At 59.2% G+C, this 57671-nt stretch carries 48 protein-coding genes and 2 pseudogenes (2 of these 50 cut by a window edge); 20 read left to right on the top strand and 30 right to left on the bottom strand.

The annotated features are described in order from the left end of the window. A protein-coding gene (locus J5289_RS23085) for an FAD-binding oxidoreductase (protein ID WP_143123358.1) crosses the window boundary here: on the top strand, positions 1-156 show its final stretch. Its footprint begins 1167 nt before the window's first position; only the last 156 of its 1323 coding nucleotides appear in the window; the start codon falls outside the window, past its left edge; its stop codon occupies positions 154-156. Between the two features lie 39 nt (positions 157-195). Here J5289_RS23085 and J5289_RS23080 read toward each other — a convergent pair whose 3' ends face one another. The 7 genes from J5289_RS23080 to J5289_RS23050 all read right to left on the bottom strand — a co-directional run bounded on the left by J5289_RS23080 (position 196) and on the right by J5289_RS23050 (position 8974). Continuing rightward, positions 196-1194 (bottom strand): ABC transporter permease, encoded by a 999-nt coding sequence (locus J5289_RS23080; protein WP_142832300.1) that lies wholly within the window; start codon positions 1192-1194, stop codon positions 196-198. A 3-nt stretch (positions 1195-1197) separates the two neighbouring features. Further along, positions 1198-2220 carry an ABC transporter permease gene (locus J5289_RS23075; protein WP_307877422.1) on the bottom strand — a complete coding sequence of 341 codons (1023 nt, stop codon included), beginning with the start codon at positions 2218-2220 and terminating at the stop codon, positions 1198-1200. Beyond that, entirely contained in the window at positions 2210-3754 is a 1545-nt protein-coding gene (locus J5289_RS23070) for a sugar ABC transporter ATP-binding protein (RefSeq protein ID WP_209188168.1), read from the bottom strand. Before J5289_RS23070 ends, J5289_RS23075 begins: the two co-directional genes overlap by 11 nt. Before the next feature lie 70 nt (positions 3755-3824). Next, positions 3825-4838 carry a sugar ABC transporter substrate-binding protein gene (locus J5289_RS23065; RefSeq protein WP_209186283.1) on the bottom strand — a complete coding sequence of 338 codons (1014 nt, stop codon included), beginning with the start codon at positions 4836-4838 and terminating at the stop codon, positions 3825-3827. A gap of 133 nt (positions 4839-4971) precedes the next feature. Then, positions 4972-6387 (bottom strand): LLM class flavin-dependent oxidoreductase, encoded by a 1416-nt coding sequence (locus J5289_RS23060; RefSeq protein WP_142832304.1) that lies wholly within the window; start codon positions 6385-6387, stop codon positions 4972-4974. A 50-nt stretch (positions 6388-6437) separates the two neighbouring features. Beyond that, complete coding sequence (locus tag J5289_RS23055) at positions 6438-7496, bottom strand: ABC transporter permease (RefSeq protein WP_209207177.1); 1059 nt, start codon at positions 7494-7496, stop codon at positions 6438-6440. After that, positions 7493-8974 carry a sugar ABC transporter ATP-binding protein gene (locus J5289_RS23050; RefSeq protein ID WP_209207178.1) on the bottom strand — a complete coding sequence of 494 codons (1482 nt, stop codon included), beginning with the start codon at positions 8972-8974 and terminating at the stop codon, positions 7493-7495. Before J5289_RS23050 ends, J5289_RS23055 begins: the two co-directional genes overlap by 4 nt. Positions 8975-9214: 240 nt before the next feature. Here J5289_RS23050 and J5289_RS23045 point away from each other — a divergent pair, with 240 nt between their 5' ends. Together J5289_RS23045 and J5289_RS23040 are read left to right on the top strand one after the other, a co-directional pair. Further along, entirely contained in the window at positions 9215-10261 is a 1047-nt protein-coding gene (locus tag J5289_RS23045; RefSeq protein WP_209207179.1) for a substrate-binding domain-containing protein, read from the top strand. Between the two features lie 68 nt (positions 10262-10329). Beyond that, entirely contained in the window at positions 10330-11541 is a 1212-nt protein-coding gene (locus tag J5289_RS23040) for an acyl-CoA dehydrogenase family protein (RefSeq protein WP_142832308.1), read from the top strand. Between the two features lie 126 nt (positions 11542-11667). Here J5289_RS23040 and J5289_RS23035 read toward each other — a convergent pair whose 3' ends face one another. Further along, positions 11668-12885, bottom strand: a complete 1218-nt coding sequence (locus J5289_RS23035) for an SfnB family sulfur acquisition oxidoreductase (protein WP_209186279.1) — start codon at positions 12883-12885, stop codon at positions 11668-11670. A 375-nt stretch (positions 12886-13260) separates the two neighbouring features. Between J5289_RS23035 and J5289_RS23030 the strand changes: the two genes are divergently transcribed. Next, positions 13261-14688, top strand: a complete 1428-nt coding sequence (locus J5289_RS23030; RefSeq protein WP_209207180.1) for a mannose-1-phosphate guanylyltransferase/mannose-6-phosphate isomerase — start codon at positions 13261-13263, stop codon at positions 14686-14688. Positions 14689-15261: 573 nt separating this feature from the next. After that, the gene (locus tag J5289_RS23025) at positions 15262-16176 is read left to right on the top strand and encodes a recombinase family protein (RefSeq protein WP_257625459.1); all 915 of its coding nucleotides are present in this window, start codon (positions 15262-15264) and stop codon (positions 16174-16176) included. 969 nt (positions 16177-17145) lie between these two features. Here the strand turns inward: J5289_RS23025 and J5289_RS23020 are convergent. From J5289_RS23020 to repA (J5289_RS23000), 5 genes are all read right to left on the bottom strand, one after another. Further along, positions 17146-18345: an IS256 family transposase gene (locus J5289_RS23020; RefSeq protein ID WP_209207809.1), complete on the bottom strand. Its 1200-nt coding sequence runs from the start codon at positions 18343-18345 to the stop codon at positions 17146-17148. Between the two features lie 228 nt (positions 18346-18573). After that, the gene (locus tag J5289_RS23015) at positions 18574-18885 is read right to left on the bottom strand and encodes a KTSC domain-containing protein (RefSeq protein ID WP_143123450.1); all 312 of its coding nucleotides are present in this window, start codon (positions 18883-18885) and stop codon (positions 18574-18576) included. A 1998-nt stretch (positions 18886-20883) separates the two neighbouring features. Then, positions 20884-22098 (bottom strand): plasmid replication protein RepC, encoded by a 1215-nt coding sequence (gene repC, locus J5289_RS23010; RefSeq protein WP_209188016.1) that lies wholly within the window; start codon positions 22096-22098, stop codon positions 20884-20886. 153 nt (positions 22099-22251) lie between these two features. Further along, positions 22252-23289, bottom strand: a complete 1038-nt coding sequence (gene repB / locus J5289_RS23005) for a plasmid partitioning protein RepB (RefSeq protein WP_209186274.1) — start codon at positions 23287-23289, stop codon at positions 22252-22254. Next, positions 23286-24500 (bottom strand): plasmid partitioning protein RepA, encoded by a 1215-nt coding sequence (repA, locus tag J5289_RS23000; RefSeq protein ID WP_224128755.1) that lies wholly within the window; start codon positions 24498-24500, stop codon positions 23286-23288. The genes repB (J5289_RS23005) and repA (J5289_RS23000) overlap by 4 nt, the downstream gene beginning before the upstream one ends. A 450-nt stretch (positions 24501-24950) precedes the next feature. Here repA (J5289_RS23000) and J5289_RS29760 point away from each other — a divergent pair. After that, a pseudogene (locus J5289_RS29760) lies at positions 24951-25759 on the top strand (type II toxin-antitoxin system HipA family toxin); the annotation flags it as partial. Between the two features lie 132 nt (positions 25760-25891). On the opposite strand, the gene J5289_RS22990 reads toward J5289_RS29760, so the two are convergent. From J5289_RS22990 to J5289_RS22955, 8 genes are all read right to left on the bottom strand, one after another. Further along, positions 25892-26353, bottom strand: coding sequence for an MEKHLA domain-containing protein (locus tag J5289_RS22990; RefSeq protein ID WP_209186273.1), 462 nt, complete (start codon positions 26351-26353; stop codon positions 25892-25894). Between the two features lie 322 nt (positions 26354-26675). Then, on the bottom strand, positions 26676-27089 hold the full coding sequence (locus tag J5289_RS22985; RefSeq protein ID WP_143123453.1) for a curlin: 414 nt from the start codon (positions 27087-27089) through the stop codon (positions 26676-26678). A 169-nt stretch (positions 27090-27258) separates the two neighbouring features. Continuing rightward, complete coding sequence (gene csgH / locus J5289_RS22980; protein ID WP_209186272.1) at positions 27259-27657, bottom strand: curli-like amyloid fiber formation chaperone CsgH; 399 nt, start codon at positions 27655-27657, stop codon at positions 27259-27261. A gap of 61 nt (positions 27658-27718) precedes the next feature. Beyond that, positions 27719-28156, bottom strand: coding sequence for a curlin (locus J5289_RS22975; protein WP_142832365.1), 438 nt, complete (start codon positions 28154-28156; stop codon positions 27719-27721). 252 nt (positions 28157-28408) lie between these two features. Then, positions 28409-28858, bottom strand: a complete 450-nt coding sequence (locus tag J5289_RS29955; protein ID WP_209186270.1) for a thioesterase family protein — start codon at positions 28856-28858, stop codon at positions 28409-28411. 87 nt (positions 28859-28945) lie between these two features. Beyond that, on the bottom strand, positions 28946-29803 hold the full coding sequence (locus tag J5289_RS22965) for a DUF3313 domain-containing protein (protein ID WP_247750714.1): 858 nt from the start codon (positions 29801-29803) through the stop codon (positions 28946-28948). A 72-nt stretch (positions 29804-29875) separates the two neighbouring features. After that, positions 29876-32980, bottom strand: coding sequence for an efflux RND transporter permease subunit (locus J5289_RS22960; RefSeq protein WP_209207185.1), 3105 nt, complete (start codon positions 32978-32980; stop codon positions 29876-29878). Beyond that, a complete protein-coding gene (locus tag J5289_RS22955) occupies positions 32977-34053 on the bottom strand; it encodes an efflux RND transporter periplasmic adaptor subunit (RefSeq protein ID WP_209207186.1) in 1077 nt (358 codons plus the stop codon). The genes J5289_RS22960 and J5289_RS22955 overlap by 4 nt, the downstream gene beginning before the upstream one ends. A gap of 216 nt (positions 34054-34269) precedes the next feature. On the opposite strand from J5289_RS22955, the gene J5289_RS22950 reads away from it, so the two are divergent. Next, positions 34270-35016, top strand: coding sequence for a response regulator (locus J5289_RS22950; protein WP_247750715.1), 747 nt, complete (start codon positions 34270-34272; stop codon positions 35014-35016). Continuing rightward, the gene (locus J5289_RS22945) at positions 35009-36334 is read left to right on the top strand and encodes an ATP-binding protein (RefSeq protein ID WP_209186265.1); all 1326 of its coding nucleotides are present in this window, start codon (positions 35009-35011) and stop codon (positions 36332-36334) included. Before J5289_RS22950 ends, J5289_RS22945 begins: the two co-directional genes overlap by 8 nt. A 448-nt stretch (positions 36335-36782) precedes the next feature. On the opposite strand, the gene J5289_RS22940 is transcribed toward J5289_RS22945, so the two are convergent. From J5289_RS22940 to J5289_RS22920, 5 genes and pseudogenes are all read right to left on the bottom strand, one after another. Further along, complete coding sequence (locus J5289_RS22940; RefSeq protein WP_209207187.1) at positions 36783-37121, bottom strand: hypothetical protein; 339 nt, start codon at positions 37119-37121, stop codon at positions 36783-36785. Positions 37122-37360: 239 nt separating this feature from the next. Then, positions 37361-38363: pseudogene (gene repC / locus J5289_RS22935) on the bottom strand (plasmid replication protein RepC); the annotation flags it as partial. A gap of 156 nt (positions 38364-38519) precedes the next feature. Further along, positions 38520-39497: a plasmid partitioning protein RepB gene (gene repB, locus J5289_RS22930; protein ID WP_142831346.1), complete on the bottom strand. Its 978-nt coding sequence runs from the start codon at positions 39495-39497 to the stop codon at positions 38520-38522. A gap of 75 nt (positions 39498-39572) precedes the next feature. Next, the gene (repA, locus tag J5289_RS22925; RefSeq protein ID WP_142831347.1) at positions 39573-40769 is read right to left on the bottom strand and encodes a plasmid partitioning protein RepA; all 1197 of its coding nucleotides are present in this window, start codon (positions 40767-40769) and stop codon (positions 39573-39575) included. Positions 40770-40996: 227 nt separating this feature from the next. Beyond that, a complete protein-coding gene (locus J5289_RS22920; RefSeq protein ID WP_111223089.1) occupies positions 40997-42076 on the bottom strand; it encodes an IS630 family transposase in 1080 nt (359 codons plus the stop codon). Between the two features lie 144 nt (positions 42077-42220). Between J5289_RS22920 and J5289_RS22915 the strand changes: the two genes are divergently transcribed. Continuing rightward, positions 42221-43006 carry an SDR family oxidoreductase gene (locus J5289_RS22915; RefSeq protein ID WP_143123302.1) on the top strand — a complete coding sequence of 262 codons (786 nt, stop codon included), beginning with the start codon at positions 42221-42223 and terminating at the stop codon, positions 43004-43006. Between the two features lie 5 nt (positions 43007-43011). On the opposite strand, the gene J5289_RS22910 is transcribed toward J5289_RS22915, so the two are convergent. Beyond that, positions 43012-43653 carry a GntR family transcriptional regulator gene (locus J5289_RS22910; RefSeq protein WP_142831444.1) on the bottom strand — a complete coding sequence of 214 codons (642 nt, stop codon included), beginning with the start codon at positions 43651-43653 and terminating at the stop codon, positions 43012-43014. A gap of 361 nt (positions 43654-44014) precedes the next feature. Here J5289_RS22910 and J5289_RS22905 point away from each other — a divergent pair, with 361 nt between their 5' ends. Genes J5289_RS22905 through atzF form a run of 10 tightly spaced genes read left to right on the top strand, consistent with a single transcriptional unit; the run spans position 44015 to position 54390 of the window. Continuing rightward, complete coding sequence (locus J5289_RS22905) at positions 44015-45145, top strand: BMP family ABC transporter substrate-binding protein (protein WP_143123301.1); 1131 nt, start codon at positions 44015-44017, stop codon at positions 45143-45145. A 23-nt stretch (positions 45146-45168) separates the two neighbouring features. Then, positions 45169-46299, top strand: coding sequence for an ABC transporter permease (locus tag J5289_RS22900; RefSeq protein WP_143123300.1), 1131 nt, complete (start codon positions 45169-45171; stop codon positions 46297-46299). Next, the gene (locus J5289_RS22895) at positions 46299-47225 is read left to right on the top strand and encodes an ABC transporter permease (RefSeq protein WP_142831351.1); all 927 of its coding nucleotides are present in this window, start codon (positions 46299-46301) and stop codon (positions 47223-47225) included. The genes J5289_RS22900 and J5289_RS22895 overlap by 1 nt, the downstream gene beginning before the upstream one ends. A gap of 10 nt (positions 47226-47235) precedes the next feature. Next, on the top strand, positions 47236-48252 hold the full coding sequence (locus J5289_RS22890) for a formamidase (protein WP_142831352.1): 1017 nt from the start codon (positions 47236-47238) through the stop codon (positions 48250-48252). A gap of 10 nt (positions 48253-48262) precedes the next feature. Then, on the top strand, positions 48263-48964 hold the full coding sequence (locus tag J5289_RS22885; protein WP_142831353.1) for a cysteine hydrolase family protein: 702 nt from the start codon (positions 48263-48265) through the stop codon (positions 48962-48964). Continuing rightward, on the top strand, positions 48964-50022 hold the full coding sequence (locus J5289_RS22880; RefSeq protein WP_142831354.1) for a ring-opening amidohydrolase: 1059 nt from the start codon (positions 48964-48966) through the stop codon (positions 50020-50022). Before J5289_RS22885 ends, J5289_RS22880 begins: the two co-directional genes overlap by 1 nt. Further along, on the top strand, positions 50019-51572 hold the full coding sequence (locus J5289_RS22875) for an ABC transporter ATP-binding protein (protein WP_143123298.1): 1554 nt from the start codon (positions 50019-50021) through the stop codon (positions 51570-51572). The genes J5289_RS22880 and J5289_RS22875 overlap by 4 nt, the downstream gene beginning before the upstream one ends. After that, positions 51572-52240, top strand: a complete 669-nt coding sequence (locus J5289_RS22870; RefSeq protein ID WP_142831356.1) for a cysteine hydrolase family protein — start codon at positions 51572-51574, stop codon at positions 52238-52240. Before J5289_RS22875 ends, J5289_RS22870 begins: the two co-directional genes overlap by 1 nt. Continuing rightward, positions 52233-52589, top strand: coding sequence for a cupin domain-containing protein (locus tag J5289_RS22865; RefSeq protein ID WP_143123297.1), 357 nt, complete (start codon positions 52233-52235; stop codon positions 52587-52589). Before J5289_RS22870 ends, J5289_RS22865 begins: the two co-directional genes overlap by 8 nt. After that, a complete protein-coding gene (atzF, locus tag J5289_RS22860; protein WP_209207189.1) occupies positions 52582-54390 on the top strand; it encodes an allophanate hydrolase in 1809 nt (602 codons plus the stop codon). Before J5289_RS22865 ends, atzF begins: the two co-directional genes overlap by 8 nt. Before the next feature lie 27 nt (positions 54391-54417). On the opposite strand, the gene J5289_RS22855 is transcribed toward atzF, so the two are convergent. Beyond that, complete coding sequence (locus J5289_RS22855; protein WP_247750716.1) at positions 54418-55197, bottom strand: TfuA-like protein; 780 nt, start codon at positions 55195-55197, stop codon at positions 54418-54420. A 54-nt stretch (positions 55198-55251) separates the two neighbouring features. On the opposite strand from J5289_RS22855, the gene J5289_RS22850 reads away from it, so the two are divergent. Further along, the gene (locus J5289_RS22850) at positions 55252-55530 is read left to right on the top strand and encodes a hypothetical protein (protein ID WP_209188012.1); all 279 of its coding nucleotides are present in this window, start codon (positions 55252-55254) and stop codon (positions 55528-55530) included. A gap of 34 nt (positions 55531-55564) precedes the next feature. Here the strand turns inward: J5289_RS22850 and J5289_RS22845 are convergent, their stop codons facing one another. Together J5289_RS22845 and J5289_RS22840 are read right to left on the bottom strand one after the other, a co-directional pair. Beyond that, positions 55565-55936 (bottom strand): hypothetical protein, encoded by a 372-nt coding sequence (locus tag J5289_RS22845; protein ID WP_209207190.1) that lies wholly within the window; start codon positions 55934-55936, stop codon positions 55565-55567. Positions 55937-56150: 214 nt separating this feature from the next. After that, positions 56151-57671 carry the end of an efflux RND transporter permease subunit gene (locus J5289_RS22840; RefSeq protein WP_209207191.1) on the bottom strand. 1557 nt of this gene lie beyond the right edge of the window, so the window shows 1521 of its 3078 coding nt (coding positions 1558-3078); its start codon lies beyond the right edge, outside the window — the gene reads right to left on this strand; it ends in the stop codon at positions 56151-56153.

Genomic DNA, 57671 nt, shown 5'->3' with positions numbered 1-57671 from the left:
GGCGTTCCGCAGTCAGATCTTTCGCTCAAGCTAGAACCTCTGACAGCGGCACCTCTTTACATGAAATACGGACCGCCGCTTACCCTGCGATATTACCGTGTTGCCGACTGGATCAAGACGAAACTCGCAGGCGCCGCCTTACCGCCGCATGCCTGATCTGGCTCAACATCGCGTGGTCAAACGCACGGCGTCACGTCAAGCGTGCGCTTTCCTGCTGGCGAAGCTTACGGCAAGAACGGCGAAGATGAGCGTTCCTGTTCCGACCTGCTGCCAGTAGAAATTCAAGTCGCTGAGCAGCAGGCCGTTGGCAACGATGGCGAGCAGGAGGACGCCGAGAACTGTGCCGGGGATGTTCGGGCGGCCGCGTGGACTGAAGGTAGTGCCGATGAAGGTTGCGCCGATGGCGTTGAGCAGGAACGCATTTCCGGACGAGGGGATGTAGACGCTGACGGTCGCGGTCAGGATCAGCCCGGCTGCAGCAGCAATTGTCCCGACCAGGATGAAGACGAGGGCGACATGGGCGCGGATCGACAGGCCGGAATAGCGCACTACGCTGGGCTGGATGCCGGATGCCAGCAGCACGCGTCCGAACCGGCTGCGGGAAAGTATAATAGCTGCAGCCACGATGATGAGGAATGCGACGAACAGCGGGGTCGGCACGCCGGCGATCGTGCCATGGCCGATAAAGCGGAAGGAAGCGGGCACGCCGTTCGGGGGAAGATAGACCGGGTTACCGCCATTCGTGAGCATCTGCTGGATGCTGCGGCCGATGAACAGCGTTCCCAGCGTCGCCAGAAACGGCGATATGCCGATGCCGGAAATGAGCAGCGCGTTGAATGCGCCGACCAGCCCGCCGGCGACAAGCCCAGCCAGTGCGGCAATCGCCACTGGCTGGCCCGCCAGCACCACCGAGACGAAGGCAAAACTTGCCATGTCGACCGCCGTGCCGACGGATAGATCGATGCCGCCTGAGGCGACTGCGAAGGTCATGGCCACGGAGACGATAGCGAGCAGCGTGAAATTGTTGACGAGTACGCTCTGCAGGTTGGCGAAGGTCAGAAAGGTCGACGTCGTTAGGCTGAAAATGGCAAAGACGACGATCAGAGCCAGCACCAGTCCGTAGCGACCAAGGTTATGCAGGGTGCGGTGGGCTGATGCAGCGTCTGTAACTGGCAAGGGTGCGGTTAGGGACATCGATCAATTCTCCTGTCGACGCAGCAATGTGGTCGCGGACACGACGATTAGGATCAGCGCACCCTGGACGCCGCTGACAAGCGTGCTCGATATATTGAGCAGTTGAAAGCCGTTGACCAGGAACCCGACCAGCAGCGCCGAGAGCAGCGTTCCCGGGATGGTCGGCACGAGGCGACGGGAAAAGACGGATCCGAGCAGCGCAGTCACTACGACCGGAAGCAGCATCTCGCCAGCGCCCGTCGTGCTCCCGCTCAGATAGGAGACTGAAAGAATTCCAGCCAGGCCGCCGCAGACGCCGCTGGCGACAAATGCTCCCGCCACCAGCCGCTTGAGGGGTAAGCCTGCAGCGCGCGCCGCCTCGGCAAATTCACCGACGGCGTAAAGGCGTAATCCGAGGGGTGTAAATTGCACGATGCCGGTCACCAACAGTGTGAAGCCGAGCAGGACATAGGCGAGAACAGGGATGCCGAACGGGTCGGTGGCGGAGAGGAGAGAAAGAAACGGCGTCGATGCCGGCAGCACGGTGTTCTGCGTCAGTACCAGTTCCAGGCCCCCGACAACATTCATCACCGCCAGCGTTGCCAAAAGCGGCACGATACCCGCAAGGACGACCGCCGCTGCATTGACAGCACCGATCAACGCCCCGGTCGCGATGGCGGCCGCGATGGCCGTTGCATCGCCGAAACCGAACTGGATCAGGCTGGCATAGACTGCGGCGCTGAGACCCATATTGGCTGCCAGCGACAGGTCGATGCCACCCGTCACCACATTCGATCCGCCGGCAATGAGAACGAGGGTAAGCCCGATCGCCAGAACGCCCGATATGGCCGATTGGCCAAGCACATTGCCGATATTGCCGACGCTCAGAAAATAGGGAGCGGTCAGCGAAAAGATCACTAGGATTGCGGCAAAGGCCAGGAGCGAGCCGCCACGAAGGGCCGCAGTCGTGAAATTGCGACCGAGCCTCGGGCGAATGTCTTGCGCCGGTTCGAAATCGATACCCGCGTAGTGAGCGTCAGCCGACATGGCGCAGTTCCTCCTTCGAGCCGGTCGATTGGGCAAGCACCGCATCGGGCGTGGTCTCGCGCGACGCGAATTCGCGCACGATGCGGCCTCGGAAGAAGACGAGGATGCGGTCGGTTATCCCGACCAGTTCGGGCAAGTCCGAGGACAGCACGATAATGCCGGCGCCCCTTTCGGCGAGGTCGCCGATCAGCGTGTAGATCTCGACCTTGGAGCCGATATCGACGCCGACGGTCGGCTCGTCTAGGAGGTAGATTTCGGAATGCCGGCTCAGCCATTTGGCGATGGCGACCTTCTGCTGATTGCCGCCGGAAAGCGTCCGAACCAGCGCCTCGCGTCCTGCGGTCTTGATCTCGAGCCGGTGGATCAGCCGCTCCGTTTCGGATGCCTCCCGGCTCCGGTCGATCAGTCCAAACTGGGTGAAACGCGGCAAGGAGGCCAGACTGATGTTCTCGCCGACATCCAGATCGAGCGCCACTCCATTGATGCGGCGGTCCTCTGGCACCAAGGCTATTGCGCGGTCGGTGGCCTCAGACGGATCGGCAGGCTGTATCGTCTTGCCGAGGACCGCGATGGTGCCGGCGGTGGCGGTCTCAAGGCCGAACAGTGTGCGGACCAGCTCCTTCGCGCCAGAACCGAGCAGCCCCGTCAACCCGAGAACTTCTCCACGCCGGAGTGTGAAAGACACATCGGCATATTTGCCGGGTGATGTCAGATTTTCCAGCTGCAGCAGGTCCTCTCCGACAGTCACCGCTCGCTTTGGAAACATGTCTTCGATGTCACGCTCGATCATCAGCCGCGCAATCGCGTTGGCGGAGGTGCTCGCCATCGGTAGCGCGGCAACGGTACGGCCATTGCGCAAGACAGTGACATCGTCGCAGATAGCCTCGATTTCGGTGAGGTAGTGCGAGATATAGATGATTGTCACGCCTTCATCGCGGAGGCGGCGGATCAGCTGGAAAAGGATTTCCGCTTCCCGGTGCACGAGCGCGGCAGTGGGTTCGTCGAAAACGAGGATCTTAGGCTGGTTGAGCAATGCCCGGGTGATCTGGACGATCTGCTTTTCCGCAGTCGACAGTTCGCTGACCAAGGCGCCGGTGGGCAAGTTGATGCCAAAATAATCCTCGAGTATTGCGGCCGCGCGACGCTGCATGGCACGGCGATCCAGAAACGGCGTTCCAGCAATACGCGGCTCCCGCCCGAGGAAAAGCGCCTCGCCGACGGTAAAGGTCGGAACCAACAGGCGGTCCTGGTGAATGAAGTGGATACCGAGCTCTTCCACCAGATGTGGCGTCAGCTTTTCGAATCTCTGGCCGTCGATGACGATGCTCCCGGCGTCCGGCTGGTGCAGTCCCGCCAGCAGCTTGATGAGCGTCGACTTGCCGGCCCCATTCTGGCCCACCAGGCCGTGAACGGTACCACGGCGAACCGCGAGCGACGCACCGGACAGCGCCTGTGCCCCACCGAAGTGCTTGTCGATACCTTCGAGGCGGATGATATCGCGATCCCCGGACGGAGGTGTGGATGTAATCGTCATGGAACCCTCGCGCGGCGCGCAGCATCGGGAGCGATCTGCGGCCGGGCCGCAGACATTGATGACCCCGAGATCAGCCGATGCCGAGCTTCTTGGTGACTTCGTTGACATTGGCCTTATTGGCGAGCAGAGCCGGGACGTAGGTTTCGCGCGGCAGGGTCTGGCCGGCGAGCAGCTTTGCAACATTGTGGATGGCTGTGCGTCCTATCTCCGCCGGTTGCTGCGCGACATCGGCGCCGGCCGGCGAGTTCGGATCTGCGACGAGCTGCAGCACTTCCGGGCTGCCATCGACCCCGTAGGTCCTGATTTCCGTGCGGCCTGCAGCCGCCAAAGCCTGGGTGGCACCGAGTTGCGGGATATCCCATGCCGACCAGATTGCCTTGATCGATCCCTTTTCCGGAAACTTGTTGAGCAGCGCGGTGATCTGGGTGAAAGCATCCTGCACGGTATTGGGGATGACGTCGCGCAGTTCCGGCTGGAGGATTTTCACCTTCGGGAAATATTTAACGACATTGACCAGCTGGTCGTAGCGGATGGCGCAGGGCGTGACACCGTAAAAGCCGTTAAAGGCGACGATGTTTCCTTCACCGCCAATATCGGAAATCAGCTGCAGTGCCAGATCCTTGCCGATCCCCCAGTTGTCCGACGTCGTGTTGTTGAGCGAGTTGGTGGAGCCCACATCGATCGTCAGCACCGGTATGCCGGCATCGCGAGCCTTCTTCAGCCATGGATCGATGACGCTGAGCGTGCCGAGAATCTGGACGATCGCATCCGGCTTCTGGGCAATCAGGGTTTGCAGCTGCGACACAAGCTTGCCGTCGTTGCGACCGGCATCGACGGCGATCGGCTCGCCGCCAAGGCGCTTCACTTCGGCAATCTGGGCGTTATAGGCCTGAAGGTCGAAGAAGTGATCCGTGCCCGTAGCACTGATCGCGATGCGTTTGCCCTTCAGAGACAGTTCGCCATCGGCGGCAGATGCGGGCGCCCGCCCGACCAATGTTGCTCCCGCCACCGCAGCGCCGGCTATCGCCGACAGCTTCAACAGATCACGCCGGCCAATTCCACCCTTAGAACGCTCGTATTCCATGTCCCTCTCCTTTAATAAATAACGTCTATAGAATAAGTATTCTAACGATATAGACGAGGAACAGCTTTTCAAATTTCTGCAGAACCGGGCAATGTCCGCATCAAATTTCGCCCCGGTTTCAGCGTATTACGCCTCATACCCGGACACGGTCCCAGCCGCTCGCCCGCAGTTGTTCGAAGTCGCGAACGAGATTGCGATATCCGGCCGCCGGATGGGGTGCTGTCAGTCGCGGTCCCCGGGCGCCGAGTTTCTCGCGCAACGTCCCGGCCTTGTATTCGGTTTTGTAGACCCCGCGCTTCTGTAACTCAGGCACCAGCAGGTCGACGGCATCCTCGAAGCTCTCCGGTGTGACGGCGTAGGCAAGGTTGAAGCCGTCGACATCGGTGTCCTCGACCCACTCCTGCAGGAGGTCGGCGACTGTCTGTGGCGAGCCGACAAACACCGGACCGAAGCCGCCGATGCCAACCCAATCGGCCATCTCGCGCACCGTCCAGACTTTGTCGGGATCGATGGTGGTAAAGGTTTCGACGGCCGATTGAACGGCATTGGTATAGCGATGCCGCAGCGGCTCGTCGGGGCCGAACTGGCTGAAGTCGATGCCGGTCCAGCCGGAGATCAGCGTTAGCGCACCCTCGTAGGAGACGTATTTGCGGTATTCGTCGAACTTCTTCTTCGCCTCGGCGTCGGTTTCGCCGAGGATGACAGTCTGCAGGTTGAAGGCGAGGATCTCGCGAGGATTGCGGCCGTTGCGCTCGGCCGCCTCCCGGACATTGGCGACGTAGCGCTTGAGCACCGGCTTCGATGGCGCAGCCACGAAGATGCATTCGGCGTGTGCCCCGGCAAAATCCTTGCCTCGGCTGGAGGCGCCTGCCTGGTAGAGTACTGGTGTGCGCTGTGGCGATGGCTCGCTGAGATGGATGCCGGGCACGGTGAAGTGCTTGCCGGCATGGCCGATCGGGTGGACCTTCTCGGGGTGGGTGAAAATCCCCGTCGTGCGGTCGCGGACGACGGCGTCGTCCTCCCAACTGCCCTCCCAGAGCTTGTAGCAGACTTCCAGATATTCCTCCGCCAGGTCGTATCGGTCGTCGTGCTTGGACTGGGCCTGCTGGCCGATGTTGAGTGCGCCGCTGTTCAGATAGGAGGTGACGATGTTCCAGCCGACGCGGCCCTTTGTCAGATGGTCGAGCGTCGAGATGCGGCGGGCGAAGGTGTACGGGTGCTCGAAGGACAGCGACGCGGTCAGGCCGAAGCCGAGATGCTCGGTGGCATGGGCCATGGTCGGAATCAGTTGCAGCGGATCGTTCACCGGCACCTGTGCGGAGTGGCGCAGCGCCGCATCGACATTGCCGTTCAGCACGTCGTAGACGCCGAGCACGTCGGCGATGAACAGTCCGTCGAACTTGCCGCGCTCCAGCGTCTTTGCCAGATGAACCCAGTAGTCGAGATCCTTGTATTTCCAAGACTGGTCGCGCGGATGGGTCCAAAGACCTGGCGACTGGTGGCCGACGCAGTTCATGTCGAAAGCATTCAGCCTGATTTCACGGCTCATGATATTGGTCCTTTCGCAGTAAAACGATGCTACCGCAGCATCTGATGGCCTCAGGCATTGCCGCGGTTGAGGCCGTAGGTAAGGGCGAGGGCACCGACCAGCACGGCGCCCTTGACGAAATCCTGCGTGTAATAGGGAGCATTCAGCATGGTCAGCCCATTGAGCAGCACACCGACGAAGACGGCACCGGCGATGGTGCCGAGCACGTTCGGGCGGCGCAGGCCCAGCACTGCATAGCCTATCAGCGAGGCCGCAACGGCGTCCATCAGCAACGATCCGCCCGAAGACACGTCACCGCGGCCAACCCGGGCCGCAATGATGATGCCACCGAGCGCGGCGAGTGTGCCGGAAATCACGTATGCCAGCGTTTTCAGCCTAAGCGTGGAGGCGCCGGCCAGCCGTGTCGCCACCTCGTTGCCACCGGTAGCAAACAACAGCCGTCCGATGCGGGTCCTCTCCGTCAACACGTAGAGAGCAAAGGCCACCAGCGCCATCAGGACGACGGAGACCGGTACGATGCCGAACAGGCTGTGGCGGCCGATCAGCAGGAAGGCGGGATCGTAGGCACCCGATGCCTTCGATCCATCCGGTAGGACCAGCCCCGCCGAGATCGATCGACCGGCCGTCGGAATAAGCTGCAGGCCGGACAACAGGAACATCATGGCCAGCGTCGCCAGCAGATCCGGCACCCTCAGCCTGACGATCAGCAGCGCGTTCAGCAGGCCGACAACAGCGCCGAGCGCCAGGACCAGAGGGACGGTCTCGTAGACGTTGAGCCCCCAGACGATCATCGCATAGCTGGCGGCCATGACGCTCGAGGCGGCAACGGCGCCGATCGAAAGGTCGAAGCCGCCGACCGCAAGTGTCACCGTGACGCCGGCGCCGAGGATGGCAACGACGGAAACGGCCTGCAGGATGCTCATCAGGTTGCCGAGGTTGATAAAGGCCGGCTGGGCACCGGTGAAGATGATGACAAGCGCCGCCAGAAGGATGAACACAGCGCTAGCGCGCACGAATGAATGGAGGCCGGCGATCCACCCACGACCGCCGATGCGAGATGGCGGGAGACCTTTTTCCGTTTCGAAAGATCTGCTGTCGGTGGCGCTCATGCCGGTATTCCTTCTCGGGTATCTTCGTGGCGGTCTGGCTTCAGCGACTGCAGCCCGTGGCGATCCATGACGAGGATGCGGTCGGCCATTTCAATCGCTTCTTCAGGATCGGAGGTGGCAATCAGCGTGGCGCGATCTTTGCGGCTGCGGATCGCCTGGATGATGTCCTGGCGTGCACCGACATCGACCCCCTGGAAGGGTTCGTCGAGAAGCAGCAGGCGGCTCGGTTCGGCCTCCCAGCGAGCCAGCACCACCTTCTGCTGGTTGCCGCCCGACAATGTCCATACGGATGATGAGGGTCCGGTCGCCTTGATCCGCAACCTGTCGATGGCCTTTTCACCCTCGCGACGCTCGCGGGCGCTATCGAGGAACCCATGCCGGGACCACTTGGCCAGATGCGGCAGGCCGATGGTTGCGGCGATGCTATTGCCGGGCCAGGAGGGCGGCATCAACGACGAGCGATGCCGGTCCTCGGCTGCCATGGCGACGCCGGCGGCAATAGCGTCGGCAGGACGTTTCGGGCGGTAGGGCAATCCGCCGAGCGTCATCTCGCCAGACGTCAGCGGCACTAGGCCGAAGATCGCCGACAAGAGGCGGCTCTTGCCGGCACCAAGGACGCCGGTTATGGCGACAACTTCTCCGGGCGACAGGTGAAGATCGAAAATTGGGCTTCCGGGTAAAAGGCACGCGCCCCGCATCGTGAACACAGCTTCGCCTTGCGCCACCCCCACGCCCGGACGCATCGAGCGAAGCGGGCGACCGATCATCGCCTCTATTGCGCGGTCAAAATCGATCGGTTGACCGAAGGCGCCGACGATGACACCGCCGCGCATGACCAGCGCCCGGTCGGCAATAGCCTGCAGATCCGCCGTGCGATGGGAAATGTAGAGGATTGCGAGCCCCGTCCGCCGGGTTCGCCGCAGGATATCGAACAGCCGGTTACTCTCGCTCGCCGACAGGCTGGCCGTAGGTTCGTCCAGGATCAGCAAATCTGCCCTGTTTGCCACGGCTCTCGCAATCGCCACGAGTTGGCGTTCTGCGGTCGACAGCTCACCAAAATCTCGGTCAAGCGGCAGATCGAAGCCGGCAATGTCCAGGATTGCCTGCGCCTGTCTGCGAATGCTGGCTCGCGAGACGAAAAAGGGCATGCTGCCATCGGCGAAGCGGTTGAGCAGAAGCGCATCAGCCACCGTTTGCCCTGGTGCGCCGACAAGATCGGTCGATTGGTGCACCGTCACTATACCGGCCATTGCCGCCTCGGCCGGGCTGCCGGGCGCAAACTTCTGCCCCTTGAGCCGCATCTCGCCGCCATCGGCCGGCAGCACGCCGGACAGTATTTTCACCAAAGTTGATTTTCCGGCACCGTTCACTCCCATCAAAGCGACGATCTCGCCGGGCTCGATGGACAACGAGGCGCCGCCGAGCGCCTTCGTCTCGGCAAAGCTGCGGCGGAGGTTGAGGACATCGAGTAGAGGCACGGTCGAACTTTCGTTGTTTCGACAATTCTGCCAGCTGCGATGCCGATGAGACAGGCAAAGCCTTGCTGCCGAGAGGCTGCCCAGGAAACAAACAATCTCCTTCAACCCGAAACAACGCATCAAACAGTCTACAAATTCAATAGGGAATTATATCTACTGAAATCGCGTCGCCAGGGCGGTCAAACGGTCTGTCGCACGACGCCCCGATGGACCCGACAGACATGCAAAAGGAATGCGAACATGATATCTTATCTACGGCTCGCCGCCGGCGCCGCCATCCTTCCGCTGCTGATGAGCCAGGCCGCTGCGGCCGGTGGCATTACGGGCGCTCCGGCGCCCTTCGACAAGGGTGGCGTCAAGCTGGCCCTTATCAGTTACATCTCGGCCGGTGATTTTTTCCAGGCCTACCAGGCCGGGGCAGTCGCCCAGGCCAAGGCGCTCGGCATCGACCTTCGTGTCTTCCCGGGACGACAGGATGCGTCGGAACAGCGCGAGCAGATCCTGCAGGCGATCAATCTTGGCGTCCAGGGCATCGTCGTCGACCACGGCCTGCCCGAATCGCTCACCGACGTTGTGCAGCAAGCACTCGACAAGGGCGTCAAGGTGGTTGCCTTTGACGTGAACCTCAACAATCCCAAGATCCCGCAGGTAGAGCAAAGCGATCATGCTCTCGCCAAGCAGGCACTTGAACAGGCCGCAAAAGAAAATGGCACCGCGTTCAATGCGGCCTACGTCTATGTTGCCGGTTTTGCGCCTCTCGACCGCCGTAACGAGGTCTGGGAAAAATTCAAGGCCGACAATGCCGGCGTCGTCGAGAAGGCGCGTTTTGGCAATGTCAGCGATACGACGGCGACGACGACCGCTGACCAGGCAAAGGCGGCCCTGACGGCAAACCCGGACATCAAGGTGGTCTTTGCGCCCTACGATGAATTTGCCCGTGGCGTGAAGCTGGCGGCCGGCGATCTCGGCATCAAGGACAAGATCCGAATTTATTCCGCCGACGTTTCGACGGCCGACATTCAGGAAATCACCGAAGAGGGTAGCCCATGGGTTGCCACCGTCGCGACCAACCCGGCAGTCGTCGGAGCGGTTTCGGTCCGCGCGGCGGCCCTGGAGATCGCCGGTCAGCCCGTCCCCCACCAGATCACGGTCGAGCCTACCCTCCTGACCCAGGCGGCTCTTCGCGCCGCCGGCGTTAAGACAATCGAGGACCTCGCCGCCAAGCTGCCCGCCTTCAATACAAGCGGCGCGGCCACCGCCAGCTGGATCCCGCAGGCATTATTCTGATCATCTGCGGTGAGGGCAGGGCGTTTCGTACGCCTTGCCCTCCGCACTTTTCAATTGGAGGATTTGAGATGAGCCAGTCGAATGTCGTCTTTGCAGCAGCCCACGGCATCGGGCGCGAAGCGCTATTTTCAAGGGCATTAGAGCTGTCCGCAGATTTCGCGCGTCGCGGTGCGGAACTTGATCGTGATGGCCTGCCGCCTATCCCTGAGATTGTCCGGTTAAAGAACGCCGGTCTTCTCAATGCGCTGCACGCGGCCGAGATCGGCGGGGGCGGGCTCGACTGGATCGATGCCCTGAAGCTTGTGCGGATCGTTGCTCGTGGCGAAAGCTCGCTCGGCCAGCTGCTTGGTTACCACTATGTCAACAGCCAGTCGATCTACTGGTCCTTCGCCGACCAGTCGCGCGCCAAGGCGCTCGGCGCCGAGACGGTTGCGCGCAGCCTCTACTGGGGCGCTGCCGTCAATCCGCGCGATCCGGGGCTGGTGCTCACGCAACGCGGCAACGGCTATGTGCTAAACGGCCGGAAAACGTTTTCGACCGCTGCCCGCGTTTCCGACTACATCAACGCCAACGCGCTTCTCGACGGACAGATCGTCAACTTCGCCGTTCCGACCGACCGGCCCGGCTATATCGCCAACGATGACTGGGACAATATGGGCCAGCGATTGTCGGACAGTGGCAGCGTGGAGTTCCGCGATTTCCCGGTCTATGAGGGCGATTTCGTCGCGCCGCCTGCGGATGCCGATGCGCCGCCGCCCGTGCTCGCTACCTTCAATACGCCGCTCATTCAGCTGGTGTTCGTGAATTTCTACCTCGGTACCGCGGAAGGAGCATTGGCTGCGGCGCTGGATTATGTTCGCACGACCACGCGTCCCTGGATCACCTCCGGCGTTGCTCGTGCCGCCGACGATCCCTATATCCTGGAGCGGGTCGGCGAGTTCACAGCATCCCTGAAAGCCTCGGCGGCTTTAGCCGATCTCGCCGCAACCGCTGTCCAGGCAGCCCTGTCGCGCGGCCACGATGCAACCGCCCGTGAACGCGGTGAAGCGGCGGCTGAGGCCTATGCTGCCAAGGTTCACGCAACGCATGTTTCGCTCGACATCACGTCGAAAGTCTTCGAGATCATCGGCGCGCGCGCAACGGCCTCGAAATATCGTTTCGACCGCTACTGGCGCAATGTGCGGACCCACACCCTTCACGACCCAGTATTCTACAAGGCCAGGGAAGTCGGTGAATTTGTACTCAACGGGACCATCCCGGAGGTCAGCCTCTACAGCTGATCGATAGTCTAGGAACAGCCGGAAGGCCTCGTTCGGTAAAGCGAGCGAGGCCTTTTCAGATGAACGCGGTCCGATATCCGTAGAACTACCCGCAAGACTGCGAGGACGTTTGTATCCGGAACTTCTCTATAGCGCGCCGCTCCTCGGCGGCTTGACGCCGTTCAGATGGTAATTGCCGACGACGTGATATTTCCAGCGGACCGGGTCGTGGAGAGTATGGGTGCGGGCGTTTCGCCAGTGGCGATCCAGATTGAGGCCTGCGCGCGTCGAGGACGTACCTGCGAGCTCAAACAGCGTCGTCGATGCCTCCAGGGCAATTTCGGAGGTCAACACCTTGGCTGTCGCGACGGCCAAGGTCGCATCTATGGCATTTGCTTCCGTAGGATCGACCTGGGCGCTGTCGATCTTTCGCCCGGCCCGCTCGACGACGGCAGACGCAGCCTCGATGCGGATCGCGATCTGGCCCAGCTTTGCAATTGTCAAAGGGTCGTCCGATGCCCGGTCGACACCGCTGTTCGTCCATGGGCGTGACTGGCTATTGACGAACGCGATGGTGTCCTGGAAGGCAGCGCGGGCGATGCCGAGATCGATGCCGGCGTGAATGATCTGGCCGACAGAGCCGATCGTGGTCGCCCGTTCGAAACCTTTGTGGTGCGCAACGACGGCATCGGCCTGCACATAGACATTGTTGAGGATAGTGGTGCCGCTGCCGGTGGTTCGCTGGCCAAAGCCATCCCAGTCATCGATAATCTCGATGCCTTCCGTGCCCCTCGCCACGAATGACATCGTCAGCCTGTCGTCGGCATCAAGTGCAAAAATCGTAACCCAGTCGGCAAAAAGGACGCCTGTCGAATAGAACTTGCGACCGTTGATACGATGGCCGATGCCGTCCCTGGTGATGCGGGTATTGTAATGGCCGACCGTTTTGGTGCCCTTTTCCGATAATGCATTGCCGAACCGGTCGCCTGACAGCGCCCGACCGAAGAAAAAGCGTTTCTGCTCTTCGCTGCCGTCGACGCGCAGCGCTTCAAGAATATAAAAATGGTTCTGGGGGATCTGCCCGATCGACGCATCCGCTTCTGCAAGGATGGCGGTGACCTCGGCCAAGACTGCATTCGAGACATCGAGACCGCCATACTCGGATGGCACGGTGATCGCGAGCAGTCCAGAGCGCGACAAGGCATCCATCTCGGCGAAAGGCATCGTCCGCTCCAGATCTCGCGCGGATGCCGTTTGGGCAAACACCTTTGCAAGCGTTCGCGCAGTCGAGATCGCGTCTTCCTCGCTCTTCAGCGCAGGCACCGGGTCCCCATTGTCTCGATTAAGCAGCCGTAGTTCGCCCATAAGCTTTCCTCCCGTCGCATCTGCGTGCAAAGGTACGGACCAGCCATTCGCCTTAAAAGTTAAAACCACCTATTTTATAGACGTAGTGGAGAAATTCTGACTTCATTGTGCCGGCTGCCCATTGGGTTCAGCGGGATGACATAGATAGCGTAAGCTCCACAAGACCGGACTGCAGCCTTAACCTTGTGTCTCATTTGATCGACAAATAGACAATGAACGATTGGAGAAAGCGCAAGACACGATACAGTCGTCGTGCTCCCATGCTTTTGACGAGCGACACAAATCAGCGTTCGTAGATGCCGGAGCCAGACAGCGGCCAGGGCGGCCTCGCCTGCAGAAATTCATCGACGACAAGTTTTAAAGAGGATCGAATTCATGGCAGCAAAAATCGTCCCGGTCATCATGGCCGGTGGCAAGGGAACTCGATTGTGGCCGCTGTCGCGCGCCACGGCGCCAAAGCAGTTTATCCAGTTCGTGGGAGACCAGACACTGTTTCAGAACACCCTGTCGCGCGTTTCCGACAGGGATCTTTACGAAGCGGCCGTCGTCGTCACCAATGAGGAGTTCCGTTTCCTCGTGGCCGAGCAAGCCCGCGAGCTCGGCATCGAACTTGCAGCCGTGCTGCTCGAGCCGGTTGCCCGCAACACGGCCCCCGCCGTCGCAGCCGCGGCCGTTGTGGCGAGCGACCTTTTCGGCAAGGACACCATCATCCAGGTTCTGGCCTCCGACCACGAGATCACGGCAGACGCCACCTATTTCGATTGCATCCGTATCGCCCGTGCCACGGCGGCAGAAGGCAAGCTGGTCACCTTCGGCATCACCCCGACCGAGCCTGCCACCGGCTACGGTTATATCGAAGTCGGAAAGTCGCTGGCCTCTGGCGCCCATGCGGTCAAGCGCTTCATCGAGAAGCCACCTGTCGACAAGGCCGAGGCGATGCTCGCTGCCGGTGGCTTTTACTGGAACTCCGGCATCTTCGTTTTCCCGGTGACGCCGTTGCTGGCGGAGCTGAACGAATTTGCACCGGCCGTGGTCAAGGCGGCCAAGGAAGCCCTTGCCAAGGGCGTTCGCGACCTCGACTTCACCCGTCTGGACAGCGAGGCGTTTTCCAAGAGCCCCGACATATCCATCGACTATGCCGTCATGGAAAAGACGTCGAACGCCGCCGTTGTCCCCTCGTCCTTCCTGTGGTCGGACCTCGGCAGCTGGGATTCGGTGTGGAAGGTCGGCAAGCAGGACGAGAACGGCAACGTCTCGGCCGGCAACACGACGCTGGTGAACACCCGGAACTCTCTCGTCATGACCCACGGTACTCATCTTGCCGTGCAGGGTCTCGAGAACGTCGCCGTCATCGCATCCGAAGATGCCGTCTATGTGGGACATCTGAAGGACAGCCAGGATGTCGGCAAGCTGGTCAAGCTGCTGGCCGGCCACAAGAAGACCGCGACGCTCACCGAAACCCATCCCACGTCCTACCGCCCCTGGGGCGGTTACACGTCGCTGATCAAGAGCGACCGCTTCCAGGTGAAGCGCATCTTCGTGACGCCTGGCAAGAAGCTGTCGCTGCAGAAACACCATCACCGCTCCGAGCACTGGATCGTCGTCAAGGGTACGGCCGAAGTCACCATCGGCGACAAGGTGCAGGTCGTGCGCGAGAACGAGTCCGTCTACATCCCGCTCGGCGAAGTCCACCGCATGGCCAATCCGGGCAAGATCCTGCTGGAGCTGATCGAGGTACAGACCGGCTCCTATTTCGGCGAGGACGACATCATCCGCCTTAACGACGAATTCGGCCGCACCTGATAGAAATATTTTGCGATCGTCGGTGGCGGCGTGAGCAATAGCCTGATGGCCGACCCGTAACCACGGGACCGGCCGGCGCTTGGCCAGAGGGAACGGGCATCGAGACGCTCTCGGTAGAGAGCCGTCTGAGGCGCCCTTCGTGCCTTGATCTCCCTTTGCACATCGCCAAGCGTCGAATGACGCTTGTATGTCCCAGGCGGCGCTCGCAATGTTTTCCCGCAACGACCCCGCGCACTGCGTCGACTTCTGCGTCAAAGCAAGATGACGGCGCTGCGCCGCCTGTGAACAATTAGACCGGGTCACCATTTACCAAGCTGCCGTCATTCCTGTGGTTAAAGCAGCATTGCTGACTTGGTATCACCCTGATGCGTTCGCAAAGTCTTAGGCGCGAGTTTCCTCACAAGCCGTCACCAGGCGATTTTATGCCCTGTGCTTCTCCACGCTTCACGACAAAGGCGTTTTGCCGCTCAGGAGGCCGTATACGAGTATCAAAAACTTACTTGTAATGGGGCGGTTACTGATCCACATTGTTTGTACAGTAACGCATCGAGCCAATTGGGAGGACGCACGACTGTGATCCAACGTGCATCCAGCGACCTGTTAAAGCGGCAACGGATCATCGGCTATGCCCGCACTGCGAGCGATGAGCAATTTGAGGACACACAGCAGGCGGAACTGCTTGCAGCGGGTTGCGACCGGATCTTTGATGAGCGTCCGTCTCATCCCTCTCACGGTCACCCCGTCCTGACGAGACTGCTCGGCGAGCTTCGGGCTGGCGACACCCTCGTCGTCGTGCGCCTCGACCGACTGGACCTCTCGCCAAGCTCCTTGCTGCTACTGATGGAGGACTTCGAGAAGCGTGGCGTTCATCTGCGCTCAATGATAGATATGATTGACACTTCTCCTCCCCATGGCATTGCGTGTCTTTCAATTGTTCGGGCGTTGGTCCAGCTTGAGAAACGGCGTGGCAGCGAAAAGACCAAAGCTGGCATAAGGGCCGCAAAGAGCCGAGGAAAGCTAGCTGGAAATCCGGGTCTACGGGATCGGCGGCCGGAGGCGATCCAAGCTGCATCGAAAGCACGCGATAAAAACTATCTTTCCCAGTTGGTTGGCTCGGCAGATGTCTGGCTGCCGACAGTCAAGAAGCTTCGACCGGATCACAGTTGGGATAATGTCGTTCGCGTGCTCAACCGTCGTGGCATGGACTGGACTGTCGAGCGCCTCCGGCGCGCTGTCCACAGGATGGCCCGGGCCAATCTCGCCGATTCGGCCTTGCTCACCCGGTCACCACGCCGCACGCCGGACGATCGCCTCATGACGCTCATTGCTGCAATAGCGATTGCCGATCCGACCTTATCGCTTCGAGGGATTGGGGCTCAATTGGAATTGCTCGGCGAGACACCGCCCCGCGGTGGCCGAAAGTGGCAACCATCCTCGGTTCGTCATTTTCTCGACGAGGCCCGCAGGTTCGGGCTGATACGCGACTGAGAGCAAAAAGGAGATACCGGATAAGCACCTTCGCCCTTACCTCAGCATCGAGAAAAAAGAATTTTCACTTTGTCGCACCCGCCTTCTTGCAGGTATCAAATTCATCCACGCAAGTTCCCAGACATCTCATATGCTGGTCGTCATCTTTCTCGGAGTCGCATATATCGAAGCAAATATCTGCTCTGATGCGACATTGATTTTCGATCTGTAGGCCGCCACTCCGTGTTGATTTTGGAGTAACGGTCGTATCGGCATTTGCGCTCAAAGCAGAAAGGCTCACTACCAGAATCATACAGGCAGTACGAAATTCTGTTCTTAACATCCGTCGGCACCCGCTGGTACATTCTCAACTCAACGAAGATCATCGTCCGGGTCGGAATGTGTTGGCATCATCTTCCCTAATCCAAACCAATTGGCAAGAATTAATAGTAACATCAACTGGCATTCAAAATTTATCGGCGGTTGCCGATAATCGCACCGACTATTGGAATCGAGAAAACATTTCAATTTGACTGCGCGACGTTGGCGCCATTTACTTGTGATGCATTGATTTTTAATGCGGCGGTATTTTCCCATTTTTTTTAAACAGGAAGTACCAAAGGAATTTCCGCGGGACTACAACAACTAAAATGCAATACGCGCAGATGATGCTTGATGCAGCATACTGCCAGCAGTCAACTTGTCGGAAGATGGACAATCTGGATAACGCCGCCGGAAGCGGATTGGCGTCGAACTCAAGGTTGGTGGATATGAGGGAGGGTTGCCCACCAGCATTGCCACTGGGCAACAAGTGGGTGGGGTTACCGAGGCGACATCACCATGGTCGAGTATAAGAGCGATATACCTCGAGGTACATTGGATGGTTCAGCGCAACACGTGGACGTGCCGGCCTGACATTTGATCGTGCCCCTGGACGTGGTGTAGGTCGCGGCTGATTGCCGTGCTTTCCGACTGAGGTCGGAGGGGATATCAGCGAGCCACTGCTGGCAAACTGATTTGGGGATCATCGCTCATTTGGGCCATGGTCTCAAGGGTCATGTACCGGGCGCGCTGCACGGCCCATTCATCGTTCTGTTCGAGCAGCAGCGCCCCGACAAGACGGACGATTGCCTCGTCGTTGGGAAAGATACCGACCACATCAGTGCGGCGCTTGATTTCGCCGTTGAGACGCTCGATCGGATTGGTCGAGTGTAGCTTTGCCCGGTGCTCTCTCGGGAAGGTCATGTAGGCCAGAACATCGTCTTCGGCATCGTCCATGATGGTGGCAAGTTTTGGCACTTTCGGCCTGATCTGGTCGGCGACACTACGCCATTGAGCGCTGGCCGCCTCCGGTGTTTCCTGGGCAAAGGCCGTTGCGATGAAGGCGGAGACGACCCGCCGACCGCTCTTTCCGGCATGCGCCAAGACGTTCCGCATAAAGTGAACCCGGCACCTCTGCCAGGTGGCATTGAGAACCTTGGTCACGGCCGCTTTGAGACCTTCATGGGCATCGGAGATGACAAGCTTGACGCCGCGCAATCCTCGGCGTTTCAACTTGCGCAGAAATTCCGTCCAGATCGGTTCGGCTTCTGACGTGCCAACCTCCATACCCAGGACCTCGCGCCGGCCATCACTGTTGACGCCGACGGCGATGATGACAGCGACAGAGACAACCCGTCCGCCGCGTCGGACTTTGAGGTAGGTCGCATCGACCCATAGATATGGCCAGTCGCCTTCGATCGGTCTGTCGAGGAACGCTTTCACCTTAACGTCGATTTCTTCGCAGAGACGGCTCACCTGGCTTTTGGATATGCCACTCATCCCCATGGCCTTGACCAGGTCGTCAACTGAACGGGTCGAGATGCCCTGGATATAAGCTTCCTGGATGACCGCCGTCAGAGCCTTCTCTGCCATGCGGCGGGGTTCGAGGAAGCTCGGAAAGTAGCTGCCCTTGCGCAGCTTCGGAATGCGAAGCTCCACGGTCCCAGCTCGGGTTTCCCAATCACGGTCACGGTAGCCGTTGCGCTGAGCAAGCCGCAACGGGTTCTTGTCGCCGAAATCGGCACCTGTGGCTGAGCCGACCTCCAGCTCCATGAGCCGCTCGGCGGCAAAACCGATCATCTCACGCAATAAATCTGCATCCGCGCTCTTCTCAACAAGCGAGCGCACGTCCATCATGTCTTTGGTCATCGGTGATCTTTCCGTCAGGTTGGTCTTCAACAACCCGACCCTAACGGAAAACACTGGTGGCCGCCCGCAAAGCCGATCACCCGCTACAGCGCTATGGAAGCGCGCGGGCACTCGCCTTTGCTACCCTCCACAACCTACACCACCCGGCGGGACACGATCTGACATTTCGCGGGATGCATCGAAAAGACATGTGGCCAGCCTGTCTTTTACATCAATGCACATCGCCAGCTAGGAATAGACCGTCAGGTTAACATCAGCAGGCGAGGTCGTTTCAACACGCTTGATACGCCTGAGCAACACGAATTTGACGAGCAAGTTGGACAAGAGTTGCGGCCTGAGCGCCGCCCTTAGATATTTCTCATAGAACACGCCAGGCGTCGGATGCTCCGCAAAGGCCTTCACAAGCTCAAATGGTATGCTGCCGTAAACGCGGGTCTTGCCGTGCGCCGTGATAACTACAAGTCGGTTGCTCGCGAATTCATAGTGAACCGTCCGTACCGCTCTCGACTTAAAGTTAACTGTCAGGATTTCTGCGTCCATTGGATAAACCCCCTAGTATCGACTTATAATGCACTGCAACACAGAAAGTTCAAGTGTCATGAAATGACGCCAAGGGCTCGGTGCGCTCGAATCCAATGGGCCCGCGGGAAAAAGCAGGGGTCTCACCGCGCTTTACTCTGCCTTCACTGGGAAAATAGTTTCTTTATTTATGGCAATTATCGACTTTAACGCTCCATCCCTTGTTTATTGACTCAAACAACTGGAAGCTATTTAAAACCTTATTTCGAAGCCCTCACAGGCTGTGAGCAACACCGGTACTTTTACCCAATGCCGGCGTTTCAAGGCGTTCGATGACAGTGAGAGCCGGTGTAATTTCAAATCTCGAACTTCCACGACTGGAGAATGCCAGAACTAGTCCCATTGCAGTGGCGTTACTTGGAACGAAACAACCCGATCGGGTGCCTCCTCAAGCAGATTGTTTAATTCCCCAAGCGGCGATCTACGGCGTCCACTGCTGCTACCCGCGCGAAATAGGCCGGGAAACCTCACACTAACGCCGCGGGATTATTTCAAGAGGTCAGACCACGGCCGCCAGCAACCCATTCGCAAACTCCCGTCGGGGGCTTGTGTTCTTCGGCTTCGTGTCATTTCTGCCAATGAAAATTCCCCTCCATCTGGCAGACAAGCCAAATGCTGGGGCGCTCGTTTCTGGTCATCAAGTTGAATGCCGCCTTTCCTTGGGAGTTACGTCCTCTCTGTTCGTCATGCAACCGTCCGCTTGACAAGGACAGTGCTCTGGAAAAGCGGAGACCGACAGAAGCGCCGCACGAACGTAATGAATGCTGGCGGGAAGGAGCAGTCAAAAGAGCGTCCAGCATCCTGAGAGGACCGATCTGTCGGGCACCGGCTCCGCGCTTTGGCCGTTTTACCCTCGGTTGCGTATCGACTTCAACCGTCATGTGAACGTGGCGGCGCACGTGAGAGCAGTAACGTAACGCTCATAGCGTCACCCACACTTGTCTAGTCTGCGTCACAATCCCGAGGCGTCGCCACCCAACATGACCTGCTTGGCACTAGCTACCGTCTTTCGGCCGAAACAAGGAAACGTCTGGCGCTTATCATTTTCCCTGGCGCTCATTGCTCCTAGCGTGTGCGACTGCAAGGCAACACTTTTTTGGTGCCTTGCGCTTTCAACTTCCCCGGCCTTGCCAGCTGGCTGAGAGCGTTGCTTGTTTCGTAGGAACATGAAATTGCGCAGGAACTCTCTCGCCGTCGTGGGGATGAAAAAATCCTTGCGTTGGACGACGATGTCGTTGTCTGCATTTTATGGCCCGCGGAGCAGCGCAGTCCCAACTTAACACGGCGTCCACACGCCAATGCGTGAAGCACACATGTCTCCTCCCGAGAATTTGCCCACAGGGGGGAATGTCGCTTACCGCGAGGCGGCTGCAAAGGTATGGGTGAAGAATTGCGATGCAATGTCGAACAGTCTCCGGCTTAGCCGCTGAGTAGAATGAATTTAGGCTTCTTGCTGGCCGCTAGTCTAAGGCCTGTCGTCGAACGGCGCCGTCTGACCAAGGGCGTGTTGCTGGCCAATAGGTGCTGCAATATGGAGTTCCGAAACTGCGCGGAGCGCTTCTTTCGCACGTCTTATGGAGGTTCAGTGGGCACATGCTTGGGGTTCTGCCTGTAACTCTCTCAACCGATCGGGAAATCCTATTCTTTCGGCTGACTGCACACTGTGTAGGACCAGTCTGGTTTCTATTGCGTTGTCGGCCTTTCGGAGCCTCGTTGGGGTCCAGTCATGTCGCCGTGCGATGTTCCGGCGTTCACATTGGTTACCCATGCTGTGGGCACGGGATAAGCTCGTCTTGGCATTCCGATCGTGCCTGTGACCCTCTTTGTTTCGTGGGACGAGGGGGTTTTGAGAAGTCACGGGACCGTTTAAATCGCGGTTGACTGTCCCTTGGGCTGATGAAATGCGCAGTTTGCCGCGGCAAACTCCTAAGAGGGGAAAGTTTGCCGCGGCAAACTTTGCTAACCAAACGAGTGTTCCTCGCCAATGCTGGATTTAAGAAGCGCCATAATCATGGGACCGAGGGAAAATCGCCCCTCTCTCGCCCGCCCGGTTAGACTTCGAAGGTATCCGCCCGCAGAAGTAATAAAATTTGTGCGCTGTAAAATGCATGAAATCGTTGCAGCTGCGTTTTCTGGTCCCATAAGTTCGCATGCGTCCCGATAAGCAGACGGGCTGACTCCCAGCATAGACTTGACGACGACGGCCGCATTCATAAGCTCACGCCAATTGTTGATGGTCCCTCCTGGGCCATAGTCCGAGATAAGTGGGCACGCTCGCAAAATTGTTTCCAAAGGATACATCGCCCGTGCATCTCTTGGCGTGCTTTCGCTTCCAATGGGACGCCGTTGTGCGGTTTGTTTCACAGGCGGTTCAAATTCAATAGTAGAGTCAGGATCTGAATTCTGTATATGCCGGTCATTTTGACTGTCATTGCCGTTCATTTTTCCAGGATTAACCAACAAATGCAGACGGTTGATAAGATCGGCCTGGAGCATTTCCATCTTAGCTAGAGAAGCCTCTATTTCTGTAATCGTGGGTGAACGGGACATGCGGCGGACAATACCCAGATAGGTGTTTTCCATCTCATACCAATTCCCTTCTGCGCCTTCTTCGATCGCGGCTGTGAGGATCTTACGGACGTTACGACGGCATATCGTCAAGTCGGCCTTTGCCTTTCGCAATGCGTCTCGTTTGGCGGCCACTTCCTCGGCCAAACACAGAAACTCATCGGCTCTGGCGAGCAATGGGGAGAGATCGAAGCCGAACGCAGATTCTATGGCGCCGGATCTGTCCTTGCGGGCGTAGCGCTTGCCGTTGGCGCTGTCCTTGCGGATAATCAGACCCTTCTGGACCAAGGCGGCAATATGTCGGCGGATGGTTGCATCGGACATCTGATGGGCGCGCAGGGCAAGTTGAACGTTCGAAGGGAACACAACGAGCGCTCCATCCTGACGCAACTCTGCGTCAGGATGGAAGCTCAGCAGCGCGTTCAGAACTGTAAGGCTGCTAGATTGAAGGCCAAGCAGTGATTTTCCTGCCGCAATGTCGCGAAACACCTTCCATTTGTTTGCTGATTTTCCTGGTTTGATTTCCACAGCCGCCATCTGCCGTTTGATCAAGGCAAGCGTCACTGGCCGCCGCCCAAAGGGCGTCGTTACGCTTTCTGTGTGCATTATCTCTTACCTTTCGATAGGCAAAAGAAATCCGCTCACCAAAACGGTGCCGAGACTCTTGACTGTTTTTCAGGGAAGTGCGATTCTGTGTTTGCGGACTACAGAAGGGGCTTCCATGACGGCAACGTTTTGGGGGCCTTTTTCTTTTCCGGTCTACTCTCCGTTGCGTTGATGTTCGGCACTTTTCGATTTAAATTCATCGTAGAGTGCAGGTACTTGGTTCAGCAAGAACGCGGCGAAATCGGGCGCGTCTTTCGTGCTTATTGAGATATCCAGCGTGGCTTTGCCGTGTTTAATTAGCCCAAGACGATGCTGCCGGGGGCTTGTCCAAGGCTCTGCTGTTTGCCGCTCCGCGTTGGGCCTCAATTGTTTCAAAAGAGCCTTGAACCGCTCGTCCGATGGCAGACCCCGCACATCTTCGCTTTCGCTGATATCGATTGCCCTGTCGAGGTTGTTTCCTACGGTCAAATAGTCGGCAAATTCCATCCAACTACGACGACCTATGCCCGGAGCGGGACCGATCGCATCTATCAGCTCTCCTGGTATTTTGGCGACCACGGACAGCATGACCGACAGATCCCCCTTCTGAACAGAGAGGGCTGACATGATCACGTCCCGGGCAAAGCGCGCCTTCAAGCGATCAGCAAACCTAGCTTTTTCAATGTAGGTGAGATCCTGGCGCTCATTGTTTTCTTGTCCCTGCGCAACCACAAGCTGATCGTCGCTGAGATCGCGGACGATTGCCTTGACCTTCAGTCCGAGTTCTGCAACGGCACGAAGGCGCCGATGGCCAAACGCGACCTGGTATCGGCCTGGGACATCGGGGTGAGGGCGCACAAGAATGGGTACTTGTTGCCCTTGCTCACGAATTGAGACCACTAGCCCATCTATGTCGCCGGGCATTCGGTCTTGTAGAAACGATGCGTCAATTGTACTGGGATCTATATCAATGACCGATTGGCCGGCGAGCAGGCGCTTCTCGATATCGTCGGCACGCGCCTGACGCTCGCGTTCCAGTTCAAATGTCGAGCCGACCTGTTTGACGATCTTGTTTTCTGCTTTCGGCTGCTCAACGAGAGACAGCCTATCTTGCGGCTCGGGCATGAGTGGCAAAGTGCGCGGTTTGGCCTGGCGCGTTGTTTCGACGCGGCCAATGTTCTGCGGAATTGGCAAGATGTCTTTACGGCTCATGCTGCCCGTCCCCATGCTTTCCTGATGAGAGATTCAATCTCTCCGTTTACATTGTTCATCGCCTCCATGGCCCGATCATACGTCGCCCGCGTAAACGCAGCACGCTCAACCTCAAACAGCGTTTGATTGGTGAGGCCAGCATCAGAGACAGCTGTGGTCTTGAGCATGGGGTGGATCAGCACGTTGTCGCCGAACATGGCGCGAAGATAGCCGACCATTTGGTTTTGCGGCCCATCGCTCGGTTCGAAGCGCGTGATGAGGTAACGCATCCATTTGTAGTCGAACTCCGCGCCGTGTCCTGCGATCTCGCGCAAAAGATCGGACATCATCGATAAGAACTGGTTCATCGACATCACGTCCAGCATTTGCGGGTGAACGGTCACCAATAATGAGGTCGCGGCGGCGATTGCAGACAGTGTGAGATAGCCAAGTTGCGGCGGACAATCCACGACGACAACATCATAGTTGTCTTTGACCGAGGCGAGGGCTGCCTTCATCCGCTGGAAGAACATAACATCGCCGGGCTTTCGCTTCATCAGCGCACGCGGGGTGTCATGCTCGAATTCCATGAGTTCGAGGTTGCCGGGTACGAGATGAAGATCGGGAATATACGTCCCCCTGACGATTTCGTGCATGGGCCGAGGGGCCTCGTAGCGCAGCGCACCGTAGAGCGTCTCTCCCTCGCCGACATCCGTCTCGGGCTGAACCCCTAGGAGGGTGGACAAGCTTGCCTGCGGATCGAGATCGATCGCAAGAACGCGATAGCCCCGCAACGCCAGATATTGTGCGAGATGTGCGGCGGTCGTGGTCTTGCCGGAGCCACCCTTGAAATTCATAACGGAAATGACCTGTAGATCTTCTCCGTTGCGACGGTGTGGAAGATAACGCCGACTTCCGCGGCCGACCTTGTCCAAATGATTGCGGATTTTATGCATATCCATCGCTGAATATGATCGCCGGCCTGCTGGGCCGGTGCTAACGTCGAGATCGTCGGCTAAGTCGTTCGCAAGAGTTCTCAGGTACACCTCTTTCACACCGATAAACCTTGCGGCTTCAGCCGGCTGAAAATAGCGGATCGTTTTATCCGCATGGGGCGGAAAGACGCTTAGATGATGGGCCTGAAGCTGACTTGACAGCGTATCGGAATGCCGCTCGATAAGCCCCATGAGACTTTCGTCTGCGGGCGGGATGTTACCAATGAGTTGAGCCATTTCAGAAGCCGATTATCCTAAATAGCGTTGCCAAGCGGAAATATGGCGTTGCTCCGATGCTTGCACTAAGCAGCGATTCTGGACGTGCTGCAACCGCATTTTGGGTAACGAGACGTTAACATCACTCGCGTTAATCTCAAATGGTGTTATCTTTCATAGCCTTAGTGCCTGTAGATAATTTACAGCGCTCAGGTGAAACTCGGTCATTTATCTACGTTATAGGACCCTAAAACAGGCCCGCGAGATGCGACCCACCGACTCAGCGTTGCAGTTGAGGCCTCTGTAGCCTCCTTCCGTCGTCGTCGATCACGCTTACATTGGATGCGTTACGTCTGCCGGTTGGGGTGAAAATATAGATGCGGTTGCCACCTTGAGGGACGGCCAGGCAACTGCGCGCGCGCAGACATGGTACGAGATGAGCTCGCCGATCGCGAGCAGCCTCTCTAGGCAGCCTTGCGGTTTTCGCTGGCCGGCGTGCAGCTGAAATTCTCGGGATTCTGGAACACGGGAAAGGCAGGTGGCCTGACCATACCGGCGGACGGGCTGGCGGTTTATGGATCGTGAACTGCCGTCGCAACAATATAGCGGCGTTCCCGAGAACGAGTTCGCGATGATGACGATCGCCGGTATGACGGGGATGAACGTACCCGAGATTCAGCTGGTCGATCTGGAAGCCGTCAGCGGCCTACCGCAAGGTCTCAGTGAGTTGCAAGGGTAGGCGCTGGCGATAAGGCGCTTTGATCGCACAACGCACGGGCCGGTCCATATCGAGAATTTCGCACAGGTGTTCGGCGTAAAACCCGACGATAGGTACAGCAAAGGCAATTACCCCAGCATCACGCGCATGCTGGGAATCTCGTCGCCGAGTTCATACGGCGGCTCGTATTTAGTACGCTGATATGCAATGGCGACATGCATCTGAAGAACTGGTCGCTGATCTATCCCGACAGACGAACACCGGCGCTTTCACCCGCTTACGACCTGCTATCGACGATACCCATATCGAAGGTGAGGATACGGCGGCACTAAACTTCTCGAGGACGAAGAACATGGCCGCGTTGTCAATGGACGAACTGGCGCGTCTCGCCGCCAAGGTGGAATTGTCCGAAAAGCTGGTGCTCGACACCGCACGCAAGACAGTCGAACGTTTCCGCGCAGTGTGGGACGCGGAGAAAGGCCACCTGCCGATAGCAGCCAAGGTCCGCAATATGATTGATGGGCATGCCGCCTCGACTGAGCTGTACCGTGAACCTGCATAAGCAGCGCTGGATCGACAGGATCGTCGATAAGCAGAAAAGACGGAAGCGATAGGGCGTCAGGCGTAGGCGTTCGCCGGGCGAGCGGTGCTCAACGACCAGCCCCACTTTCGTGCGCGTAAATTAGCAGACCGCCTAGTCTGTGATCGAAAATGTTGCAGCTTGCCCGTACGTCAGACCGTCTTGCTCGGTCAACTGCCAGACACAGCCATCCTCGATCCAAAAGTGACGCCCAGACTTTGCTATCCGAGCGCCCCTGTACCCGGAAGCATGCCCGTCGCGTGCAACTGTCTCCAAAAGCAGTTGTCGGTCAGCACGATTGGGAACTTCGGCGGAAAGACGGGATGGTAAGGACGTAAACTCTTGCCAGTCATATTCAAAACAACGTTGAGCTGACATATTCGCATAGATGAAGAGCGGATCTGGATCGGTGTTGTGAGCGACCACAGCGAATGGGGCGTGATGATAGAGCCAATGCGCATCGCTGTCATCGGGCACCAGCGCCTTGCCGACAATGCGCCGGTAACTGTCAACCAACAGATAAAACAATGCTTTGTCGTACCAGGGTTCAAGGACGATTCGGTCGGTTGATGGCATGCACTTTCCTCAATTGTTTGGACTGGATCAGGCGCCCAGTTGGACAATTGAGTGAGCCCATTTTGGTGCCAGCCGCATCCGAACTTCAAGTTACACAACGGCGCGCTTTCTGTGCGTGTCAGCTCTCTTAGCGCAGCAATTAGTCAACGGCAAATGCCGCGTCGTTCCCGGTCGCCAACGTATGCGTGGCCGCATCGCCGTTCTCCTTGCGCACCAGGCTTTCTATCGACCTGCTGACCGATGCACGCAAGCGCCGCGTTGTCCTGAGTAAGGTGACGCGTATGACCGACCTCGACCGACCTCTTTACATTGATGAACTGCGTTACCAGCCGTAGCTAAAGGTAGCACCGCTGCCGTTGTTCCCGTCCTGGACCACGTCGGTTCGAGCATTGCGCCCATATTGAAATATACCGTAGGCGTTGTTGTCGCCATTCTGCCGCAAGGTTGCGGAATGACCGTTGCCGTGTTGCTGGATGAATCCAAGATTGCCGCGACCCGCCTGAGCGATGCCAGCCACATTCCCCCGGCCCAGCTGGCGGATGTCAGCACCTTTCAGGCCGCGGAAGAGCGAATAGACGCGCAGTCCTGTTGAGAAAAGACCGCTATCCTCAGCATTGTCCGGCGCGAGATTGAAAGAGATCTGGCCGCCGGCATAGGCTGGCACAGACAAGGCTACTTGCCCGATGCTCCCAGCAAGAAGAGCGACGGTAAGGATTTTAATCACGTTGCGGGTCATCCTCGTCTCCATTCATCGGCTACCTCGGCCGTTGATCAACTTTCGCATCCTGTCGCTGAACCAGATTGGAATTGCCCGTTCACTTGTCGTTCAGTGGTGTGGTGTTGGTCGAAAGCAAAAAGGGCGCCAAAACGGCGCCCTTTTTCAGGGATTGCAGAGTGCTGAGCCTTTAGCTGCCGGGGATCTGTTTCGAGCAGCTGAAACTCTTGTCCCCGATCAGAACATCCAATGTGGCTTTGTATTTGATGCCTCCAGTTTCGAGGGAGACGGAGCTGAGGATTGTCGGATGTCCGACTGTCGCATCAAAATCGCCACTCTGATTAGTCGTAGAGATACCGCCGTTCCCCGTCTTCTCGACACGGAATGTGTAGGTTCCGCTGACATGCTTATCGACGTCGACACGCGCGTCCAGTTTCACCACACCTGCTCCGGGCGATACTTCGATTTGGCAAAGCTGCGCCGCGTCAGGTTGCCCAGCCGTCATCATCGCCGCGACGGCGGTCACGGGAAGCAGGGCCAGCGCAAGAATTGTCATCAGACGGCGCGGATATTCAACGCTATTTGGCATGGGTCATCCCCTATTGTCTGCGGTTGCGAACTTGACCTCTTCGACGTCATCGAGCCGCAGCTTACGGGCAGGTCTGGACGAAGGCTGCGACGTTGCCGTTGCCGCCCTGGCTGACATTTGCGCTGCAGCCGCTACCGACCTGGACGCCGGCTGCGATATTGCCGTTGCCATCCTGGGTAAGGATAGTCGTGTGATTGGAGCCAAACTGGCCAATACCAGCTACGTTGCGGTTACCGTTCTGATAGGTGGCGCCGTAATTGCCATTGCCCTCCTGACCGACAGCCGAAAGGTTATGACGACCGTATTGATGGCCGACAATCCGGTTGTAGCCACCGTTCTGATAGGTCCTGATCCTATTTTCGAACCCTTCCTGCGCGCCACCGGCAGAATTCGACCAGCCATATTGTTCGATACGCACATCGTTGGCCATGGCAGGGGCTGCGGCGGTAAGACCAACGAGAGCGACGAGTGCGGTTGCAATGAAAGACGTGCGGATCATGACTTTGTCTCCTCAGGCGGATAGGACCGCGGTTGAACACCCCTTTTCTAGACGCCAGCTTTGGAATGGAAGCTGAAGACACTATTCAGTCAGCGTTCACTCTCAGAGGCCGCCGCCAATGTTGTCACGGCCAAGTAACTGCTTTGAAAAGCGAAGGAATTGAAAAAACGCGCTTTAAGATTTGGGGTAATTTGGCCGGACCGCGCCAGATCGCTCGATTGATAACGCCAGTCGTGAGATTTACTCCCTCTGTCACGCAGGCAGGAAGGCCCTTATGATTTCCCTTGCCAGTCGATGGGGACGCCTTGTCGAGGCGTCGATGCAGCACCAGGAGCTTTCTATTTCCGCGCAAAGCTCATCGCGACGCTTCACCAGCGTTGTGAAGGATGCCCGAGGTCCAGACGCGTGGGTCGCGGTCACCAACGCACGGATGGGATCGCCCAGGAGCACCGGCTTTCTATATCGGATGTGATGAGCTAGTGCGACCCAAACCAGATCGCTCCGGGCATCGGTTGGTGCGATGTGGTGCCAGTAGCCGAGGACGGCTTTCTGCACCCACTGAAGATAGATGGAATTGTTGACGTGCCCCTGCTCATCGATGTCGGTCGGCGAAACGACGATTGCAAGATCGAACGTTGGCGCGAACGAAGGAAGAGGCGAGGTCTCAGGTAGCTGCCTTTTATCAACTGGTTGAAATATCAATGGTCTTGCTCTCGGTATTGGGACGCAGCTTGGCTGCAGCGCGTCAGGAAAGGGCGCTGCCTCTTTGAAAGATGTCGTGGCCAAGCGCTAAAGCTTAGGGCCAGAATCGCTCCAGGATGGTGGCGTGCCAAGAAGGCTCAGGGCCAATCCGGAGACACCGGGTGCACGACCGTAGGCTTCACAGGCAGCGTTCTTTGGTGCCCCACCGAGTTGTGACCGCAATTTCTGCCGGGATGGGAGCGACACGTGTAAACCAGAGGTGTTCTTTCCTTTCACAAGCATTTCTGCGAATTGACCGGCAAAGGCAGAGGCAAGGCCGTAGGCGTCTCCGACTTCGGAGACCCTCGCTTGATTGGTGATCGAGTTCGCGCCGCGGGACCAGACGATGGCTGCCCTCTGCATGCCGTCCTTGTCGAGGGCTTCCGCTTCCACCGCTAGTCCTCCAAGGCCAATGGGGAGGCGAGGCACGCCAACGGGCAGGACGACCGAGCTTCCCAGACTGACGGCCGTCGATAATCCGGCCGCGAACTTGCCGGTTGGCACGATGTCCGTGATGACGGCCTTGACGGTGATGTCGGCGGGCTCGCCGGGACCAACGATGTTGTATCGATCGCTGAGGCCGATGCAGAGCGCTCGATCAAGGGCATTGGAGACCAGACGCCCGTCGCCAGTATTGTGAATGCTCGAGGAGGCCTGAGGCGACAAGCGTGTCGAAGAAATTGCAACTGTAGTCGCAGCCAGCAATGCTGGTGTATCTACGTAGGAGCGGGACTTGCTAAAGCGCCCTTCGCTCGCTCCCAGACTGCCGTATGACGTCAGCGCCCCGGACTCGGTCAGCGGAACCGAGCTGCAACTTGCAAGACTGAGCGCGACACAAAGTCCGGCCGCCTTCCAGATGACGAGATGGGTTTTGAAAAAGGTCTGGTGCAAGCCTTTGATCGTCATAGCCATTAAAGTCCAATTTTCAGGGAGATACACATTGTCGTGGAATCGGGTTGCCGTTGCGGCTCGCCTCCGTCAACCCAGGTCTACAGCGCTCTGCTGCGATCGCGCGGGAACGGCCCGCCTGGCTTCTGCCGCAAGCAAAAGCGACATCGCTGAGGGCAGGAGGGTCAGGGTCAGGAGCGTGGCAACCGCGAGCCCGCCGATGATCGCCGAGGCCATCGGGCCCCAGAAGATCTCGGAGGCGATCGGGATCATGCCAAGGATGGCAGCGCAGGCTGTCAGGACGATCGGTCGTGCACGGTGGAGGGATGCCGCGATGATCGCCTCGTCGGGCAGTTGTCCCCGCGCAACATTCTGGTCGATCTCCTGAATGAGGATGACCGCGTTGCGAATAATCATGCCGGCAAGGGCAATCACACCGAGTTGCGCAACAAAGCCCATTGGCGTGCCGGTCGGCAGCATCGCAAGAACCACACCGACAAGCCCGAACGGAGCCATCAGGAGAGCAAGCGCCATGCGCGTGAAACTCTGCAATTGGATCATGAGGAGGGCGACGATGACGAATATCATGACGGGAACGACCGCGAAGATGGAGGAATTGCCCTTGTCGGATTCTTCCGTGATACCGCCTGCGGTGATGGTGTAGCCGAAGGGAAGATCCTGACGCAGCGCGTTGAGCTGTTCGTCGACCTTTCCAGCGACCGTTGCGGCGAGGGCGCCATTCTGGACGTCCGACTGCACGATGATCATCGGTTTGCCTTGCCGCCTCCAGATGATCGGGTCTTCCATGCCGTAGGCAACGGTCGCCACCTGACGAAGCGGCACATGGCTTCCGTCGCCGGTACGAAGCTCAAGATTGCTCACCTCGGCAACGGACGTGCGGTCAGCCTCGGTGCCCTTGACGACGACATCCACCAGCCTGTTCCTGTCGCGGATCGTGGTGACGGTCGATCCGGAAAAGATCGCTGTGATCTGGTTGGCGATCGATTCCGAACTCATGCCGAGCGCCCGGGCCTCGGTCTGGTTCACCTGAATGGTCACGCTCTTTTGCGGCTCTCCGGCGGTCATATTGACGTCGCAGGCATCCGGATTGCTGCCGATGATGGATGCGACTCTTGCCGACAGGACGCGAACCTGCTGATAATCGGGCCCGGACACCCGAAATTTCAGAGGCCAACCGACGGGAGGCCCAAGTTCGAGCGGCGAGACGCGCGTCACCAGATCCGAGAACTTGTCGTCCAGCGCAGTTTCAATTCTCTGGCGGACGGCGTCCCTGGCCTCGACGCTCTTGGCGACCACAACGGTTTCGGTCACGTTGTCGTTTTCGAGTTGAAGGTCCATCGGAAGGTAGAAGCGGACAGACCCCGATCCTACATAGGTGGTGTAGTGATCGATGTCCGGGTCCTTGGCGAGAACATCCTCCAACTGCTTGGCGCGGATCTCTGTTGCTGCCCGCGACGCGTTCTGGGGCAGGGTCAGGCCAATTAACAGCTCCGGCCTGTCGGATGCCGGGAAGAACTGCTGCTCGAGGCGACCGAAGCCCGCAACCGACAGGCCGAATGCCACAAGCGAGCAGATGATCGTCAGCCAGCGATGCCGCAGCGTCCAGGCCACGCTCCTGCGATAGAGGGTCGATATCCGGCCCGCTTCGCCGTGAGAGTGAGCCAGTGCCTTCGGCAATATCCACGTGCCGAGAAGGGGCGAAAAGAGAACCGCCACGATCCAGGACGACGACAGTGCGATGAAGATCACCATGAACAGCGAGAATGTATATTCTCCGGCACTGGACGCCGCAAAGCCGACGGGAATGAAACCGGCGATCATGACCGCTGTGCCGGTCAGCATGGGGAAGGCGGTTGTCTCGTAGGCGTATGTCGCGGCAACGGAGCGCGACTTGCCATTCTCCAGGCAGGAGACCATGCTTTCGACGGTGATCATGGCATCGTCGACCAGCAGACCCAGGGCAATGATGAGAGCCCCCAAGGAGATCCGCTGAAGACCGACGCCGGCGATTTCCATGCCGAAAAATGTCAGGGCCAGGACGAGAGGTATGGAGATCGTCACCACCAGGCCGGCCCTTGTGCCCAGCGACACAAAAGAAACGGCAAGGACGATAATGATCGCTTCGACCAGGACTTTCGTGAAGCCGTCGACTGCATCCTCGACCACTGTAGACTGATCCGCGACCTCGCTCATTTCGATGCCGGCTGGCAGCTGGGACGCAATGGCTTTCATCTGCGTTTTCAGGGTCTGGCCAAAGGTCAGGAGGTTGCCGTCCTTCGCCATGGAAATCGCAAGTGCGATCACTTCCTTGCCGTTGACGCGCACGGTTGGTGCGGGCGGGTCAACGCTGCGTCTCGAGATGGTCGCTATCGAATCGAGCCTGAAATAGCGACCGCCGAGCTTCAGCGTCATGTCCTTGAGAGTGTCCTCGGAAGCGAAAGCCCCGCTGACCCGGACAGAAATCTTTTCTTCCGTCGTCTGGATCAATCCGGCGGGACTGACGGCGTTTTGGGCGCGGATCGCTTCGATTGCGGCAGCCGGATCGATCCCGAGACTGGCAAGCTTGCCCGGCGAGAACTCGATCAGAACCTGTTCTTCCTGGGTGCCGAGAAGATTTACCTTGCCGATATTGGGTAGCGAGAGAATTGCCTCGCGGATTGCCTCGACGCGATCGCGCAGTTCTCTTGGGCTAAATCCATCGCCATGGAAGGCATAGATGCTTCCATAGGTGTCGCCGAATTCGTCGTCGAAGAAAGGCCCGGAGACGCCTTCCGGTAATGTCGATGAGATATCCGACACCTTCTTGCGAACTGTGTACCAGATTCCATCGACCTCTGCGGGCGGGGTGTCGTCGCGCAAGTTCACCATGATCACGGCTTGGCCGGGACGCGTATAGCTCTGCGTATAATCGAGGTGTGGCGTTTCGGAGAGTTTCTTTTCAAGCTTGTCGGTCAGCAGACTAACAGTTTCGTCGACGTTCGCGCCGGGCCAGCTCGCGCTGACGACCATCGTCTTGATGGTAAACGGAGGGTCCTCGTTACGAGACAGGTTCAGATAGCTCAACACGCCGCCTGTGATCGTCGCGAGCATCAGGAAAATCACCAGTGAGCTATGGGTGATCGCCCATCTGGACAGATTGAAGCGGTTGCCGGAAGTGCTTGGGTGAGGGCTCATAGACGGTCGTCTTTCTCGACGGTGACGGCTTCGCCGTCACGCAGCTTGGTGACACCGGCTGTCGCGACAAGATCGCCGTCGCCAAGGCCGTCAGAAACAAACATGCTCCTGCCCGCGTACCGCTCTATCTTGATGGCCCGCGCATGAACGGTTTTGCTCGGAGGCACGTAGACAAAGACTGCCTGATCCTGTCCGAGACGGACAAGTGCTGAAGATGGAACCTCGAACAGGCGCTTTGGCGAAAGGATCACCTTGCCGCTGACGGCAGCCCCCATCGGGAAGCCCTGGACCGGGTTTTGCAAGGTCACCCTGACGCGATAGGTTCGGGTTGTTGCATCAGCCGATGGCGTGACCTCCCGCACCTTTCCCGTTGCGGTCTTGGTCGGGTCGGATAGGAGCCTGATCTGGATCTCGGGGTCGTTCAGGTTCTCGTTCCACAGTTGCTCGGGGATATCGAAAACCGCATCCAGTTCCGCGTTCGAGCTCAGCGTCATTATAGTCTGGCCGGAGGTAACGACCTGGCCCACACTGGCAGAGACGCCGGAGACTATGCCATCGCGATCAGCTCTCAGGTCTGTGTAGGAGAGAGACTGTCTGGCGCTATCCAAAGCCGCGCTCGCGGCTTCCAGCTTTGATTTTGCTGCGTGCAGATTGGCGTCGCCTTGCTGAAGCTGGGCGCGCGAAATGGCATCTTTTGAAAACAGTTCCCAATTGCGCGCTGCGGTGAGCTCGGCGAGCCCTACGTCGGACTTTGCTACATCGACTTGCGCCGACGCGGACGAGACGTTGATAGATGACGGGATCTTGTCGACACTTGCGAGGACATCGCCCGCTTTGACGGAGGTGCCGTTCTCGATCCGAAAGACAATCTTGCCCTCCAGCCGGAAGCTCATCGGGATCTGATAGCGTGGCTGAACCTCGCCGGTTTGACTGAAGGCTTGGCCAATAAGCTGCGATTGAACTGTCACGACCCTGACAGTGCGCGCCCTCGGTGGAGGCGCCGCATCGTCCGAGCAGGCAGTTAGTCCTGTTGCGCACAGGGTGGCGCAGCAGGCAAGGATACGGCTGAGCATAGGCACTCCAGTAGGGCTGCATGCCGCTCGACAAAGCGACGCAAATTCAGTGCCTGATCTCTGCCACATGGGTTTCGGGGCGCGCATTGCATTGTGTTAAGTTTTGTTTCAGCCGAGGAACCGACCTTGCCCGCCAGCAACAAAACTTAATCTTTCGCATCCCCAGGTGCGCGCAGTACCGTGGTATGAGAGACCAAATACGGGAGACAATTGCTCATGGAGCCAGCCTGCACCCCCATGTCCAATGCGCCGAAAATCCTCATTGTCGAAGATGATGCCCAGATTGCAGGTCTCGTTCGGGACAGTCTCGTGGAGCAGGGAATGGTGGTCGATATTGCGGCAGACGGTGCGGCCATGGATGCAAGGATGAGAGCGGATGACTTCGATCTCGTCGTTCTCGATGTGATGCTTCCTGGTGAGGACGGGTTCAGCATATGCCGGAGGCTTCGCGGGGCCGGCGATATTCCCATCCTGATGCTGACATCCGTCAGTAGCGATATCGACAGGGTTGTCGGGCTCGAGATCGGTGCGGACGACTACGTCACCAAGCCCTTTGTCCTCAGGGAACTCGTTGCCCGCATCAAAGGGCTACTCCGCCGATCGAGACTCGCCTCTCCCCCGATCGAGGTTCGGCGAAAACGCATTTTCCGTTTCGACAACTGGCGTATTGATCCGATCCGGCGGCAGGTACACGACCCGAGCCATGCGCGCGTCGCCATGACAACACATGAGTTTGACCTCCTGATCGCTTTTTGTCAGAACCCCGGTCAAGTGCTGACCAGGGAACAGCTGCTGGCTCTCACCCACGCGGGTCTGGCCGGCCCGATCGAACGCAGCATCGACGTTCATATAAGTCGCCTGCGGCAAAAGATCGAACGCGACCCTCGCGATCCCTTGATTGTCAAAACGGTCCGGATGGGTGGCTACGTCTTCACGGCGGCGGTGGAGGAGGTCGATGCCTAAGACTGCCACCAGCATCCCCAAAACCCTTCGTGGTCAGATCACGCTCATCATTCTGGTGGCTTTGGTGACGGTCATTGTCTGTGGGCGGGCGCTGGAAAACCTTGCCAAACGAGACTTTACCGCACCCAACCTCGAAAGGGCTGTCGAGCAGGTGAAGACCCTGGCGATGCTTCTGTCGCAGACCCCTTCAGCGGATCGTCCCGCCATTGTTGCAACTGCCCGACGTGCAGGACTGGACGTCTCGCTCGCACCGATTTCGATGGTTTCGCAATTCAAGGGCTCGTCCGAACTCCAGAGCGTTGCCGAGACGTTTGCAGACTTGCTGTTTCCTCCGGACGGCGAGCCGCCTCTCGGCGGATGGCGAGCGCTGCTAGATGGGCGACGGGTCATTGCGGAGCGGGTCGACGAGGAAAACATCGTCGTGTCCTTCGGTTTTCCGGACACGATCATAACGAGCTCATTCCTCAGCCAAAGCACGTATTATTTCATGGCGGTCATCGTGCTCATCGTCTTCTTCTTCATCTTCGCGATTCGGACGGTGACAGAACCCATCAAGAAAATCTCCGAAGCAGCAACGCTTTCGGACATCAGCAGCGGCTCGCGTATTTTCGAAGAGCGCGGCAGCGTCGAGATTGTCTCTCTGGCGCGCGCGCTCAATGGCATGCGAAACCGGATCCATCTCATGGTCGAGGGCCGCACGCAGATGCTGAGAGGCATCAGCCACGATGTGCGCACGCCGCTGACGCGGCTCAGATTGCGGATCGAGCGTATGGGCGACGGCTCTACGCGAGACGCGCTGCTGACCGATATCGACCATATGGACAGGTTGCTCACAGAAAGTCTGAACTATCTTCGCGATGACTACGCCACCGAGGAGGTGGAACGGGTCGACGTCGCCAGCATCCTGCAGACCGTGTGCAGTGATTTCTCAGACGTTGGGTTCAACATGACCTATCGCGGGCCCAATAAAATGATCGCCAATTGCCGTCCGCTTTCCATGATGCGCGCTGTTACAAACCTCTGTGACAATGCCTCGAAGTTTTCCAACTCCGCCTGTGTTGAACTCCGGCAAACCGCAACCGGCTTTTCCATCTCGGTCGCCGACGACGGGCCGGGAGTATCCGAGGAACTCCGCGAAAAGGTGCTCCAACCGTTCTTCAAAGGAGATCCGTCACGACGCGGCCAAGCAGGCTTCGGTCTCGGCCTGTCTATTGTGGCCGACATCGCCCGCTCCCACGGCGGCAGCATCTCCTTGTCCTCCAATCAGCCCCACGGTCTGATAGCGCGGATCAGCGTACCTGATGCTAGACATGATTGAAGCGAAACGGAGACTTCCAAGAAGGCGAGCGGCGTGGATACAGGGAAGCGATTAGTGGCGTCGGTGACGAATTCGCTTGCCCCTCAAGGCTGTTGATCACGGCGTCTGCCGAACTGCTGACTATCCTGTCCCCTGCCTTTGTAGTGACTTCGGCGCAATGAGGTTCGAGCTCTGCTTGCACATGAGGGTGTGAGTCTAGACTATGCCAGCGCCATATGCCATGCTTATCCGGCATTTGGCGCTGGCGTCGAGACGGCGTGGATTGAGGCGTCGCCTTACCGCCACATGCCTGATCTGAATGCGTACGGCTGGCTTTTGACGGCGCTGGAAGGATGTGGTCACCTCGGCATCGCGTGCTCAGACGGACAGCGTCACGTCAAGCGTGGGCCTTCCTGCTGGCGAAGCTTACGGCAAGGACGGCGAAGATGAGCGTTCCTGTTCCGACCTGTTATCGGCTGCCGGGCTTCGTGAAGGGCACCACGCGACCGTCCTTGGACTCCCCCTCATCCAGAGCATGCCGACCGATCAGCTTGACAAGAGTGGGTGAGACGTTCCAGTGCTTTTCGTCATCGGTATGGATCGTGACGGTTTTACGATTTCGACGGATGACGATCCCCGTAATCGTTTTGCCGTCGGTCGCCTCGAACATGACGGCACTGCCAATCTTAATCTGCCGCAACGCTTGATCTGTTTTTTGCCGATGGAGAAGATGAAGCCGCTCGACGATACGCTCGTTCAATGCCAGCAGTTCGGCCTCATCGAGCGTGTGGATATCGATATCGGTCATGGCGCAGCTTCATCCCTCAATGACAGTTTTCTTCAAGGACCATCTCGATTATGATGTAAGCTGCACACCGACACAATTGCCTGACAAACCGGAGCCGCGATAAAATCTGCCCATATACCCATTTTACAGCTCAAGACTTCGACGAATTTCTAACGATTAACTCTATATTTTATTTGCATTTTGTACTCATAACGGCACCCAAAGGGAGCCAAATTTCCGCTGCATCTACCACTCCCGCACCCTGTCTCTTCGCGTCTACCGGCATTGGCCCTTGCGAGCGACATCAGCATCGGGCCGATGGCGAACTCGCCGCGCTCCGTCCTGCAGGTGAGGTCGCGCAGATATCTGACGGCCGACGTGATGCTGCCGGCCCGTTCCAGCACGCAGGCCGTGACGGTCGCCGCATTCTCGGGCCCCATTATAGCGCAAGCCTCCTCGTAGGCGCGGGGGCTGACCCCCATCAGGTCTCGCCTATTGCCGATACTGCCGCCCGGGCCGTAGGACAGGATTTCCGGGCAGGCCTGCAACACAAGCCCGAGCGGAAACGCCTTTAGGCCCGGTTGATCTCTGCTCGCCGTCGTGGTTTCACCAAACGGCCATCCGTTAGGCTTATGCGCTCGAAAGCCTCATCCGCCGCAGGGGCCTCATCGATCTCTTCGACAATAGGCGTGATGTCATGGATGTCGGGCGAGCGTGGGATCCGGGCTACGAGATCGCGGAAATGCCCTTGTACCATAGGCCAGTCACCCGGCACGCCCTCTTCCAGCGCCGTCGCGATCAGCTTGGCAATGTCACGCCGGCAGAGCGACAGGCGCTCGCGCATCGCCCTGAGCGGGCTGGTCGACGGTGACCTGCGCTGCCAGTGTCTGGATTCATCAGAGCGGGCAATCAGCGGGGCGATATTGAAGCCATAGGCCTGGTCGACCTCCCCCTCCCCGTCCCGGCGCGCAAAGCGCTTGCCGTTCGGGCTATCCTTGCGCACCAGCAATCCGGCGTCCATCAGCGCTGCCAGATGGCGGCGCAGCGTCGCTGGCGCAATGCCGTGGGCGCGGATCGACAGCTGGGCGTTGGAGGGAAAGACAGCGAGGCCGTGCTTTGCACTGAGCTCATTGCCCGGATAGAAGCTCAGCAGCGCGTTAAGCACCGCCAGCGCCCTGTCGGAAAGACCGAGCATTGGCTTGCCAGCAGGCCACGCGTCATATCCCGTCGACCAAAGGGCGTCGTCACACTTCCTGTCTGCATTCTCTCGTCACCTTCAATAGGGCAATAGAAATCTGCTCACCAAACGGAGCCAACATTCTTGATGGTGTTTCCGGAAAATGCCGATTCATAGTCGGCTATAATTTCGAGAAGCGCTTCCACATCCACAACGTTTTGCGGGCCTTTCTCTGGTGCGGTTCAGTCTTTTGCTTTATTCGCGTCACGGCTGGAAAATGAGTGGTAAAGCTGTTCCAGATTTTCCGACAGATACTCTCCGAACGCCGCAGCATCCTTGGATTTCAGCGCCAGCGAGAATATCTTACCATCATGCTTTGCTGTGACGCTGACACTTTTGTTCGCCAGCGACCATGATTTTTCCTGAACCTTGCGCGCGACGCGCTTGCTCTGCTTGAGGTGTGACATGAGCCTTTGAAAGCGCTCGTCACTGGTCCCCTCCGCAAATTCAGGGCTGACAATGAACGTCATCGCCTTGTCCAGACTGGATGGCTTCTCCAGTAAGATCTTCAATTCGTACCAGCGATCTCGGCCGATCGACTTCGCAGTCCCGATAGCTTCCAGTATCTCCGGTGGAATGCTTGTGACCGCCAGCATTTTTGAGAGCGTCGCACGATCAAGCGACAGCGCCGTCATGATGATGTGGTTGTCATTGTCGTAGTGAAGACGCGACAGCTCACCGGCAAAGACTGCGCGTTCGATGAAAGAGAGGTTGGCACGGGCAGAGTTCTCCTGTCCCTGCGCAACGACATGCTCCCGATCTTCCATATCCTTGACGACGGCACGGACCTTACGCCCCAACGTCTTGGCCGCCCTTAGCCGCCGGTGGCCGAAAACCACCATGTAGCGACCGTCGGTCTTGGGATGCGGACGGACCAGAATGGGACTATCCTGTCCCCTGTCCCTGATGCCGTTCACCAGCTCCTCGAATTCCTTGGCATCGTCTTCGAGGCGATCCCTGATGAAGGAAGCATCTACGACATCGGGATCGAGTTCGACAATCGTTTGTCCTTCGAGCAATTTGTCTGCACGGCTGGCGAGCTCATCGATGGAATTCAAAATCGACCTTGAAGCGCCCTTGACGGTATAGTCGAGCAGCGGCCGGGTTTCATCCGAAACATGGTCGTCCATGACATGGGCAAATGGGTTCTTACGCGCCATCTGTGTTACCCTCCAATTGCACTAGACCCTTGAATAATATTGAGAAATCCTTGCTTTTGACGGCAGTCAACATCGTCACATCCGCCCCCACGCACGGTGAATCAAACCCTGGATCTCGAAATTGACGGCATCCATGCATTCGATGGCGCGGTCATAAGTCCCACGCGTGAAATTCGAGCGCTCAACTTCGTACAAGGTCTGCTTCGTAAGACCCGCATCTGAGATCGCCGTGGTCTTGACCATCGGGCTTTTCAAGATCTCCTCTGCGAGCATCGATTGCATGAATCCGAGCATCTGGACCTGCGGCACGTCTGTCGGCTCGTATCGGGTGATGAGATAACGCAGCCAGTCCATCCGCACGTCCGCACCCGCCTTCTTGATCGTCCGGGTGATATTGCCGAGCATCAGCAGGAATTGGCTCATTGACATCAGGTCGAGCATTTGCGGGTGAACGGTGATGAGAACGGATGTCGCAGCAGTCAAAGCGGTCAGAGTCAGATAGCCGAGTTGCGGTGGGCAATCGATCACCACGACATCGTACCTGTCGTCGACTTCCAGCAGGCCCTTGCCCAGACGCGTGAAGAAACGCTTCCCCTCGGTGCCGACCTGCATCGCCAACGGCGTGTCGTATTCGTATTCCTGCAGCTCAAGATTTGCCGGAATGATGTCGAGGCCCGGGAAGTTGGTCTGCAGGATCACGTCGCTGATCGGCTTGCGTTCGTCATCATAACGGATCGTGTCGTAGAGCGACGGGTTCTTGTCCAGCTCCGGCTGAAATCCGTGAAGCGCCGAGAGCGAGGCCTGCGGGTCGAGATCGATTGCAAGGACCCGGTGGCCGGTCAGGGCAAGATGCTGGGCCAGATGGGCGGCCGTCGTAGTCTTGCCTGACCCGCCCTTGAAATTGACGACGGCCACCACTTGCAGTTTGTCGCCTGCCTTGCGATGCGGCACATACTTCTTGGCTTCGGCCTTTCCGGTCTTATCCAGCAGCAGGCGAAGTTCCGACATCTGTTCCGCAGTATAGAGACGCCGACCTCCGGACGAGGTCTCGGGGACCGGGCCCTTGCCTTCCAGATGCAATCGCTTCAGATTGTTGGGGCTTACACCGAGATAATGCGCCACCTCCGCCATCGAAAACTTGCGCAGCGTCTTGCGTGCATTGGGCGGAAATTTCTCGAAGCGGAGCTGATCCAGCTTGCGCGAGATTTCTGCTCCCTGCTGCAGGATTTTATCGTCGAACTCAAACGACGGCAGCGGGGTGAAAGCATTCATGTCAAAGGACCATTCTGGCGATATTTTTCGGTGTATCGATGAATTGCCGCCATTATCTCCTTTTCTTTGATTCTGACAAGCAATTTAGAAGTCTGGCAAAGGGTAAAAGGTGCTGGGGCGCGCGCATCTCGTATCGACGGAGGCTTTTACCGGGGATGGAAGCAACCATCATGAAAACGTGAATGGTTTCTCGTCGCTTCAGGCGTAATGCTCGAGATGGTGGCCTGCTAGTGGATGGAATCTAACGCTTGGTGCCCGCGTTTAACGGCGGCGATGATTTTGTCGGGATCGGCGGTCCAAGTGAAGGGCTTTGGCTTTTTGTTGTGCTCAACGAGGAAACGGTTGATGGCGGCCTGGAGATCGACGACGGAATGGAAAACGCCGCGTTTCAGACGCCGCTTCGACAGCCTGGCGAAGAAACCCTCCACCGCGTTGAGCCATGAGCTTGAAGTCGGAGTGAAGTGGAAGGTGAAACGCTCGTGACGGTCGAGCCAGGCTCTCACCTTGGGATGCTTGTGGGCAGCATAGTTGTCGAGGATGACGTGGACGGCCTTGTCGTCCGGCACCTGGGCGTTAATGGCGTTGAGGAAGCGGATGAACTCCTGATGACGATGACGCTGCATGTTGCGGCCGATGACGGTGCCGTCGAGCACGTTGAGGGCGGCAAACAGCGTGGTTGTGCCGTGCCGCTTGTAGTCGTGGGTCATGGTGCCGAGCCGACCCTTCTTCATCGGCAGGCCCGGCTGGGTGCGGTCGAGCGCCTGGATTTGGCTTTTCTCATCGACCGACAACACGACGGCGTGGGCTGGCGGATCAACATAGAGGCCGACAACGTCTCGCAGCTTGTCGACGAATTTCGGGTCGTTGGACAATTTGAACTGCCGCCACCGATGAGGTGCGAGGCCATGCGCTTTCCAGATACGCCTGACTGCGCTGGCGCTGATGCCGGCGGCCGTCGCCATCATGTCGGCCGTCCAGTGCGTCGTCTCGCCCGGCGGATCAGCCAGCGTCAGGGCCACCACACGCTCGGCGACATCGGGTCCGAGCCGCACAATACGCGACGGCCGCGTCTTGTCGCGCAGGAGACCCTCGACGCCTTCTGTGGCGAAGCGCTCTTGCCAGCGCCATACGCAGGTCTTCGATTTGCCGGTCTGGCGCATAATCTCGACAGTCCCGACGCCATCGGCACTCAGCAGGATGATCTCGGCCCGCCAGACGTGCTTTTGGGGCGCATTGCGATCCCTGGTCAAGGCCATCAGGCGTTGGTGATCTGTTGGCGAAACGGTGAACGATATTCCTGTGCGCATGCGCCAGACTCGCATGCCAACCCAGCAAATGGAATCCCATACAGGACTCTTATGTCAGGCGGTAACCACTAGTCTGGCCGCCGCGCTCTGGTTGCGCTGCCTGGCGAACAGGCTCTGCGACCGGTCGGGGGATATAGACAGGAGATGGATGTGCATACGAAAAGCTTCAACGACAAGATCGTTCTCGTTACCGGCGGCTCGAAGGGTATCGGCTTGGCATGTGCCAAGCAATTTGTCGGGGAGGGGGCCCGTGTCGTCATCAGTTCTCGCTCGCAAGCCAATATCGACGAAGCGCTGAAAATGCTGCCGGGTGCAGTCGGCTTTGCCGCCGATCTCTCCGATGGTGCGGCTGCAGCGGCGTTGGTCAAACGGGTAGGACTGGATGTCGGTCCTGTCGACGTCCTCGTCAACTCGGCCGGTGCAGCCAAGCGATCGCCACCGGAGGACCTGACGCCCGCCTTCTGGCGCGCAGCCATGGATGCAAAGTTCTTCTCGACCATCAACGTTGTCGATCCCATCGTCAAGGCGATGGCTGCGCGGGGTCATGGCGTCATTATCAATATCATCGGCGCTGGCGGCAAGGTGGCGAGCCCCATCCATCTTGCGGGCGGTTCGGCGAATGCGGCGCTGATGTTGGCGACTGCTGGTCTCGGCAATGCCTATGCCGCATCCGGAGTGCGTATCGTCGGCATCAGTCCCGGTCTGACGCAAACCGGGAGAGTGGCGGAGGGAGTTGCAGCGGATGCGCGCCTTGCCGGCATCACCATCGAAGCCGCCATCGAGAACAGCGTTAAAAAGATCCCGATCGGGCGTATGGCGCTGCCGGAAGAAGTGGCCGACCTCGCGCTCTTTCTGGCCTCGGACAAGGCACGCTATATCACCGGCATCACCATTACCATGGATGGCGCCCAGTATCCTGTGGTCGTGTAGGAAGCCTACTCCTTGCTCGACGCCTGGTTATCGCTATCGCGGGCAAACACCAGACTGGCGTCGCTGACCGTGGCGACGTGCGCGTGGGCAGCGCGGCCGGCGAGCGCCGCCTCGCCGCGCAGGATGGCCATGACGATGGTCTCGTGTTCCTCAAAGGACCTCACCATGCGCCCGGAGAGCCTGAACTGCGCCCTTCGAAACGGCGCAAGTCGCGCGCGGGTCTGGGTTACGAGCTCGTAAACGTGGTCGTTGTGCGCACCGCGATAGAGGCGCGTATGAAATTCGGTATTATGCGCCGCATATTCCTCTTCCCCGCCGAGATGTACAAGCCGCGCCGATGCGCGGTGCTCGAGCTCCAGCTGGCGTCGTTCATCGACGGTCATGCGCTCGGCGGATAGCCGGGCGCAGATGCCTTCCAGTTCGGCCATGGCCTCGAACATCGATACGAGATGCTGTTGTGTCACCCTCGTGACCACGGCGCTGCGGTTTGGCTGGCGGCCAACAAGGCCAATGGCGCAAAGCTGGCCCAGCGCTTCGCGCACCGGTGTCCGCGAAACCTCGAAACGTCCCGCGAGAGACACTTCGTCAAGCTTGTCGCCGGGTTGCATGGCGCCGGTGATGATCATGTCGGCGATAGCGCGGACCATTTGCTCGACGGTGGTCCCGGCGCGCACGACTGCTTTTTTCGAGGGCGATTTCACACGTTGTCTCTACATCTAAGACGTACTGCATACAGATGCATCGAGAACAACAGGATGTCAATGTTAGCACAAGCCATTGTTATGAAACATTATTTTTTAGAGTTTGGCGATCGACCCATTCGGGAGCTCGCAGAAATCCGAAAAGCCGATAATATATTCATCAGCTCAGAAAAAGTGCATACAGTTTGTGCTTATCTCATGTCGGCATCTCATAAAGCATTGATATCATGATACTTTCAAAGTGGCATGGCAGTTGCTTCAAGACTTTCGTAACCTGTTGACCCGGCAATGCCGCGAGGAGATCACCATGACCAAACTCCTGCCAATGAACCGCCGTACATTTCTCCAGACGACCGCGGGGGCCGGCGCGGCCCTCGGCCTCTCGTCTTCCCTTTTCGCGACCGGGGCCGCGGCGCAAACCGCGCTGACTGTGGGCTTCATCTATGTCGGCCCCAAGGACGACTACGGCTACAATCAGGCGCACGCGGAAGGCGCTGCTGTCGTCAAGGCGATGCCCGGCGTCACTGTCATCGAGGAGGAGAATGTACCGGAAACCGTCGACGTCCAGAAAACCATGGAATCGATGATCAATCTCGATGGTGCAACGCTGATCTTCCCGACCTCTTTCGGCTATTTCGACCCCCATATGCTGGCAGTTGCAGCAAAGTATCCAAACATTCAATTCCGCCACTGCGGCGGTCTCTGGCAGAAGGACAAGAACCCGATGAACACCGGGTCGTACTTCGGCTATATCGGCCAGGGGCAGTATCTGAACGGCATCACGGCAGCCTACGCGTCGAAGAGCAAGAAAATCGGATTCGTCGCTGCAAAGCCGATCCCGCAGGTGTTGCAGAACATCAATTCCTTCCTGCTCGGCGCCCGCTCGGTTGATCCAGCCATCACCTGCCAGGTCATCTTCACCGGAGAATGGTCGCTTGCCGTCAAGGAGGCCGAGGCCACCAATGCTCTGATCGACCAGGGCGCCGACGTCATCACCTGCCACGTGGACAGCCCCAAAGTCGTGGTCGAGACGGCCGCCGGGAGAGGCGCGTTTGTCTGTGGATACCACGCCAACCAGAGCCCGCTTTCGCCCGAAAAATATCTGACCGGCGCCGAGTGGGCCTGGGGGAATGTCTACACAAACTTCGTCACGGAAGCCCAGGCCGGCAAGCCGCTTGGAAACTTCGTGCGCGGCGGCCTGAAGGATGGCTTCGTCAAGATGAGCCCTCTTGGACCCGGCGTGTCGGCAGAATCCCGCACTAAGTTCGAAGCAACGCTGGCATCGATGAAGGCCGGTGGCTTCTCGGTATTCAAGGGGCCGCTGAAGGACAACAAGGGCAATGTCGTCGTGACCGCAGGGCAGTCTCTTGCCGAGGACGCCATTGAGCTCGAAAGCATGGGCTACCTTGTCGAGGGCGTCGTCGGCTCGACGGCTTGAGCGTGAAGAGGGGAGGGCAGGTCATGGCCGCCGAGATCGAAACGTCCACGATATCGTCGCCGGCAGCGCGAGCCGCGTCATTCAGGCCGGCACTGGGGTGGTTGGCGCGTCGCGCCGAGCCGGTTGCGATTTCGTTCGGAGCGGTTTTTGCAGGCCTGGCTCTCTTCTCCCTGTTCATTCTGGCGGTCGGCAAATCGCCGGCCGTCCTTTTCCAGTTGATGTATGCCGGTGGCTTCGGCAGCTGGTTTTCAATGCAGAATGCGCTCAGCCGGGGAGCACCGCTCCTGTTGACCGCGCTCTGCGTGGCGCTGCCGGCGCGGCTGGGGCTGGTCATTATTGGCGGCGAGGGCGCGGTTGTTCTTGGTGGCGTTGCGGCGGCTGCGATCGCCCTGCCGCTCACCGCAACCCTGTCGCCGGTCGTTGTCGTTCCTCTGATGGCGCTTGCCGGCATGCTGACCGGCGCCATCTGGATCGGCTTTGCCGGATTTCTGCGTCACTACAGGGGTGTCAACGAGACAATTTCCAGTCTCCTGCTTGCCTATATCGCCATTGCCTTGATGAACCACCTTATCGAGGGACCGCTCCGGGACCCCGCCAGCCTCAACAAGCCCTCGACCGCGCCTCTGCCGGCAAATTTCATGCTTGGTCATATCCCTGGCATGGACGTCAACTGGGGTCTTGCCATCGGCGTCATCGCATGCATCCTTTGCTTCGTTCTGATCGAGGCCACCAGCATCGGCTTTGCCGCCCGCATCGCCGGCGGCAATGTCCGCGCGGCGCAAGTCCAAGGATTGCCCGTGGGCCGCCTGATGGTCGGCTTTACGGCCCTGGCTGGAAGCTTTGCCGGTCTGGCCGGCATGGTGCAGGTCTCGGCGGTGCAGGGCACGGCCAATGCGTCGCTCGCCTCCGGCTATGGCTATACTGGCATCCTTGTCGCATTTCTCGCGCGCCACAATCCGCTGGCAATCATACCCGTCGCCATCCTTCTCGGCGGCATCGATGCGTCGGGCGGGTTGATCCAGCGACGCATGGGCCTGCCGGACGCGACCGTACTTGTGCTGCAAGGCACGCTCTTTCTCTTCATCCTGTTCTGCGAGACCTTTTACGGCCGCTTCAAGATCTTCAACCCCGACCTCTGGAAGAGGAGCGCCTGATGGACGACACCGCAATCGGTCTTTGGGGCGTACCGCTGGCCATTTTCGCTGGCGCGATCCGTGTCTCGACGCCATTCATCTTCGTCAGCCTCGGCGAATCGATCACCGAGCGCTCCGGCCGCATCAATCTTGGCCTCGAGGGGACGCTGGTGTTCGGCGCAATGACCGCCTACGCTGTTGCCGTCATGAGCGGTTCGCCCTGGCTCGGCGTGCTCGCGGCGATGGCGACCGGGGCAGTCTTCGGCCTCGTGCACGGCTTCATCTGCAAATTCCCCAAGATCAACGATATCGCGATCGGCATCGCGATGATGCAGTTCGGCCTGGGCCTTGCCTTCTTCCTTGGCAAGTCTTTCATCAAGCCTGCGGCACCGCACCTGCCATCGATCCCGCTCGGCGGCTGGTCGCGCCTGCCGCAGATCCAGGCGGCGCTGAACATCAACGTGCTGTTCGTCATCGGCGCGCTTTTGGCGGTGGTGCTGTGGTGGGGCTTCCGCAACACGCGCCTCGGCCTGATCCTGCGGGTGGTCGGCGATAGCTCGGATGCCGCCCGCGCCATGGGTCTTAACCCCGATACCGTCCGCCTGCTGGCAACTGCCGCCGGAGGGTCGCTTGCAGCCATCGGCGGCGCCTATCTGTCGCTGTTTTATCCCGGCTCCTGGAACGAGGGCATTTCATCGGGACAGGGGCTGATGGCGGTCGCACTGGTGATCTTTGCGCGCTGGAACCCGATCGGCTGCTTTCTCGCCGCATTGCTGTTCGGCGGCGCCGGTGCGCTCGGTCCTTCGCTGCAATCTGTCGGCGTGACGCAGGGCTACTACCTGTTTTATGCGGCGCCGTATGTACTGACGCTCGTCATCCTGATCGCCACATCCTCGCCCACCCGGTCGCTCTCAGGCGCGCCCGCCTCGCTATCGATAACCAAGTAAAGGACACGCCATGAACGGTCTCGGAGGACTGAACATCTCGGAAAACGGCGTCGGCATCGGCCTGGTTCAGCTCCAGTTGCCGGTGACGGTGACGAAGGACGACCTGGCCCGCCAGACGCAGGTGATCGTCGACCTCGTCGGCAAAGCGCGGCGCAACCAGTCCGGCATGGATCTCGTCGTCTTCCCGGAATATGCGCTGCACGGACTGTCGATGGACATCAACCCGGACATCATGTGCCGGATGGACGGTCCGGAAGTGGCCGCATTCAAGCAGGCCTGTCGCGACAACCATATCTGGGGATGCTTCTCGCTCATGGAATTCAATCCCGGTGGCATGCCCTACAACTCCGGCATCATCATCGACGACCAGGGTGAACTCAAACTCTATTATCGCAAGATGCATCCGTGGGTGCCGGTCGAGCCGTGGGAACCCGGCGATCTCGGCATTCCGGTCATCGACGGCCCCAAGGGCGCAAAGCTGGCACTGATCATCTGCCATGACGGCATGTTCCCGGAAATGTCTCGCGAATGCGCCTACAAGGGCGCCGAGATCATGATCCGCACGGCCGGCTACACCGCCCCGATCCGCGAAAGCTGGCGCTTTACCAACCAGTCGAATGCCTTCTGCAACCTGATGGTGACAGTCAGTGTCTGCATGTCCGGCTCCGACGGCAGCTTCGATTCCATGGGGGAGGGGATGATCTGCAATTTCGACGGGTCGATCATCGCCCACGGAACATCCGGCCGCGTCAACGAGATCATCACCGCCGAGGTGCGGCCTGATCTCGTCCGCGAGGCACGGCGCGGCTGGGGCGTTGAAAACAACATCTACCAGTTCGGCCATCGCGGCTATGTGGCCGTTGCCAGCGGCGCCGGCGATGCGCCCTACACCTACATGCACGATCTGATGGCAGGGCAGTACAAGCTGCCTTGGGAGGATGAGATCAAGGTCAAGGATGGAACGACTTGCGGCTTTGAGAAGCCGACGAGGTCCTATCGCGAAACACGCAAGATAGCCGGCGAATAGGAGGCCTGATATGGATTTGCAGACGGAAACCAAGGGACGCTTCATCACGTCCGATCCCTATCCCTGGCCCTATAACGGCGCGCTGCGCCCCGATAATACGGCGCTTATCATCATCGACATGCAGACCGACTTCTGCGGCGCCGGCGGCTATGTCGATCATATGGGCTATGACCTCTCGCTGGTGCGAGCGCCGATCGCCCCGATCAAGGCGGTGCTGACAGCCATGCGCGCGAACGGCTATCACATCATCCATACCCGCGAAGGCCACCGGCCTGACCTTGCAGACCTGCCGGCCAATAAGCGCTGGCGTTCGCAGCGCATCGGCGCTGGCATCGGCGATGTGGGCCCCTGCGGCCGCATCCTGGTACGGGGCGAGCCCGGCTGGGATATCATCGATGAACTCTACCCCATCGCCGGCGAGACGATCATCGACAAGCCCGGCAAGGGCTCGTTCTGCGCGACCGACCTTGAGCTCATTCTTCACCAGAAGCGCATCGAGAACATCATCCTTACCGGTATTACGACGGACGTCTGCGTCCACACGACGATGCGCGAGGCGAACGACCGCGGGTTCGAATGCGTCATGCTGGAGGATTGCTGCGGCGCCACCGACTACGGCAACCACCTCGCCGCCATCAAGATGATCAAGATGCAGGGCGGCGTCTTCGGCGCCGTCTCGACATCGCAGGCGATCATCGAGGGGATCGGCTGATGTCCTCCCGCCGCGCCTTCGTCGCTCGCATCGCAGCAGATGGCCCCAATGATATTGCCGGCGTCGAGGCCTTGTTCGATGCTGCCCTGCCACCTGGCGATCTCGTTGCCATTCTCGGCAAGACCGAGGGCAATGGCTGCGTCAACGATTTCACGCGCGCCTTCGCCACGACGAGCTTCGAAACGCTGTTTGCAAAGCACGGCATATCCGGCGCCTCGATCGTGATGTCCGGCGGCACCGAAGGCGCGCTGTCGCCGCACTGGACAGTTTTTGGTCGGCAGCAGGTGGCGGATGAGGGAACCGGCGCACTTGCAATCGGCGTTGCCCGCACGTCTGTATTGCCGTGGCAGCATCTCGGCCGCAGGCAACAGGTGCTGAGCGTGGCAGAGGCGGTACGCGCGGCGATTACCGATGCCGGGATCGACACGTTGGAAGACGTGCATTTCGTGCAGATCAAGTGCCCCCTTCTGACCCAGCGACGGGTCCTCGAAGTCGAGCACGCCGGCGGCACGACAGTCACCCGCGACGCATTGAAATCCATGGCCTATTCCCGTGGCGCATCGGCGCTGGGTGTGGCGGTGGCCCTCGGCGAACTGGATCCGGACACGATTTCGGACAGTGATGTCTGCACCCGGCTCGACCTCTTCTCCGGCCGTGCCTCCACATCCGCCGGCGTCGAACTTGAGGACCACGAGATCATCGTGCTCGGCATGAGTCCCCGCTGGTCCGGCCCGCTCGCCATCGACCACGCCATCATGGGCGATGCGATCGACACAGCCGGTGTAAAGGAAGCACGCGACCGCCTCGGCGACGCCACTCTCGTGGCGGTACTCGCCAAGGCCGAAGCGGACCCTTCCGGTTCTGTCCGCGGTCGCCGGCATACCATGCTTGACGACAGCGATATCTCCTCCACCCGGCATGCCCGCGCCTTCGTCGGCGGCGTCCTTGCCGGCCTGTTCGGGGCTACGGACCTCTATGTCTCCGGCGGCGCTGAACACCAGGGGCCTCCCGGCGGCGGACCCGTTGCCGTCATCGTTGAAAGGCAGGAACTGACATGATCCAGATCCGCGACACACCACTTCCGGCTCGTGGCAAGGCCGTCGGCATCCAGACGCACGACATGACCATGCGCTTCGGCAGCTTTACCGCGCTCGACCACGTCTCCATCGACGTTCCTGCCGGCTCCTTTCACGCGCTGCTCGGCGAAAACGGCGCCGGCAAATCGACACTCGTGAAATGCATCATGGGCTTTTACCACCAGACATCCGGCTCGCTGTCCGTCGGGGACAGGGAGGTCGCCATTGGCTCGCCCAAGGATGCGGCAAGCTACGGGCTCGGCATGGTCTACCAGCACTTCACGCTGGTGCCATCGCTGACGGGGGCGGAAAATCTGGTGATCAGCCGCGCCCACGTGCCGGCCGTGATCAATTGGGCCAGGGAGAACCGGGATCTGGCAGAGTTCATGGAGACAATGCCTTTCAAGATCCCCCTCGACCGTCCGGTTCAGGAACTGGCCGCCGGCGAGAAGCAGAAGCTGGAAATCGTCAAGCAACTCTATCTCGGCCGGTCCTTCCTGGTGCTCGATGAACCGACATCGGTGCTGACACCGGCAGAAGCCGATGAGATGCTCGCCGTCGTGCGCGGCATGACGGAGCGCGGCGAACTCACCGTGCTGATGATCAGCCACAAATTTCACGAGGTAACCAAGTTTGCCGATTCCGTCACCGTCCTCAGGCGCGGCAAGATGGCAGGCGGCGGCAAGGTGGCAGATCTTACCACACAGGAAATGGCTGCGATGATGATCGGCGACGTCAAGCTGGCTGAACTCGACTCGCGATTGCCGGTCGCCAATACGGCAGACCCGGTTCTGGCCGTCAGCGGCATCCGGGCACGGGATCGCTCCGGGTTGAAGAGCATCGATATCGAAAATCTCGACGTTCGCGCCGGCGAGATTGTCGGCATCGCTGGCATCTCAGGGAACGGACAGAAGGAACTGGCCGAAGTGCTCGCCGGACAAAGACCGCTCGAGGCCGGCACGATTACAGTCAAGGGGAGGCCATACGGTGCCACGCGGAAGGAAACGCGCGCCAACAATGTCCGCTTCATTCCCGAGGAACCGCTGACGAATGCCTGCGCGCCCAGAATGACAGTGACGGAAAACCTCGCGTTCCGCACGTTCGACGTCAAGCAGAAGACCGGGCGCAAGGTCTCTTGGCTCGACAAGACATCGATGCGCCGGCGCGCTGAGGCGCTGATTGCCGATTTCAAGGTGAAAACCGCCTCTGCTTCCTCGCCGATCGCCTCGCTCTCCGGTGGAAATATCCAGCGCGCGGTGCTCGCCCGCGAACTGACGGGCGAGGTCGATCTGCTGATCGTCTCCAATCCCTGCTTTGGCCTCGACTTCTCGGCTGTCGCCGAAATCCGGGCACGGATCATGAGGGCGCGCAACGCTGGCACCGCCGTGTTGCTGCTGTCCGAGGATCTCGACGAACTCCTGGAGATGTCGGACCGCATCATGGTGATGTCAGACGGCAAGCTCGTCTACGAAACACCGATCCGCAACGCGGATGTCGGCGTCATCGGCGCGCATATGGCGGGACACCAGTGATGGCCGGGATCAAAGCACAGCCATTCGCCTTTCCACTCAAACGAGACAGGATTGCGCTCGTCGTCATCGACATGCAGCGTGATTTTGCAGAGCCCGGCGGCTTCGGCGAGAGCCTTGGCAACGATGTCGGCCGCATCACCCGCATCGTCCCCGATGTCGCAAGGCTGATCGCGGGCTTCCGCGCGGCCGGGCTGCCTGTCGTTCACACCATGGAATGTCATCGGCCTGATCTCTCCGATCTGCCGGCTGCCAAGCGCAATCGCGGTAATCCGGCACTGCGTATCGGCGACGAAGGACCGATGGGACGGGTTCTTATATCGGGCGAACCCGGCACTGCGATCCTCGAGGCGGTCGCGCCGGTGGGCGGTGAGGTGGTGATCGAAAAGCCCGGCAAAGGCGCTTTTTACGCCACGCCCCTCGGCGACATCCTGAAGAGCAGGGGCATCGAGCAGCTGGTGTTTGCCGGCGTAACGACAGAGGTTTGCGTCCAGACGACGATGCGCGAGGCAAACGATCGCGGCTACGAGTGTCTTCTCTGCGAAGAAGCGACGGAAAGCTATTTCGAGGACTTCAAGCGCGCTGCCATTGCCATGATCCGCGCGCAAGGGGCGATCGTCGGCTGGACCGCGCATCTCGACGATATTCTGGAGGGACTGGCCGATGCCTGAGACGACGCGCGAAAACCTGACATCGGGCGGCTGGAAAAGCCTCGAATTCGGCCCTTTCCGGCCCGGCGTCACCCTACACTGGCTCCAGAATTTCGAAGACGACCAGCCGGGCGTCGCCCTGCTGAAATACGAACCCGGCGCCGCCGTGCCCCGCCATCGGCATATGGGGCTCGAAACCATCCTCGTGCTCGATGGCGTCCAGTCGGACGAGGCCGGAGACTATGGTCCGGGCACCGTGGTGATCAACAGGATAGGGTCCGAGCACTCCGTCTGGACAAAAACAGGGTGTGTCGTTCTCATCCAGTGGGACCGGCCGGTAATGATTTTGGAAGAGAGTAACAATGACTGACGGACAAACATTCGACATCGCCTCCCTGCACCGGGCCTACGCTGGCGGCTGGACCGTCGCCGAGATGGTCGACACGGTTTTTGCCCGCATTGCCGATGTCGACGACCCCGGCATTTTCCTGCATCTGGCGGACCGTAATGCGCTGCTGGCGCAGGCGGCAACCCTCGGGCCATTCGACCCGGTGGCAAAGCCGCTCTGGGGCATCCCCTTCGCCGTCAAGGACAACATCGATGTCGCCGGCATGCCGACCACGGCGGCCTGCCCGGATTTTGCCTTCCACCCGGATGTAGACGCAACCGTCGTTCGCCTGTTAAAGGAGGCCGGCGCACTGGTTATCGGCAAGACCAATCTCGACCAGTTCGCCACCGGCCTCGTCGGCGTCCGCACACCCTTTCCAGTGCCCCGTAATGCCATCGATCCGACACTCGTGCCGGGCGGATCGAGCTCCGGTTCGGCCGTTGTTACGTCACACGGCATCGTTAGCTTTGCACTCGGGACCGATACCGCTGGTTCCGGCCGCATCCCCGCCGGCCTCAACAACATCGTCGGCCTAAAGCCGAGTGTCGGTGCGCTTTCGACATCGGGCGTACTGCCGGCCTGCCGTACGCTCGACTGTGTTTCGATCTTCGCCCTGACGGCTGACGACGCCTTCAAGGTATTCTCGGTCGCCGCCAGATACGATGCAGCGGACGCCTATTCGCGAGCGATCCAGGTAACAGGATACGGCCCACTGCCGCCGGTGCTCACCATCGGTGTGCTTGCACCGGAAGACAGAAAATTCTTCGGCGATGCGGCAATGGAGGCATCCTATGAGGATGCGCTTTCGATGCTGTCAACGCTCGGGCACAAGCTTGTCCAAGTGCCGTTTGCAGACTTCTACAAGACGGCCGATCTTCTCTACGAGGGTGCCTGGGTGGCGGAACGCTATGCTGCCGTGAAGGATTTCTTCGATGCCCGCCCGGAGAGTTTCCACCCCGTGACTGCCAAGATCTACGGTGGCGCCAAATCGCTGTCGGCGGCGGATGCCTTCAACGGGCTCTACGCATTGCAGGCTCTGAAGAGATCGGTCGCACCGCTGATCGCATTGGTCGATCTTTTCTGTGTCCCGACAGCGCCGCGACACTACACCCGCGCTGAGCTTGAAGCCGAGCCGATCCGCGAGAACAGCCGGCTAGGAACCTACACCAACTTCGTCAATCTGCTCGACATGTGCGGCATCGCGGTGCCCACAGGCACCCGGAGCGACGGACTGCCGGCAAGCGTCACACTGCTTGCGCCTGCAGGCCGGGATGGCCTGACCGCAGCGCTGGCGGCCGATATCCATGCACGAAGCGGGGTGACCCTCGGTGCCACCGGCTGGGCGCAGCCGCCCCGACCCGAGCTCCCGCAGATTGAAGAACCTGGCCAGATCGACGTCGTGGTCGTCGGCGCGCACCTTTCCGGCATGCCGCTCAACATCCAGCTCCGCGATCTCGAAGCCCGTTTTGTCCGCACGACTACGACCGCCGCCGACTACAAGCTTTTCAGCCTTGCCAATCAGACGCCGGCCAAGCCCGGCCTCATCCGATGCGCTGAAAACACCGGCACGAAGATCGAAGTCGAGGTCTGGCGGCTTTCGGCAGCCGGCTTCGGAAAGTTCGTCGCCGCCATTTCTCCACCGCTCGGCATCGGAACCATCATGCTCAGCGACGGCAGCCAGGCGAAGGGCTTTCTGGCCGAGTCGGTGGGTCTCGAAGGCGCAGAGGATATATCCTCCTTCGGCGGATGGCGGGCTTTCGTCAACAGATCGACGACGACTTGAAAAATTGCCGTCCTTCCGGCTGCTTGCCTAATCTCCGGCAGGCTTGACGGGTGGCATCGATTTCACGTCACCGCAAAACTGGGTTTCCCAGAAGGAGGTGGCGTGAAACCTCCAGTCGAACTGCGGGGACAAACGACGATCCGGCGTCCCGATCACCCTGTCGATGAGGCGCAGGGCATCCTGAAGCTTGGGATTGACGGCATTGGCACGCAAATGCGCCAAGACCGTTGACGCTCTTTCGACATCCGAAATGGCGTCCCGCACCAGCTGCCGATAGGTCCTGTTTTTGAAGAAGGTCTCCTCGGCAGTCCTTTGCAGGCGGGCTTCCTCCTCGAGCGTGACGAGGGCCAGATGCCGGCACTGCGCAAGTGTCGCCCTGGCATTGACGAGTGGGACACTGAGCGGCAGGTAACCGAGATCGGCCGGCGCGTGCGATTGCGCCACGTCAGCATCCTCCTCCAGCAGGCCGCTGGCATATCCCTCGTAGATTTTGCCGATGCCGACCATGCCGAATGGCGCACACTCGGCCGCCCTCAGCGCGCCGATGCTTGCGGCACCGAACATGTGAACGCCCTGAGACAGGCCATACAGGATTTCTTTATGCCATACTGCGGGGACGGCATCATAGACACCGTCGATCAGCCCGATCACCGTGGCGCCGTCTTCCACAGCCCTGTGGACATCGCCTTGGCCGGCAGGTGGCCGAAGCTTGTAAGCACCGTCCGTTCGCAGATCTGCACCGTGGACCGTAGGGCCCGCAAAAATCACCCGCATCTCGATCTCGCCTTTTGCCACTGCACTGTGCATTGCCGACGGCGTGGCGCCTGCGCTCTTTTGGCATCGAAGCATCGCTTGCAACCCATGACAGATGGCGTAGATTTACAACAGTGCCTGGACATCATTCCTTCCGCCCTATCTTCGTTCTTCCCGGATCTAAAGGATGAGCAGATGTTTCGCGACCTCAATGCCTATCAGCCGAGACGAGAGCCTCCGCCCGAAAGAAAATACAAGCAGCTCACGCCGAAGCAGGAGCGTATCCTCCTCATGGCCATTGCCTTCAATCTCGTAATGGCGCTGTTCGCGCCGTTTTGTGGCTCGACGCTTTTAGACGGCGTCGTTTCCCTCTTCCGTCTTCTCTAGCGCCAGCAGCTCTAGGCCGACCTCAAGTCGGTGTTCAATTGATACGACTGGTTTGCGCCAATTGCAGCGATTGACCCTGTTCATTCGGTAAAGTCGCCGGTCCATTCGGCATGATCATCACGCAGTCCGATTGACGCCCACCTATCCAGGGATGCGTAAACGGCAGTCTCAGGCCATCGTGCATCACCTTCCTCCGCTTGCGTCCACGTGAGATGAACTTTTGCCATGCTTCGTCAGACAGCTGAATAAGAGCATCGTCGCAGTCATAGCGGCGGGCGATGAGCCTCACTCTCAGACCATATAGCTCAGGGGCCGGTACCGGCTCCTTGTGGAACTCCACCTCCCAGCCTTGCCAAAAAGAAGCCGTGCCGTCTTCAATTTCCTCTAGCGGTTCCCCAAGGCTCAAGCCAATTCATGGATAATACCGTCCCATCAATGGGACGCACACCGGGTCCATTGTCGCTAAACCGATGTCGACAAGTGGTAGCAAACGAATTCGAACCGATGATTCTCCTTTTTGCCCGGCAGCGCTGCTTTCCTTGCTCATTGCGCAAGTGTGACAGACGGCCCTGAAAGCGACTGCCGTCACCTTAATGGCAATGCACGAGCCACCAAGGCGGCTATGTGAGTGTCGCAGCACTAACCTCTGCTTTGAGCGGCGTGACTTCCTGGTGAGACATCCTGCGACCCGCAAACGTATACACCATCGGTACGACGAAAAGCGTCAGCAACGTACCCAGCGTCATGCCGCCGACGATGACATAGCCGATTTGGTGGCGACTTTCGGCACCGGCGCCCTGGGCGATGGCGAGCGGCACGGCACCCAGCACCATGGCACCTGTCGTCATCAGGATCGGCCGCAGGCGCATGACAGCGGCATCGATCACTGCCGAAAGCCGGTCGTGCCCTGCCTCCTGCCGCTGGTTTGCAAATTCGACGATGAGAATGCCGTGCTTGGTGATGAGGCCGACCAGCGTGACAAGTCCGATCTGCGAATAAACGTTCAACGAGCCGCCGCCGAGCGAAAGCGCGGCCAGCGCGCCGGTCATCGACAGCGGTACCGTCACCATGATGATCAGCGGATCGCGGAAGCTTTCGAACTGTGCGGCAAGCACTAGGTAGATGAAGCCGAGCGCGTGGACGAACACCACGAGCAGGCTCTGGCCGGAAGCGCGGAATTCGCGGCTTGGGCCGGATACGTCGGTCTGTACTGTGTCCGGCAGGACCTCCCTGGCTGCCGTCTCCATGAAGAAAAGCGCTTCGCCGGTGGATACGCCAGCGGCAAGGTTTGCCGACACCGTCACCGACCGCAGCTGGTTGAAACGCTTCAGCTCCTGCGGCGCGACGGTTTCCTTGACGCCCACGAGGTTCGACAATTGCACCATCTGGTCGGTCGGCGACTTCAGGAAGATCGTCGAGAGGGTCGATGGTGCAGTGCGGTCCTCCGCTGCCAGCTGGACATAGACATCGTACTGCTCACCGTCATTTTCGAAACGGGTAACCTGCCTGCCGCCGAGCAACGTCTCGAGGGTCCTGCCGATCACAGATATGTCGATACCTAGGTCGGACGCCTTTTCGCGATCGATATTAATGGTCATTTCCGGCTTGTTGAGCTTCAGGTCGCTATCGATGTTGGTGAGACCGGGAAATTCAGAGATTCGCTCCATGAAACGACGGGTCACCTGGTCGAGCTCCTCATAGGTGCCTGAACTCTGCAACACGAATTCGATCGGGCGGGCATTGTTGGAGGTGCCGAGCGAGGGGGGATTGCTGGCAAAAGCAGTGACGCCGGCGATGCGGCGCAGGGCCGGGAGCAACTCTGCCACCAGCTCTTGCTGGCGACGGTCGCGGGCATCCCAATCGCTGAGGCGGCCGATAACCTGGAAGCGGTTCACCTCGGGCATGCCGTTGATCGTCTGGACGCTGCCGACTTCAGAGATCGGCTTGAGAAGGGCTTCCACCTGCTTGGAATAGCGTTCGGTATAGGCAAGCGTCGAGCCCTCCGGCGCCGTGCCGACCACGCGTATGATGCCGCGGTCCTCAACGGGTGCCAGCTCCTGCGGCAAGCCGACATAGAGGAAGGCGCTGCAGGCGGCGACGACGACAGCCGCCAGCGCGACAAGGCGGCGCATGCCGAGCGA

It is taken from the genome of Rhizobium sp. B230/85 (assembly GCF_019355735.1).
Taxonomy (GTDB): domain Bacteria; phylum Pseudomonadota; class Alphaproteobacteria; order Rhizobiales; family Rhizobiaceae; genus Rhizobium; species Rhizobium rhododendri.
The sequence above is the reverse complement of the archived record's forward strand: the minus strand, read 5'-3'. Positions and strand labels throughout refer to the sequence as shown.

What these genes read in the sequence shown, in the direction of transcription:
- J5289_RS22985 (WP_143123453.1), bottom strand. Translation starts at nt 27,089, where the DNA reads ATGACCCGCAACGTGATTAAAATCCTTACCGTCGCTCTTCTTGCTGGG.
- J5289_RS22870 (WP_142831356.1), top strand. Translation starts at nt 51,572, where the DNA reads ATGGCCGGGATCAAAGCACAGCCATTCGCCTTTCCACTCAAACGAGAC.
- J5289_RS22975 (WP_142832365.1), bottom strand. Translation starts at nt 28,156, where the DNA reads ATGATCCGCACGTCTTTCATTGCAACCGCACTCGTCGCTCTCGTTGGT.
- J5289_RS23080 (WP_142832300.1), bottom strand. Translation starts at nt 1,194, where the DNA reads ATGTCCCTAACCGCACCCTTGCCAGTTACAGACGCTGCATCAGCCCAC.
- J5289_RS22940 (WP_209207187.1), bottom strand. Translation starts at nt 37,121, where the DNA reads ATGACCGATATCGATATCCACACGCTCGATGAGGCCGAACTGCTGGCA.
- J5289_RS22950 (WP_247750715.1), top strand. Translation starts at nt 34,270, where the DNA reads ATGGAGCCAGCCTGCACCCCCATGTCCAATGCGCCGAAAATCCTCATT.
- J5289_RS22965 (WP_247750714.1), bottom strand. Translation starts at nt 29,803, where the DNA reads ATGACGATCAAAGGCTTGCACCAGACCTTTTTCAAAACCCATCTCGTC.
- J5289_RS22895 (WP_142831351.1), top strand. Translation starts at nt 46,299, where the DNA reads ATGGACGACACCGCAATCGGTCTTTGGGGCGTACCGCTGGCCATTTTC.
- J5289_RS22850 (WP_209188012.1), top strand. Translation starts at nt 55,252, where the DNA reads ATGACAGATGGCGTAGATTTACAACAGTGCCTGGACATCATTCCTTCC.
- J5289_RS22960 (WP_209207185.1), bottom strand. Translation starts at nt 32,980, where the DNA reads ATGAGCCCTCACCCAAGCACTTCCGGCAACCGCTTCAATCTGTCCAGA.
- J5289_RS23055 (WP_209207177.1), bottom strand. Translation starts at nt 7,496, where the DNA reads ATGAGCGCCACCGACAGCAGATCTTTCGAAACGGAAAAAGGTCTCCCG.
- J5289_RS22900 (WP_143123300.1), top strand. Translation starts at nt 45,169, where the DNA reads ATGGCCGCCGAGATCGAAACGTCCACGATATCGTCGCCGGCAGCGCGA.
- J5289_RS23075 (WP_307877422.1), bottom strand. Translation starts at nt 2,220, where the DNA reads ATGTCGGCTGACGCTCACTACGCGGGTATCGATTTCGAACCGGCGCAA.
- J5289_RS23060 (WP_142832304.1), bottom strand. Translation starts at nt 6,387, where the DNA reads ATGAGCCGTGAAATCAGGCTGAATGCTTTCGACATGAACTGCGTCGGC.
- J5289_RS23065 (WP_209186283.1), bottom strand. Translation starts at nt 4,838, where the DNA reads ATGGAATACGAGCGTTCTAAGGGTGGAATTGGCCGGCGTGATCTGTTG.
- J5289_RS22915 (WP_143123302.1), top strand. Translation starts at nt 42,221, where the DNA reads ATGGATGTGCATACGAAAAGCTTCAACGACAAGATCGTTCTCGTTACC.
- J5289_RS22875 (WP_143123298.1), top strand. Translation starts at nt 50,019, where the DNA reads ATGATCCAGATCCGCGACACACCACTTCCGGCTCGTGGCAAGGCCGTC.
- repC (WP_209188016.1), bottom strand. Translation starts at nt 22,098, where the DNA reads ATGCACACAGAAAGCGTAACGACGCCCTTTGGGCGGCGGCCAGTGACG.
- J5289_RS22865 (WP_143123297.1), top strand. Translation starts at nt 52,233, where the DNA reads ATGCCTGAGACGACGCGCGAAAACCTGACATCGGGCGGCTGGAAAAGC.
- J5289_RS22880 (WP_142831354.1), top strand. Translation starts at nt 48,964, where the DNA reads ATGTCCTCCCGCCGCGCCTTCGTCGCTCGCATCGCAGCAGATGGCCCC.
- repB (WP_209186274.1), bottom strand. Translation starts at nt 23,289, where the DNA reads ATGAGCCGTAAAGACATCTTGCCAATTCCGCAGAACATTGGCCGCGTC.
- J5289_RS23070 (WP_209188168.1), bottom strand. Translation starts at nt 3,754, where the DNA reads ATGACGATTACATCCACACCTCCGTCCGGGGATCGCGATATCATCCGC.
- repB (WP_142831346.1), bottom strand. Translation starts at nt 39,497, where the DNA reads ATGGCGCGTAAGAACCCATTTGCCCATGTCATGGACGACCATGTTTCG.
- J5289_RS22890 (WP_142831352.1), top strand. Translation starts at nt 47,236, where the DNA reads ATGAACGGTCTCGGAGGACTGAACATCTCGGAAAACGGCGTCGGCATC.
- J5289_RS23045 (WP_209207179.1), top strand. Translation starts at nt 9,215, where the DNA reads ATGATATCTTATCTACGGCTCGCCGCCGGCGCCGCCATCCTTCCGCTG.
- J5289_RS22905 (WP_143123301.1), top strand. Translation starts at nt 44,015, where the DNA reads ATGACCAAACTCCTGCCAATGAACCGCCGTACATTTCTCCAGACGACC.
- repA (WP_224128755.1), bottom strand. Translation starts at nt 24,500, where the DNA reads ATGGCTCAACTCATTGGTAACATCCCGCCCGCAGACGAAAGTCTCATG.
- J5289_RS23040 (WP_142832308.1), top strand. Translation starts at nt 10,330, where the DNA reads ATGAGCCAGTCGAATGTCGTCTTTGCAGCAGCCCACGGCATCGGGCGC.
- csgH (WP_209186272.1), bottom strand. Translation starts at nt 27,657, where the DNA reads ATGCCAAATAGCGTTGAATATCCGCGCCGTCTGATGACAATTCTTGCG.
- J5289_RS22955 (WP_209207186.1), bottom strand. Translation starts at nt 34,053, where the DNA reads ATGCTCAGCCGTATCCTTGCCTGCTGCGCCACCCTGTGCGCAACAGGA.
- J5289_RS23020 (WP_209207809.1), bottom strand. Translation starts at nt 18,345, where the DNA reads ATGACCAAAGACATGATGGACGTGCGCTCGCTTGTTGAGAAGAGCGCG.
- J5289_RS22855 (WP_247750716.1), bottom strand. Translation starts at nt 55,197, where the DNA reads ATGCACAGTGCAGTGGCAAAAGGCGAGATCGAGATGCGGGTGATTTTT.
- repA (WP_142831347.1), bottom strand. Translation starts at nt 40,769, where the DNA reads ATGAATGCTTTCACCCCGCTGCCGTCGTTTGAGTTCGACGATAAAATC.
- atzF (WP_209207189.1), top strand. Translation starts at nt 52,582, where the DNA reads ATGACTGACGGACAAACATTCGACATCGCCTCCCTGCACCGGGCCTAC.
- J5289_RS22910 (WP_142831444.1), bottom strand. Translation starts at nt 43,653, where the DNA reads ATGGTCCGCGCTATCGCCGACATGATCATCACCGGCGCCATGCAACCC.
- J5289_RS22885 (WP_142831353.1), top strand. Translation starts at nt 48,263, where the DNA reads ATGGATTTGCAGACGGAAACCAAGGGACGCTTCATCACGTCCGATCCC.
- J5289_RS23035 (WP_209186279.1), bottom strand. Translation starts at nt 12,885, where the DNA reads ATGGGCGAACTACGGCTGCTTAATCGAGACAATGGGGACCCGGTGCCT.
- J5289_RS22945 (WP_209186265.1), top strand. Translation starts at nt 35,009, where the DNA reads ATGCCTAAGACTGCCACCAGCATCCCCAAAACCCTTCGTGGTCAGATC.
- J5289_RS23015 (WP_143123450.1), bottom strand. Translation starts at nt 18,885, where the DNA reads ATGGACGCAGAAATCCTGACAGTTAACTTTAAGTCGAGAGCGGTACGG.
- J5289_RS22990 (WP_209186273.1), bottom strand. Translation starts at nt 26,353, where the DNA reads ATGCCATCAACCGACCGAATCGTCCTTGAACCCTGGTACGACAAAGCA.
- J5289_RS22920 (WP_111223089.1), bottom strand. Translation starts at nt 42,076, where the DNA reads ATGCGCACAGGAATATCGTTCACCGTTTCGCCAACAGATCACCAACGC.
- J5289_RS23030 (WP_209207180.1), top strand. Translation starts at nt 13,261, where the DNA reads ATGGCAGCAAAAATCGTCCCGGTCATCATGGCCGGTGGCAAGGGAACT.